Genomic DNA, 54,969 nt, shown 5'->3' with positions numbered 1-54,969 from the left:
CAAGCTCGTTATGAATACTTGCGTCAATTATCTTAATTGAACCGCCGTATACGGAACCGTACGTACGGTGGTGTGAGAGGTCGGGGGTTAATCGCCCCCTCCTACTCGATTTCAGCGACTGCTTTTCTTACGGTCATTTCGTTCCCAAACGGAAAGATGGTAATAAGGGTCGAAGCTCCATTCTATGTAACCGTTATCTTTGTACATTCCAAAGTGAAGATGCGGTGGGAATTTTCCGCTTGTGCCCGGTGGTCCATATCCGGAGCTTCCTACGGTGCCAATTATCATGCCGGGTTCAACGATTTGGCCAATTTTCAAGCCTTTAGCAAAGCTGCCAAGATGAGCGAAATAATGATACGTGTTATTAATGTCACGTATGCCTATACGCCATCCTCCATACCGATTCCAGCCTTTAATTTCAATGATGCCGTAGCAAGTGGAACGAACAGGCACCCCATAATCGGCGAATATGTCCGTCCCTTCGTGGCTCCGTCTGCCGCCCCAGCCTCGTGCAACGCCCCATGTGCTTCGATAGCTGTAATTGACCGTTAGCGGTACCGGAAAGGATTTGTCGTTCAGATTAATCGTTTTGTATTTCTTGAACAGTTTGGCATTGCCCATAATCATTCCGACAGTTTTATCTCGCTTGTAGTAGTTCCAAAGAGCCAAGCGTATATGGTCATCATCTGTGCCGAATTGAGAGAGGTAGCTCCCCATAGTAACTAAAATATCCTCATCATTATTCACATCCGCTTTACCGTCACTATTGCCGTCTTTCCCAAGACCATCAAAGTATGCAATCCGCTCCGGCACAGTGTCAATAAGATTTGGGTTAAGCATTCCGTTCCATTTGTTTGGCGGAATTATAATGCCAATCGGTCCTTTTGAATCCGGCAAATCTTTGCGGGCGTTGCGCAAACTATGTTCATATTGATCAATAGCTGCCATATAGTACCACGGAATGTGGTAATATTGTTCAATCGCTTTATACATGTCCATCCTTTGCTGATAGGGCTGAGTGGCGGATTGAGCTTCTATGCTATCGATTGAGAAAAGCAGAGCAATTAAAAATAAACATATTGATATAAAAGCTCGCATGCAATTGCTCCTTTCAAATTACATCATGTCTTTAGTGTGTAGCGTATTGTCGTAATTACAATTAACAAATATTAGAATTTTTTATGTGCAGCTAACGACTTGAATGAATTTTCACTTTATGATTCTCTCCTCGATAGGTTATAATGAAGCAAGGAACGGATTGTAGAGGTGAAAGCATGGTTACTATCAATAATTTTCAATATGAATTAGTAGAAGACCATCGTAGTGGTTTTAATGAAGAGGCGTTTAAAGCTCGCTACAGTGAAATTTTAAATAAATACGATTATATTGTCGGCGATTGGGGCTATGGACAATTGCGATTACGCGGTTTCTTTGACGATCAAAACCAAAAGGCCTCTTTTGATACAAAAATCAGCACGTTATCAGAGTATTTGTATGAGTTTTGTAATTTCGGCTGTGCTTATTTTGTTTTGAAAAAAGTAAAAGTCAGTAACAATAAAGATAAATAAAAAAAGTCTCTGTTTCAAGTGATAATAATGCCACTTAAAACGGAGACCTTTTTACTTAACCATGATGTTTTTTCTAGATATCTAACCATACACCTGCTATGCTCGGAGGCGTACAGGATGTAGGTCATATTGGCGAAGACATGCGGACGTAGCGCTTTTAGTCGCTGTTCCTTACTTGCGGGCTGCTTCCGCATTTCGTGTCCCGCATGGCTCCTTTTTCATTGAAGTAAAATCAAGGAGTCAAATCAAAAATGGAAAAGGACCGGTGACGGTTTTTCTAGATAATTTCAGATAAAAAGCTGATTAATTCCTCTGCTTGTTCCGGTGTCAGGCGAAATGCATATTCAATATACCCTTCTTCCGCCAAATCATCCGGACCGATAATCGCGAAGTTGTTTCCTTGTAAATCAAGCACAAGCTGTTTACCGTAAAAGCGCTGTGACGACGTAATCGCCAAATCAAAACGCTGACTTTCCCCCAGGAAGCTTACAAAGCGTGTTTTTGTATCTTCCTTATCATCGTATAAATAGAAGCGTTCTTCCACCAGTCATCCTCCTAGACAAAAATAAGGTGAGGCTTATGATCAAGACGGTGATGAGCTTTAATGTACCGAACTGTTTTCGTTTTGCTTCGCATGACGATTGAGTCTGTTTCAACTAAATCGCCGCCCAAGAAACGAACGCCAGCCAATAATTCACCATTTGAAACGCCGGTAGCGGCAAAGATCGCGTCGTCCCCCATAACTAAATCATTTAAAGTTAACAGCTGTCTTGGATTCTCTAAACCCATTTTGCGGCAGCGGTCTTCTTCTTCTTGATTTTGTGGAACCAGTCTTGCTTGCATATCGCCACCCAAGCATTTAATCGCAGCTGCTGAAATAACTCCCTCCGGAGCGCCGCCGATACCGATAAATAAATCGATACCTGTTTGCGGGAAGCAAGTCGCGATTGATGCACTCACATCACCATCGCCAAATAGGCTTACGCGCGCACCTTTAGCGCGAATACGATCAATTAAATCTTGATGACGATCTCTTTCTTGTATAATAACATTTAAATCTTGAATTCGTTTATTATTTGCCTTGGCAACAATCTCTATTGTTTTCTCGATAGGGTCGTCCAAATCCACTAATCCGGCTGCTTGAGGTCCTACCGCGATTTTTTCCATGTACATATCGGGAGCATGAAGAAGTGTACCTTTATCTGCAACAGCAATAACTGTCATTGCATTGTTGTGCCCTTTAGCAACAATGGTTGTGCCTTCTAGAGGGTCAACAGCAATATCTACTGCTGGTCCATTGCCAGTTCCAAGTTTTTCGCCTATATAAAGCATAGGAGCTTCATCCAGTTCTCCTTCGCCGATTACGACAGTGCCTTCCATGTTGACTGAATCAAACATTTTGCGCATCGCTACAGTTGCTGCGTTATCAGCTTCGTTCTTTTTGCCTCTCCCCATCCATTGAGCGGAAGCAATCGCTGCTGCCTCTGTAACTCGAACAATTTCCATTGCTAATTCACGTTCCAAATATATAGCCTCCAATACATCTAATTACACAGCTTATTTTAGCAAAAAAACAACCAATTGTATGGCATATTGTATTAATTTCCATCATTATTACAAGAATTATGCCATTAAAATACTGTAAATAGCGAAATTTAATTGAGTTATTATTGTTCAATAAATGACTCTCAGGTGAAGAAATTGAAACTGAGAAAGCAGCTATGTTATCATCAGATTATAGATACATATTTTACAATTTGGATTTTATTTATTATTCAAAAATATTACTTACAGCATTATAAGTATGAAGGGACGATCAAAATGTACTTCGTTGACAGACAAAAAATCGAACAATATTTAACATGCTTAGAAAACAACCTTAATTTGTACAAAGCGAAAGAGACTTGGGAAGATGAATTATCTTTGCTGGCACTAGAACGCCTGACTCAATCAATCACTGATAACGTACTTGATACAAGCAACGTGATTATTGATGGTTTTATTATGCGCGATCCCGGCAGCTATGAAGATATTATCGACATATTGTTGGATGAAAGAGTTATTACAAAAGAGATGGAAGAGCAATTCAAAAATGTGCTGCCTTTAAGAAAAATGGTCGTTCAAGATTATTTAAGCATGAACCACGGAAACCTTGTTGAAGTTTTGCAAGAGAATATTATGGCGTTTGAAAAATTCCCGGAAGCAGTTCGCGGCTACTTGGAAAATGAACTGGGGCCAATTTCAGCATTTAAAAACTAATAGACAAGCAAAAAAGCAGGATGGTATATCATCTTGTTTTTTTATTTCTTCTTAAGTATAAAATTTCGTAAGAAGGTAATCATCCGGAGTTTATTGCAAATCTGGAGTATGCGCCTCACCAAAAAGGACCGGTGTCATTTTCTCTGTCCTTCTGCTTGAAATAAATGCTGTTTTAGAGTAAAGTCATAAGGTATTGAATCGTTGCAAAATTGCCGAAAGTATAGGCAAAGAGTAATGAACAATAGATTCCTCAAAGGGCTATAGAGGTGAAATATGTCAGAGATTGCATTAAACATTGTTGAATTTTTCAAACAATTTTCTTATTTTGGAGTATTATTGGCACTTTGTTTTGAGTTTATTCCGGCAGAAATTGTATTGCCGCTTGCGGGATATTGGGTATCTCAAGGAGATTTCAATATTCATTTGCTTGCGCTTGCAGGCACAGTCGGCGGAACTATCGGACCTGCCACTTTATATGCATTGGGTAGATATGGAGGAAGACCGATTGTTGAGAAATACGGCAAGTATTTTTTAGTAACGGACAAGCAAATAAGGGCATCTGATCAGTTCTTTGAAAAATATGGCCATGGTGTCGCATTTTTTGCAAGGTTTCTTCCGGTTGTCAGAACAGCAATTTCAATTCCGTGCGGAATGACGAAAATGAAGTTCTCTAAATTTTGTCTGTATACTTTTCTTGCGATGTACCCGATTACATACTTCTACTTATACTTAGGATTCAAGCTGGGAGAGAATTGGGAGCAAGCCGGAGCTATTTTCGATAAATACGCTTTTCCGATTGCGGGTGTCGTAGTAGCAGCGGTTATAGCTTTTGTTATCTATAAACGCATGGCTGCCGATAAAAATAGAGCTGCTTCGAAAATTGAATAGATTTTTATAGAAAGCCAGCGGATGTAATGCTGGCTTTTTTATTTTTAAGACCTTTAGGAACAAAGAGAATGTTATTATAGAAAAGTAGAATGCGAGTTTGAAAATAGGAGTGAATAAGTTGAAGCACTATAAAGGTTACTTAATTGACTTAGATGGAACGATGTACAAAGGTACAGAGAAAATAGAAGCGGCAAGCCGATTTGTTCATGAATTGAAAAAAAGAAATATTCCTTATTTATTCGTGACGAACAACTCTTCAAGAACGCCGGACCAAGTAGCGGCAAAGTTAACTGAATTCGATATCCCTACAGAGCCGCAGCAAGTGTTCACAACAAGTCAGGCAACTGCGAATTATATTTACGAGCAAAAACAGGATGCTTCCGTATATGTTATTGGTGAAGACGGGATTAGGGAAGCTCTTGCAGTGAGAGGCTTCACATTTGAAGATGAAAAGCCGGACTATGTTGTAACAGGGATTGACCGTCAAATTACTTATGAAAAACTGGGGAAAGCTTGTCTAGCTGTTCGTGCCGGTGCAAAGTTTGTCTCTACTAATGCGGATATAGCTCTGCCCACAGAAAGAGGATTTATGCCAGGGAACGGATCATTGACAGCGGTAGTCTCTGTATCAACAGGTGTGCAGCCGACTTTTATCGGAAAACCGGAAAAAATCATTATGGAACAAGCGCTTGAAGCTTTAGGAGTGAAAAAAGAAGAAACGATTATGGTAGGGGATTTTTACGATACCGATATTAAGGCAGGGATGAATGCTGGTATTGATACATTGCTTGTTCTAACAGGCGTAACAACGCGTGAACAGTTAAAGAATGTAGAAAAGCAACCTACATATGTAATTGATTCATTGGATGACTGGGAGTATTAATCTAGTCTACTTGCCAATCAGATACCAAAATGTATGGGTAAACTGCCCATGCATTTTTTTTATGCGCTCATATAATGTGGAGAATCTGTTACGTGATATCCACCTAAAGTAAGGGAGCTGTGAAAATGAATCCATATGAGTATGTTTCTCCGTACGACTTCGGAAGACCTGAATTCTCTTCACCTGAATCTTATTCCGATCCAATGCAAACGCAGAGTATGAACCCGTTTCAACTAGGTCAACCAGCAAGTGTAGAAAGTTGGATCATGCCGGTTCAAGGCGGCCAGCAGTCAAGTCAGGGAAATTGGACGCCTATGCCAGGAGGAATGTCGCAAAATCCGGGCAGCTGGTCTACGCCAACACCAGGAGGAATGCCGCATCATTCAGGCGGCTGGTCTCCGTCAACACCAGGAGGAATGCTGCAGAATCCGGGCAGCTGGCCACCTCCGACATCAGGAGGAATGCCGCAAAACCCAGGAGGTTGGCCACCGCCGACACCAGGAGGAATGCCGCATCATTCAGGCGGCTGGTCACCACCGTTACCAGGAGGAATGCCGCAAAACCCGGGCAGCTGGCCACCGCCGACACCAGGAGGAATGCCGCAAAACCCAGGAGGTTGGCCACCGCCGACACCAGGAGGAATGCCGCAAAATCCGGGCAGCTGGCCGCCACCGTCACCGGGAAGTCAATCGCCGGGAAGCTGGATGCCGGCTCCTCCGCCAAAACCGCCTAGGCCTCCACAAGCTCCACCTATGCAACCATATCCATTTAACTGGGGCAGTTAATAAATAACCAGGGTCGCTGAAGAATTAATCATTTTCAGAGGCCCTGGTTATTTTCTTATACATATAGAATATTTGACAGCATTTTAATCACTCGGTATTTTCTTTTCGGTGAGCTAAACGGCTAGAAGCTGCCGCTGCAATCGCTCCAACAATATCATCAAGGAAAGTATGACATTGACCGCTTGATTTATCATTTAATTTTTGCAGTATTCCCGGCTTTTGTTTGTCGATATATCCGTAATTGGTAAAACCGATTGATCCATATACATTGACAATAGAAAAGGCCAGTACTTCATCAACACCATATAAGCCTTCATCCGTTTCAATGATGGATTGCAAAGGTTCCTCCAGTAAACGTTTTTCAGCCAAAATATCGAGCTGGATCCCAGTTAGAATGGCATTTTGTACTTCGCGCTTAGACAATACTCGTTCAACATTTTTTAAGCACTCATCTATATTTAAATTCTCATGATACGCTTTTTGTAAAAAAAGTACCAGTTCAGCGATATCTCTTGTTTCAACACCTCGTTCGAGTAACCATTCGCGAGCTGTTTTTTCTGATAAACTGATTTGTTTTTCGTTCATGCTTTGTTCCACCTTTATTAAAATTTTCGTGTTGGATAAATTTTTATGAAGAAGTAAGAAGGCAGTGTATAAAAATGGGCCTACTAAGGACTGATGACGCAAAATTTCTTGTTGTATTGTATGCTCCAGTATTTGCGTCTTGTACCTTGTACGTTGCAACATCGCAAATTTGCGAAACTGTTGTGAGTATGAAAAGACCTGTATAAATAGACATACACATGAATAGAATGCCCTAAATACAGCTGAAATACATAATTGAAGAGGGGGTAAATAAATGCTTGAAGATGTTATTTATAAAAACTATGGACTAATTATGGAGAGGCAGGAAACAAAGGGGAATTACAGATGTTTCTTTTCAAATAATTATTTGTATACAATAATTCCGATTTATGAAGTCAATGAAAATGAATTGATGGAACGCCTGAAGATGTCTGACTTCATGAAACGGCAAGGAGATCCTTATGTATCATCATTTGTGCCTACTATAAATGAAACATTTTTATCGGAAAATGATGATAGTGTATTTCTTCTATTGGGCAATGCGCTTCTTGAAGAACCGCGTCCTGTTCGAATGGGGAAAAAGTTGGCGAGATTTCATGAAAGGGGCCGCATTTTTGCGGAACCATTGCAGGAATGCAACCGCATTGGTAAGTGGAAAGAGCTGTGGGAGGAGAGAATCGACCGCTTGGAGAACGTTTGGAAAGAGAAAGTGCAGTCCAATCCTGTTAACGAATTTGAAAGAATGTTTGTAGAGTCGTTTCCTTATTTCTTATCGCTTGGAGAAAATGCGATCCAATACTTGGTCGACTGCGAAATTGATGATGATCCTGCAGGGAATGATGCCGGTACAATCTGTCATGAGAGATTTTACAGTGACTTATGGTTAGGCGAATATTTAGTCAAAAATCCATTTGATTGGGTATTCGATCATCATTCAAGAGATGTGGGCGAGTGGGTTCGCGAGCATTATTTTCGTTTTCCTCATACGTATCGCCCGGGAATGACCCGCTTTGTGGAGGAGTATAGTTATTATACGCCCTTAAGTAGTTTCTCTTGGCGTTTGCTATATGCCCGTTTATTATTCCCGGTTCATTATCTGGAAGCGATTGAACGATATTACAGTAGCAGCAAAGAGGATGATCAACGCCATGTAGAAGATTTTTTGCAAAACTATTTGCAGCGGACTCATCATTACGAGGAATTTTTGCGTGAATTTTACGATGTATTGCGTGTACCGATTGGCAAACTGCGAATTCCGAAAGTCGATTGGCTATAAAAATTATTGTAAAATAGGTAGAAATCAGGACGATACGTGGTAAAATAAGCACATGTAAAATATTCTGTAATTTTAGACTATTGAAATTAGTTTGAGATGAGAGTATAATGTCTTTCATATAAATACATTTGTTTTCTGTGGAAGAACAAAAGGAGATTAAGCGATGAAAGCTATTTCAATTGGTTTATTGGGGTTAGGCACAGTCGGAAGCGGTGTTGTCCAGATTATCAATAATCATCAAGATAAGCTGATGCATCAAGTCGGCTGTCCGGTTAAAATAAAGAAAATTTTAGTGAAGAATATCGATAAAGCTCGAGATTTTGAGATTGATAGAAATATGCTGACTTTATCTGCGGATGAAATTATTGATGATCCGGAGATTGACGTAGTGATTGAAGTAATGGGCGGAGTAGAATCGACGAAAGAATATTTGTTGCGAGCAATCCGCAATAAAAAACATATCATTACTGCTAATAAAGATTTAATGGCTTTATACGGTTCAGAATTGCTGGAAGAAGCTACTCACAATGGCTGTGATTTATTTTATGAAGCAAGTGTTGCGGGCGGTATTCCAATTTTGCGTGGATTAGTGGACGGTCTTGCATCAGACCGCATTACAAAGATGATGGGTATCGTAAATGGAACAACGAACTTCATCTTAACAAAAATGAGCAAGTACGGAAGTCCTTACGAAGAAGTATTAACCGAAGCGCAACAACTCGGATATGCTGAAAGCGATCCGACAGCTGATGTTGAAGGCTTGGATGCTGCGAGAAAAATGGCTATCCTAGCAACACTCGGTTTTTCTATGAAAATCGATTTGTCCGATGTCAGTGTAAAAGGAATTACAAGTATTACAAAAGAAGACTTAGATTACAGCAAGCGACTCGGCTATACGATGAAGCTGATCGGCATTGCTTCCAGAACAGACGAAAAGGTTGAAGTAAGCGTTCAGCCAACACTGTTGCCTGAAGCGCATCCGTTAGCTAATGTGAATGATGAGTATAATGCTGTTTACGTATATGGGGAAGCGGTTGGCGAGACGATGTTTTACGGACCGGGTGCCGGAAGTTTACCGACTGCGACATCTGTTGTATCAGATCTTGTCATGACAATGAAGAATATGCGCCTTGGTGTTAATGGGCGAAGTGCAGCGGCGCCTCAGTTTGAGAAATGCTTGAAAAAACCGGATGAAGTTTATTCGAAGTATTTTTTGCGCTTGCATGTGAAGGACGAAGTTGGCGTGTTTGCGAAGATTACAACGTTGTTTGCTAAGCATAGTGTCAGCTTTGAAAAGATTTTGCAATTGCCGATTAAAGAAAAGGATTCTGCTGAAATTGTCCTAGTGACACACCGCGCATCCTTGCAAGACTATGAAAATATTTTAAATCAATTAAAGGATAATGCACTAGTTCACAATATTAAAAGCACCTATCGCGTTGAAGGAGATGAAGCATAATGAGTTGGCAAGGATTAATTAAAGAATACAGCGAATATCTTCCGGTTACTGAAAACACACCGACATTAACATTATTAGAAGGTAATACGCCATTATTGAAATGCGAAAATTTATCTAAAGAATTGGGTATCGAGCTTTACGTGAAATATGAGGGAGCTAATCCGACTGGATCATTTAAGGATCGCGGTATGGTGATGGCTGTCGCTAAAGCAATTGAAGCAGGAAGCGATACAATCATTTGCGCATCAACAGGTAATACATCGGCAGCAGCTGCGGCTTATGCAGCAAGAGCGGGGTTGCGCTGCATCGTCATTATTCCAGACGGTAAAATTGCAATGGGCAAACTGGCTCAAGCAGTTATGTACGGTGCTGAGATTGTCGCAATTGACGGCAACTTCGACCATGCTTTAAAAATTGTACGAAGCATTAGTGAAAAATCACCGATCACACTCGTGAATTCAGTTAATCCCTACCGTATTGAAGGGCAAAAAACAGCGGCATTCGAAATTTGTGATGCACTTGGTGATGCTCCGGATGTTCTAGTTATTCCAGTCGGAAATGCTGGAAACATTACAGCATATTGGAAAGGCTTTAAAGAGTATCATGAGAAAAAAGGCACTAAACTTCCAGAAATGCATGGTTTCGAGGCGGAAGGATCTGCTGCAATCGTGCGCGGAGAAGTAATTGAAGCACCGGAAACAATCGCAACAGCAATCCGTATCGGCAATCCTGCGAGCTGGAAATTTGCAGTTGAAGCAGCTGAAGAATCGAACGGTAAAATTGATGAAGTAACAGATGAAGAAATTATTGCCGCATACAAAATGCTTGCTCGAAAAGAGGGTATTTTTGCGGAGCCGGGTTCATGCGCAAGTATTGCCGGGTTACTGAAGCAATTGAAAACAGGTGAAATTGAAAAAGGCAGCAAAGTTGTTGCTGTATTAACAGGAAACGGATTAAAAGATCCGACGACAGCTGTGGAATATAGCGAGATTAAGCCGGTTGTGCTTCCTACAGACGAAGAAGAGATTATTGCCCATATTCAAGGTGTGGCTGCAATATGAGCAACGATGACATGATGTTCAGCATCCGTGTTCCGGCAAGTACGGCCAATCTGGGACCGGGTTTTGACTCGATTGGATTAGCTCTTTCGCTTTATTTGACTGTGCATGTATACCGAAGCGACAAATGGGAAGTCATGCCGTTATCAGAAGAAATGAAAGCTTTCCCGACAGATGAGAGCCATTATGTAATTCAAATTGCGAAAAAAACAGCAGCCAAATACGGCAAAACGCTGCCGACATGTCGCCTTGCTGTAGAAAGCGAGATTCCTCTCGCTAGAGGACTTGGAAGCAGTGCATCAGCGATTGTAGCGGGTATTCAGTTAGCGGACAGTCTTTGTCATTTGCATTTGACAAAAGAGGAAAAGGTGTATCTTGCTTCTTATGAAGAGGGACACCCGGACAACGCCGGAGCTTCAGTTGCAGGAGGTTTGGTAGTCGGCATGCACGAAGAGGAACAAACATCCTTGTTATCATTTCCGCTAGCTTCTGTGGCTGTCGCCGTTGTAATACCAAAATACGAGCTGTTGACCAGCGATTCACGAAATGTGCTGCCTCCGTCTTTAAGCTTTAAAGAAAGCGTGAAAGCAAGTGCAATTGCTAATACATTTTTGGCTGCCCTTTTATCAGGGAACTTTGAACTTGCAGGAAGTATGATGAAACGCGATTTGTTTCATCAACCGTACAGAAGGGAGCTTGTGCCGCTTCTGTCGGAGGTAGAGGGATTTGCTTACGAAAGAGGGGCTTTTGGTGTTGCGCTGAGCGGAGCGGGTCCGAGCATTGTTTGTTTTGCAGAAACGGAGAAGATGTCTCATTTGTTAGAGGATTTATCTGAACGATTCCCGGATTGCGATGTCAAACAAGTTGAAATCGATCAAGAGGGCTGTGTCGTAATGACAAAGGCGGATACGATTCATAGTTAGCAAAAAGGACCTCCAATAAGTCATCTGACTTGGTGGAGGCCCTTTTGTTAGATAGCTGTCTAACCTTATACCTGCCATGCTCGGGCCTAAGCTGCCTCGCCCAAGAAACCAAAACCGGGTTTCTCGTGCAATTCATCTTAGTCCTGCCGCATGTCTCCTTTTTCATCGAGGCGAATTCAAGTAGTATAATCATGATGAAAAAGGAGCGGTAACGGTTTTTCTTAGTCTATTAAAAAACTTGTTCTACTTCTACAATACCAGGTACTTCTTCAAGAAGAGCACGCTCAATGCCCGCCTTTAAAGTAATTGTAGAACTTGGGCAGCTTCCGCAAGCTCCAAGTAAACGAAGCTTTACGATACCGTCTTCTACATCAACTAGTTCACAGTCACCGCCGTCACGAAGTAAAAATGGACGTAATTTATCTAAAACTTCTTGTACTTGTTCAGTAATTGCTTGTTCAGACATTCTATCGACTCCTTTCCTTATCTTATTCATATTATAATCACAACAAAGGAAAAAATCCATTGAGTATTCTCACTTTCGGAAAAGATTGGTTTACACTACAATAAAAGTAGAAATATTCCGAAAAGAGAGTGAGCAAGATGACAAGAGAAGAAAGTAAGGTTGAAATTATTGTATACGGAGCTGAACAAATTTGTGCCAGCTGTGTGAATCTGCCTTCGTCAAAAGATACATACGAATGGCTTGAAGCCGCTTTAGGCCGTAAGTTTCCAGGTCAGCATTTTACCGTTTCATACGTGGATATTTATAAGAACCAAGAAGACCCAGAAAAAGCGGCATTTTCTGAAAGAGTAATAGAGGAAGATTTATTTTATCCGGTAGTCGTCATTAAGGATGAAATCGTCGGTGAAGGAAATCCGAAGTTGAAGGAAATTGTCAAAGAGATGGAAAAGTACGGATATACAATCAGTGAATAGAAAAACCGTTACCGGTCCTTTTTCAGAATTAACCTCTCGAATTTACTTCCATGAAAAAGGAGCCATGCGGGAACCGAAATGCGGAAGAGGTCCGCAAGTAAGGAACAGCGACTAGGGACGCTACGTCCTGTAGCAACGTCGCTGTGACTCTCATCCTGAGAGCCTCCGACCCGCATAAGTCGAATCACGTAGGAAATTGTAAAATTTCCGGAGTGATTTGGCTTATGACCTCTAGGGGCTGGCCGCTGTAGCTAGACAACCGTGAGAGCCCCACCCAAGAAACCCGGTTTTGGTTTTACAGAGTGGATGGCTTATAAAGGAACATCGGCTAAGAACGCCACGTCCTGTGGCAACGCCGATGTGACCTACATCCTGTAGGCCTCCGAGCATGGCAGGTGTAAGGTTAGACAGCCATCTTTGTTCAAAAATAAAACTTTTTGGTCTTCTAAGAAAAACTGTCACCGGAGTTTTAAATAAAAAACGGATCGCCTGAGAAGGTGATCCGTTGAGTTCATCATATCGTACTTTTGTATCAGCCAGTATGGAATTTATGCATCCATAGTATGCCGGATTTCAGCAAGCGGGCTACCCGTCCTTTAATTGGTGTATCACCGACAAGACCGAAACCTTGCTTTTTGCCTAGTGATCCAAGCATACCTTTACCTTTCATTGGTGGGAAGCTCTCTGGAAGAGGTTCGCCTTTCCACTTCTTTTCAAGAACAACAGCGATTTGTTCTGCTTGAGCCTGTGCCAATTGAGCACTTGGCGCATGATTAAGGCTGGCGCAATCTCCAACTACGAATACATTTTCAAAGTTAGGAATGAAATGCTGCGGTGTGAGTTTGATTCGAAGTTGCGGATCTTTCTCCACTGGTAAATCACGTACAAGTTTAACAGGTTGAATACCAGCAGTCCAAACGATAACATCACTTTCAACAGGTTCATCGTGGTTATATAAAAGGTTCGGTTCTACTTTAGTAATATTTGATTCACTGATGATCTCAACATTATGTTTTTTGAACCAATCTGCTACATAGTTGCTTAGTCGCGGTGAAAATGAAGAAAGAATTAATTTGCTGCGGTCAAATAGTTTAATTTTCAAGTCCGGTCGGCTTTCAATCAGTTCGCTGGCTAGTTCAACACCGCTTAGTCCAGCACCGACAATTGAGACAGTTGCGCCAATGCCAAGGTTATTTAAAGCTTGATATGTTCTGCGCGATTTTTCAATCGTCTGAATGCTATAAGTGTTCTCTTGCGCTCCTGGTACATTATGATATTTATCAGTACAGCCAAGTCCAATCACAAGATCATCATACTGGATTTCTCGTCCGTCTTCTAATCTTACGGAGTTGTTTTCCAATGAGATGCCGCGAACATTGCCGCATACATATGTTAATTGAGGATGTTCCGGAAAACCAACACGAATATGCTGATCCGAAATCGTACCAGCAGCTAGTGCATAGTATTCAGTTTTTAAGCTATGATATGGATTGCGATCAATCAAAATGATCTCTACATCCTTCGGCAAGCGATTTGGAAGTAAAGTATCGATAATTCGCATACCTCCATAACCTCCACCAAGTATAACTAGTTTTTTCATCACATACGTCCCCTTTACGTTTATGCTAGTTTGCTAGTTTTTTTGCTGTAGGAGATGAAATTATCCCTTAATAATTTATTATACCCCTTTTAAAAACAATCTAATGATACGGTAAATACGTTTACGTACATTATTATCCATAGGTTAGTATAGCGGAATTAAAGAAAAACTACAATTGATTTGAGAAAATTTAAACTTAACGGATGATTGAGTCTATTTTTTCAATTATTTGACTGTATCATAAAAAGAGGGTAGCATGAGAGAAGTAGTGAGGTGAAGAAGATGATACAGCCAATTGTAGAATTTTGTGTAAGAAATTTAGCAAGCGGTTCATATAAAGCGTTAGCAGTTTTAGAAAAAGATCCGAATTTGGACATCATCGAATACGGCTGCCTTGGATATTGCGGGAAATGTGCTAATTATATGTATGCGCTGGTAAATGGAGAAGTTGTTACAGGCGACACGGCTGAAGAGCTTGTTCAAAATATATATGATTATTTAGAAGAAAATCCAATGTTTTAATAAAGCCGGCAAACAGACGCCGGCCTTTTGCTTCATGCTCTTTTTTTTCTGCCCTCTCTAATTTCCCTCCAGCGCTCTTGCGCCATTTCAATCAGTTTTGTTTCTACAGTTCTTTTCCGGCTTTCAATCACTTTTGAAAAATAGTGGACAGCTGTTTCCTCATTGCCGATTCTGCGCGCCAGTTCTCCTAATAAATATAAAATCCGCACATCCGATACTTGTGTACCTCTGTAATCGTCCCTTGAAAACGATTGATAATAATTATGGAAAGCAAGTTCCATAAAACGCTGTTCAAGTGCTTTTCCTTGTGAACGGTAAAGCCAGGCGATCCGGAGATAAAGTCCGGCAATAACAACATACTTCTCTTTTTTTAATGTTGCTGTATAAGCGGCGAGTTTATAGGCTCTGATTGCTTCTTTTGTGCTTCTTTCATTGCCGAAGTCAAAAGGAACCCATTTATTGGTGATATTTTCGGTTATCGCATCCTTAGTGCCAGGAGGGAAATAACCCGAAAAGTCAGATGAGAATGAGTAGCCGCAGTTCGGGCAAACGAAAATATTATACAAGAGTCCATTGACAGAGTCTTCATTATAAATAGGGCAAAAGTCAGTATCATAGCGATCGACTTTAATAAATTTGGACCGGCATTTCATCGTGACAAAGTTTTGCTTACATAATTGACATTCTTGATTTCGACCAAATAAAGGCTGCAGTTCTTCCATTGTATATTTACTCCGATTTGGTATAATTTTCTTTCATTATACTAGAAAAAGAATGATTAAAATGTGTTAAAAGTGGTAAAATTATCATAGTTTGCACATTAGCTATATTGAAAACTTGAGCAGAAGCCAGATTATTGTATATACTGATAGTAAATTCCTTTAATATAAGGAGGTAATTTAGGAATGGAAGCGATTATTACTATTACAGAAGCTGCAGCGATGCAGATAAAAGATATGATGAAGCATAATGATGAAGAAGGCGCGATTTTGCGTGTTGCTGTCCATGGCGGCGGCTGCAGCGGTCTTTCATACGGAATGGGCTTTACACATGAAGTAGAGGAAAAAGATATTGAATTGACTCTGCAAGATATCCCGGTCGTTATTGATGCTGAAAGTGCTCCGATTTTAAAAGGGACAGTTATTGATTACAAGCAATCGTTAATGGGCGGCGGATTCACAATTGAAAACCCGAATGCGATTGCTTCATGCGGCTGCGGATCGTCTTTCCGTACAGCGCAAAATGCTGGTAAGCCGGAAGAATGTTAATTTTGAAATGAAGAAAAGCCTTTCGAAAAAGCGCATATGCTTTCCGAAAGGCTTTTTTGTGGTCCTGAAAAAGGACCGGTAACGTTTTTTCTAGTTCTTTAGGAAATTATAAAAATCTACATTGTGTATAAGTTGAAAAAGGTGTATCGACGTCCAGCTCCAGCGCCCAGCACCTATTGCCCTTCGGCAACCTCCCTTCGATAAGTCAACATCGAATCACTGTCGTTCTTCGTGTTTCCTTTATCTCGGTCGGCGGCCTCCAGTTCATACGGTGCTAAACAGGGCGCTTGCGCTTTTGTTCTTATTTAAACATAGACGTGCTATGTAATGGTTGGACTTTTGCTTTCGGATCGATATAGGATTTAGCGTTATTGATTGCAATGGGCGCTTCCCCGAACCCGCAGGCGATAAGTTTTACTTTTCCTTCGTATGTGCATATATCACCTGCTGCATATATGCCAGCAATATTTGTTTCCATCTTGGAATTGACAACAACCGAATTTTTTTCGATTTCAAGACCCCAATTTTTGATAGGCCCAAGTGATGAAATGAATCCGAAGTTGACAATCAGCGCATCTAAATCAATAATTTCTTTTTCTCCAGTAGAGGCATGCTCTAATTCAATTTGTTGGATCTTTTCTTGATCTCCGATGACAGCAGAAGGAATGTAAGGTGTTTTGACCTCAACTTTGGAATTATGTAAGTTTTCAACACTGTGCTCGTGAGCGCGGAATTTATCGCGGCGGTGAACAATATACACTTTCTCAGCGATATTCTCCAACATTAATGCCCAGTCAACTGCAGAGTCTCCTCCACCACAAATAACAACCTTTTGACCAGCAAATTTATTGAGATCATCAACGAAGTAGTGAAGATTAGCCTTCTCATATTGCGTAGCATTCTCCACTTCCAGGCGACGAGGTTGGAAAGCTCCGTTTCCAGCCGTAATGATGATAGCTTTTGTATAGTGTACACCCTTAGAGGTAGTAAGCTTAAAGGTATTGTCTTCTAATCGTTCTAGCTGCTCGACAGCCTCTTCTAAAACAACAGTCGGTTCAAACTTGGCCATCTGTTCTTTCAAGTTATTAACCAATTCTTGTGCTCTTATCTTTGGGAAGCCGGCTACATCATAAATATACTTTTCAGGATATAGTGCAGAAAGCTGTCCGCCAAGTTGGGGCAAACTTTCGATAATCTTAACGGAGGCCTGTCTCATTCCGCCGTAAAAGGCCGTAAATAAGCCTGTTGGTCCTCCGCCGATAATAGTAATGTCATACACTTTTTGATCTTCATTCATAATAAAGCCCCCTTAAGCGAATAGTTACACAATCTAAGTTTCATTTTACCATATATAGCTCATCCTATTAAGATTAGAATAAGTTATATTTTGGGAAAAATTCAATTAATTATAATAATCCTAATTGACTGATTATTGCTTGTTCAGTACACTTGAAATGGGAACTTCAAGGAGGTGTACTTTGTAAAATGCCATTGTCAATACCATCGTTTATAATATCGATCGTTCTATTTTTAGTGCTTTTCTTCGGAATTGGTTTTTTGTTGAACATGTTATTTCGTTCATCGTGGATTATGGCAGTTCTTTTTCCGCTTGTAGCAATTTACATAATTAACAATGCTAAGCTGATTCAATACGTGAAAAACCCCTCTGCGACGTTCGGTCAAATCGGTGACAATTTCATCAATTTAGCTGTTGCGGACATCGTTATATTGAGCAGCGGTTTTATCGGAGCTATTGCTTCCGGAATTACAATCAAAATGTTAAGAAAAAAAGGCTATCAAATGTTTTAATGATTAATCCACGGCGAATCCAAGCTGTGGTTTTTATTTTTGGGATAATAAGGTTATCTAATCATTCGACGCTTATACTGAAGCAGGCTGAATATTTTATTTGCCTGATGGAAAAGACTATACATCGAGAGGAGTGGAATCAAGATGCCGACATTAAAACGAATGGTGAAAAAGACTTTAATATCTTTACTTATAATATTAGCTTTAGAATCAACTTTTTATCAGATAACAGGCGTGAAAGCCGACTCGGATGATGAGAGGCTTTCCTCATTGCAAAAGAGTGTGCAGGCGATTGAGGAAGGCTATAGTCTGACAAAATATGAGAAAGCAAGAGTGATCGCCACAGGTTATACTGCGGGTGAAGAATCAACAGGCAAAACATTGAATCATCCTGCCTATGGCATTACATACTCCGGTGTAAAAGTGAAACGGGACTTATATTCAACAATTGCAGCGGATCTTAATATCTTCCCTTTAGGTACAATCCTTTGGATCCCCGGTTACGGCTATGGAGTTGTAGCAGATAAGGGTGGCGCTATTAAAGGCCATCATCTTGATCTATACTACGAAACAGTCGAAGATGTTTATTCCGAGTGGGGCAAAAAGGAACTGGATGTCTATATTATTCAAAAGGGTAATGGCTCGCTTTCGGAGGAACAGTTGACTGCTTTAAACGAGGATGAAGAGATGCAAGTTTTTCGCCAACAGTTCACTAAGAAACAAGAAAAATAAATTTGCCGGCCGCTATATTATTCCCGCTTTCGCTGCTTAGGGGAAAGCGGGAAACGAGCATTAAACATTTTACAAGAAAGAATAAACGACAAAAGCAATGATGATGCCTGTCAATGCTCCGAAAAACACTTCAATCGGTTTATGGCCGAGCAATTCCTTCAACATCTTCTGTTTCTTTTTCTCTTCCTGTTCCTGCCAATTTTTAGCTTCTTCAATAAAAGTATGGAAGTCTTTCACTAATTGATTTAATACTGCTGCTTGTTCGCCAGCTTGTCGACGCACACCGGTCGCATCAAACATTGTGATGATCGCGAAAATGGTCGCTACAGCAAATACTGGGGAGTTAACACCTGCTTCGATGCCAATTGCTGTTGTCAGCGCTGTTACAGCTGCTGAGTGAGAACTTGGCATGCCGCCGGTGCTTGTTAATAAAGACCAATCAAATTTTTTGCTGGCGATGAAATTAATGGGAACCTTAATAAATTGAGCAAAAAATATCGCAATAAGAGAGGCGATTATCGGGAAATTCCATATTTCACTCATGTGCTCACCTTCTTTAAATTTAGATTGCGCCACAAATGTAAAATCTTCATTTACCTATATTCTACCACTCAAGCATTAAAATAATATGTATTTTAAGTTAAATATCGCATCTAATAAAAGAAATGCTACTATAATAATATTGAACGAATCATTAGAAAAGAAAAAATATTAACGCTTACATGATGATTGGAGAGGATATGTATGTTTTCAATGCAAACGCAATGGAATAGAGAAATGAGTAATGAGTGTTTGATTGTCGGGCTTCATAAGCCGGGAAATCCACTAAGCGGAGTGCTTGCTGCTTGTGATGAAGCAATGGATCAACATATTTCACAGCTTATTAAAAGCGGGGATATTTCTGATTCGAAGAAATCAATTACGCTGATACATACGCTTGGAAAAGTGATGACAAAGAGAATTATTGTGATTGGCTTTGGCAGAGAAAATCAAGTGACGGAGGAAGACTGGAAAGAAGCTTTAGGAATGGCTTTCAGAAAAGTGAAAGAGCTACGGTTGAACCAAGTTTCAATTGATTTGGATTCTTTGGCAGGAGCGAATATACCGCTTGAAAGAGCGGCACAGTTACTTGGAGAAGTATACATGCTTTCACTCTACACTTTCGACGGCTACAAGCAAAATAATATAAAAGCGCCGGTTGAAATTAAGGAAATCACTTTGCTGTCCGAAAGCGGCAAGACAGCGTTATTGCAAGAGAACGCTCACCTAGGAGCGATTTATGGTTCAGGGACAAATTATGCGCGCACTTTGGTTAATTTGCCTCCTAATATTTTGACGGCAACAAAGATGGCGGAGTATGCGAAAGAGTTGGCTAATCAATACCAATTCGAATTAGAAGTGCTGAATAAAGAAGAGATGGAGCGTCTTGGTATGGGTGCTCTTCTTGCTGTCAACCAAGGTTCAGTTGAGCCTCCTGCGATGATTGTGCTGAAATATCAAGGGAAATCGGAATGGAAGGATGTAATCGGACTTGTCGGCAAGGGGATTACGTATGATACAGGCGGATATTCCTTAAAGCCGCGCGAAAGCATGGTCGGCATGAAAACGGATATGGGCGGTGCGGCGGCAGTCTTGGGCGCAATGCGAGTCATCGGCGAACTGAAGCCAGAGCAAAATGTAGTGGCAGTCATTGCTTCGACTGATAATGTCGTTAGTGCCGAAGCGTTTAAGCCAGATGATGTCATCGTTTCATTAAGCGGAAAAACAATTGAAGTGCTGAATACGGATGCCGAAGGCCGTTTAGTGCTTGCAGATGCTGTAACGTATGCGAAGCAGCATGGAGCGGATTACCTGGTTGATGTTGCAACGCTAACAGGGGGCGTTATTGTTGCACTCGGTAATGAGATGACAGGTGTGTTTACAAATAACGATGAATTTCTTAAGAAAGTAAAAAGAGCGTCAGAGAAGAGCGGAGAGCCGATGTGGCAGCTGCCTATTACAGCGAAAGACCGCGAAAGAGTCAGAGGAAGTAAAATTGCCGATTTGAACAATTCACCCGGACGCGAAGGTCATGCGATTATGGGTGCTGCTTTTGTCGGCGAATTTGCGGAAAATACGCCATGGGTACATCTTGATATTGCTGGCACTTCTGTTTCTAAAAAAAGCTCAAGCCTGCATACGCATGGTGCTACAGGTGTGATGGCGAAAACGTTGGCACAGCTGGTTGTTGATTTTTCTTCATAAGAGAAAAGTTAGCTGAACTGTCCGGCACTTTATCATAGACAAGCGGAGAGACTGTCTCTAGACCATTAACTTTGAGACAGTCTCTTTCTTAGAAAGCTGCATTCCAAACCATTTGCAAAGTCACAGTTGTTTGAAGGGTACTTGTTGGATTAGGAGGGGTAACCGTGATAATAATGCTGTGAGGAGTGTAAGAAACATGGATATTGTTCTTCATACCGATGGCGTTCAATAGTCTGTAAATGGTTGCAGTGTCGTTTTTTTGGGCAGCTTCCTGAATTTGTCGGCCGACATTAGTTTTAATCAACTGATCGGATATAGACACGGCATCGGTTAATAAGTCCCTAACCTTTCGGGAGGATTCAATGAAGACCTCCGGATTAACTTCCGGCAGAACGTCATTGGAACCGGGCTGCTGTTGTGCTGGTTGTGAGGGATTCGGCGCCTGCTGTCTGTAATAAGTATATGGATAATGCCCATAATGATAGTTAAAGTGTTGGTTCATCGTAATCTCCTTTCTCTGAAGAGGATGTTATTTACTTCATCTTATGAGGAACAGGTAATGATGATAGTTGTCCCTTCTATTTGGGGCTACTGTCCAGTTTTGACAGGTGCTGGGTTTCTCAGTTAGACGTATAGATTTACACTTAATATGTCTCGATCAAAACAACAAAAGTGAAGTGTCTGTGCCCTTTCTGTTGACACAGAGTCTCAGACATGTAAAAAAGAGGTTATCCATCTAAAGGATAACCTCTTTTTTACATTATTTTTTCTTATTTTTTAAATCATCACGAACACTTTTATCCCATAATTTCACACCAGAGTTATAAGCTGCCCGACTGATTAAATGACCTGAAACAGGTGCTGTGAAAAAGACGAACAGAATCCCAAGAATCACACGGGAATTAAAATGGCCATGCTCAGCGTAGAAGTATATAAATGCAGCAAGCATGACGCTTATAACGCCAAGAGTGGCGCTTTTTGAAGCAGCATGATTGCGAGTGTATACGTCCGGGAGTCTAATGATACCGAAGGCAGAAACAGCGCTTAAAAATGCACCCAACAGCACGAGCAGACCAACGATGATTTTACTGATTTCTATTTCGGTCATCTTCGATAATCTCTCCCTTCTCTAAAAATTTCGCCATCGACACCGTTCCGATGAAAGCTAAAATACCAAGCAATAGGATTACCTCAAGAAAGGCGTATGTATCCAATACAATCGAAATGAGTGCGATGACAGCAATCAAGTTGACGCCGAGTGCATCAAGGGCAATCACGCGGTCAGGAATTGAAGGGCCTTTGATTACTCGGTAAATTAAAGCGAGCATCGAAAGTGAGATCAGCACAAGAGCAAATGTAATTACAAAGTTAAACATTAGCGGCTCACCTCCATGATTGCCTTCTCGAATGAATTTTTAATAGCATCAATGTCTGATTGCACATCATTAATATCCATGGCATGGATATATAGCACTTTGTTATCATCTGATACATCAATGACAAGCGTACCCGGTGTCAAAGTAATCAGATTGGCAAGTAGTGTGATTTCCCACGGGTTTTTCAGCTCTGTTTCTAAAGCGAAAATGCCTGGCTTCATATCAAGCTTTGGCTTAAGGATAACCTTCAATACAGAAATATTAGCCATGATCAATTCTTTAATGAACAGGAAGAATAGCTTGATGACAGCCCATACTCTTTGCATATAGAATCTTGAATTGAAAAATTTGCGGAAGCCCAGCAATAATAATATCCCTAGTAAATATCCAACTATAAAAGATGAAGGGTTATAAGAATGTGATAAGAACATCCATACTAAGGCTAAGACAACATTTAATAATATTTGAAAAGCCATTTCACATCACTCCTTTAACACCGCATCAATATATAAATCCGGATTCATTAATGTTTCGGTAGCTTGCGAGAAGTATGGCAATAGTTTTTCTAATCCAAGACCGAAAGCCAATGAAATTGCGACGAGCACCATAGCTGGCACAAGTAACATATTGACCGTTTTCGTTTGCTTGTTTTCAATCTTCATTGGAACTCCCCAGAAGCCGTTAATAAATACTTTCATAATTGAGTAAAGCACAATTAAGCTTGAGCCAAGGATGATGAAAGTGCCAAAATAATCGCCAGCTTCAATGGATCCTTGAACAATCAGTAATTTGCCGGCAAACCCGCTTAAAGGCGGAATGCCCGCTAATGAGATTGCCGCAACGAAAAATGTCCAGCCGACAACCGGGAATTCTTTAATCAAACCGCTCATTTTACGTAAATCACTCGTGCCGGCTATTTTCGCCATAATGCCGATTAATAAGAACAGCGCCGCCTTAATGATCATGTCGTGCACTAAATAAAGAACTGCTCCATTTGTGCCTGCCTCATTGAACAATGATACGCCGTACACAATGACGCCGACAGCGATGATGATGTTATAAATAACGATTTTTTTAATATCCCAGTATGCAATTGCGCCTATGACACCGATGATGATTGTCGCAATGGCAATCCAAGATAATAAAGTATGCGTATAATCTGTGTCATGATAGAACATCAAAGTATATGTGCGGGTAATTGAGTAAACGCCGACCTTCGTCAATAATGCTCCGAATAGCGCAAGAACCGGTGCCGGTGCTGCATAGTAAGAGCCCGGAAGCCAGAAGAATAGCGGGAATACCGCACCTTTCAACCCGAATACAATCAGGAATAGAACGGCAATTACCGTAATGATGCCCGGCTGTCCGATTTCAGCGATACGCTCAGAAAGATGAGCCATGTTCAATGTGCCGACAACGGAATACAGATAAGCGACCGCAATAACGAATAAAGCTGATGAAATGACATTCACCAAAATATATTTGATTGTTTCGCGAAGCTGAATCTTCGTGCCGCCAAGAACTAGCAGCACATAAGAAGACATCAGCATAACCTCGAAAAATACGAAAAGGTTAAAAATATCTCCTGTTAAAAATGCACCGTTCACGCCGATTAATAGCATTTGGAAAACTGGGTAGTAGTAAAACTTCTCTCTTTCTTTTCCAATTGAATTGAACGAGTAAATAACGACACATAAAGCGATGATATTCGTCGTCAATACAAGAATTGACGAAAGCATGTCTGCGACAATTGTAATACCGAAAGGAGCCGCCCAATTACTTACATCGAGTGTGCGAATACCGTTTGTGTAGACATCCGCAATCAAATACAGCGCAAGTAAAGTGCTGGCTGAAAGCGAAAGGACTGAAAATGTCTTTTGGACTTTCAGATTACGGAAAAACAATAATAATATGCCTGAGATAAACGGCAACAGTATAGGAAAGATAACCATATTATTCATTTGATTCATTTCCTCTCAATAAATCCATGTTGTCTGTCCCAAGCTCTTGATACGTTCTGTAAGCCAATACAAGAAAGTAGGATGTAACACCAAAGCTAATAACAATTGCTGTTAAAATTAAAGCCTGGGGCAAAGGGTCTACATATGAATCAGCATGTTCGCCCAAGAGAGGAACAGCTCCTCGTTTCAAACCGCCCATTGTTAATATCAACAAATGGGCTCCGTGGCTCAATAAGCCAGTCCCAATAATAATGCGCAATATACTTTTCGAAAGCATTAAGTAAGTGGCGCACATAAAAAGGATACCGATAACAACAGCCATTAAAATTTCCATTATTCACTCTCCCCTATGCTCTGTATAATCGTCATCGTTACGCCTACAACGACCAGATACACACCTAAGTCAAATAAGGCAGCTGTATGCAAGGAGGTTTTCCCTAAAATCGGCAAATCGAAGTAGCCGTAATAATGAGTCAGGAAAGGATCACCTTGGAAAACGGCAATTAATCCCGTTGAGACGGCTGTCAATAAGCCGACTCCAATCAAAATACGATAGTTGATCGGCAGCATTGCGCGTACCGTCTTCATATCATAAGCAACCATAATCAAAACGATTGCAGCAGAAGTCATTAATCCTCCAACAAAGCCTCCCCCAGCATAATAATGCCCGGAAAAGAATAGGCGAATAGAAAAGAGAACAATGACTAACGAAACCACTTTAGTGGCCGTCTGTAAAATCACATCATTTGTTTTCATTCGCTTTTTTCCCTCCTTGCTTTGTCAGTCTTAATTTAATCATGCCGTAAATACCTAGAGCTGCTAATCCCAGCACTGTAATTTCGAACATTGTATCGAGTCCGCGATAGTCAACAAGGATGACGTTCACCATGTTTTGACCGCCGGCTTCTGTATACGTTGTGTCTACATAGTATTGTGAAATCGAGTCAAATAGTTTTGTGCTACTTGCCGATAAAGCAATTAATGTAACAACGACACCGACTCCAAGAGAAATCATGAAGTTAGTCAACTTGAAGCGGATGCGCTCCTCCTTGCGGAAGTTTTCCGGAAGGTGATAGAAGCATAATAGGAATAACGCAGTCGAAACTGTTTCAATAACTAATTGAGTCAAAGCTAAATCAGGCGCTCTGAACAAGACGAAGAATAATGAAACCGTGTAGCCGACTGAACCTAACACAATAATTGAAGTTAGTCGGGATTTCACGAATAGAATCGAAATTGCTCCAATCGAGATGATGACAGCGAGCACTAATTCGTAAAAGCCAATTGGTGCCGTATTGTCGAGACTAATCGAAAAGGCATCTTTCCAAAATAACGTGAACCCTAATGAAACAATCAGGAAGAAAAAGATATATAAAAGATAGTTTCGGATTGAACCTGTCATTGTGTTGACAGCCAACTTATTAGAACCGTATTCCATGTATTTTAGACCATTGTTGTACAGAGAGTTGAATGACCATTTCTCTGTAAATGGTTTGTAAACAACTTTCCATTTCGGCCATGTTTTATAAAGAATAATACCTAGCAATACAACGCCAATTGTCATAAACAGTTCCGGTTGGAAGCCATGCCACATACTGATATGAATATGATAATCAGCCGGCATTGCATCACCTAAAATAGCAGATGCAGCGGGTAAGATGATTGAGTCAGTCAATAGATTCGGGAATAAACCGAAAACCACGACTAACACAGCCAAAATAATTGGAGAAATCAGCATACCGACAGGTGCTTCATGCGGTTTTTTCTCCAGTTTTTCCGGTTGCAATTTTCCGGTGAATGTCTTAAAGACAATAATCATGCTGTATGTGAACGTAAAGACACTGGCGATCCAAGCAAAAACAGGGAAAAGTACGCCCCAAGTCTCAAAGTTGAAAATATCAAGTGTCAGAACAGACAGCATGCCTGTAAAGAACATTTCTTTACTCAAGAAGCCGTTGAATGGCGGCAGTCCGGCCATCGAGAATGCACCTATTACAGCAATTGTAAAGGTGATCGGCATAAGCGACATCAGACCGCCCAGCTTTCGGATATCGCGTGTGCCAGTTTCATGATCGACAATGCCGACTACCATGAAAAGGCTACCTTTAAATGTCGCATGGTTAATCAGGTGAAAAACAGCTGCGACAGTTGTAGCGATATAAATATTGTCATCAATCGGGTAATGCAGAGCGGCTGCTCCTAAACCTAATAACGACATAATCAGTCCCAGTTGACTGACAGTAGAAAAGGCTAAAATACCCTTTAAATCCGTTTGTCTGATTGCTGAGAATGAACCCCAGACCAAGGTCAGCAAACCAATTCCTGCAACCAGCCATAACCAGATGCCTTCCGCTGCAAATAATGGACTTAAGCGTGCCACAAGATATAGACCGGCTTTGACCATTGTAGCAGAGTGCAAGTAGGCACTGACCGGCGTTGGTGCTTCCATTGCATCAGGAAGCCAAATGTGGAATGGGAATTGTGCGGATTTTGTGAAAGCTCCTAATAAAATCAGGATGGCAGCGGCAATAAATAAATCGTGGTTGATAAGCGTACCAGCCTGAGCAATCAATTCTCTAATGCTGAATGTTCCTCCCATTACATAAAGAAGAACAATACCTCCAAGCATACTCAAACCGCCAAACACAGTAATCAGCATGGATTTTTGCGCCCCATAGCGAGAACGTTCGCGGTGATACCAGTAACCAATCAATAAGAAAGAAGATAGACTTGTGAATTCCCAGAAGGTGTAAAGGACAATCAAGTTGTCAGATAAGACAACGCCCAGCATAGCGCCCATAAAGAGCAATAAATACACATAGAAATTATGTAGTTTTTCTTTTTTCTTCGATAAGTAGAAAATTGAATAGAGAACGACCAATGATCCAATTCCGGTAATCAATAATGCGAATAATAATGACAGACCGTCGATTACTACGTCAAAATTGATATTCAAAGATGGGATCCACTGTACCGTTTCTCTTATTGTTGTACCGTTACTGATCTTTGTCACTTTACTGATGAAGTAAATGAAAAGAACAAGCGGCAACCAAAGTACGAACCACCCTGTATGTACACGTTTTGCATATTTGTACATGAGCGGTATGATAATGGCCAGCAGGAAGGGCGACAAAATGGCCCAATGTAATAAAGACATACAATCCCCCTCATTTTTTATTGTTTTTGCTAGTATTCCCTGTGAATATTATTCAATGAATTTGACTTATTAAATAGGTCGAGATTTTCATGTTAAGGAATAAAATGTCAAGCAAAAAAAATCCTAATTTTATTATAGCGTACATAGAATACTGATGCATAAATGTTTTTAATAGAATAAACCGACTTGCAGAGTTCTAATAAATAAGAAGAAATATGTGTCCTTTTCGTGAAAAAGTTTTTGTTAGTAAAAAATTGGCAGTGTGAAATATCGTATTTTGAGCAGAGAAGATGCAATGGCAATGTTGTTATTTTTCAGAAAATTATGCATAATAACATGGTATGTACGCGAATCTAGGGGGAATTATGGGGGATTATTGAGTTAAGATGAGGAATACGTACTTTACAAGCTATTTTCCGTTAATATCAATTATATTGTTCAGCACATCCTTTGCTCTTTATGCAGAAAATCAGATTGTGATAATCTTTAAGCAAATCGGGCTTTACATAGGATTGCAGGAGTTTTTTTCTGTAGCCGAAATTAAAATGACGCTTCTGCTTATCATATTGATTTTGTTTTTTATGATACTTGCAGCTATGAAACTGTTATCAGACACTATTCTGCAATTAGCCTTGCTGTTGTTCTCTAAAGAAATGAATGGTGAAAGCTTAAAAAGCGCCAGAATGACATCAATCATTTTTTGCGGAGGGGGAGCGATCTCTGTTTTCTGCAGTTTCTCAATCTATGCTGTAATCCTTGTATTCTTTATTACAACGATGGTGGCCTTTACCTATCTTGTATATAAAGCCAGCTTTTATTTATCGACAGGAGGCCTGATTGGCTTTGTATTTTTCCAAGTAGTTTCATGGGGAGTACTCCTTTTGGCTGTAGGCTATACTGTCTTGAAATTTTACAACGGACTATTGGGGAGTCTGCCGATTTGAAAAATCCGTCCAATGCTGTTTTGCGGCATTGGACGGATTTTTCGAGGTTGTCGAGTGGCTCCGATATGTTAAAACAAGTGTATCGACGTCCAGCTCCAGCGCCCAGCACCTATTGCCCTTCGGCAACCTCCGTTCGATAAGTCAACATCGAATCACTGTCGTTCTTCGTGTTTCCTATATCTCGGTCGGTGGCCTCCAGTTCATACGGTGCTAAACGGGGCGCTTGCGCTTTTGCTATAGCCCACTCATAATGTTTCGCCAAATCATCAATTGAGGCTGTCCGGCATATTCGATATTTCCCGGTCTGTCTTTACCGACCCACACCCCGGTCGTATAGTCAGCATTTAATCCGACAAACCAAAGATCTTTTGTACCGTTTGACGTTCCGGTCTTGCCGCCGATGTAACCATCGGATGCAAAATTGGCGCTTCTTGCTGTTCCTTCTTTTATAACCGCACTCATAAGACTTCTCATTTTGCTGACTGTTTGAGCATTCCATACTTGAACGGGCTCATCATTCCACTCATAAAGCTTATTTCCTTCTAAATCTGTAATCATTCGGATTGATCGCGCCGGCTGATAGAATCCATCTTGAAAAGATGAGTAAGCGGATGTCAGTTCCAGTGGGCTCATCCCATATGCGAAGCCGCCAAGTGCAGTGGGTAAACGATAGTCTTCTTCGCTTATTTTTTTAAAGGAGAAATGATTTAAATAGGAAAAGCTTTCGTCAATGCCATTTTGAGAAAGCAGACGAACTGCTGTCGTATTATAGGAATGAATAAATGCTTTTTTTAAAGAAATGTTTCCGATGCTTGCGCCTCCATAGTTTTGCGGACAATAGTCGCCGCTGCAAAAGGCAGCACCGTTAACCGTACTGTTTAAGGAAGCGCCGGTACGTTCCAAGTATGGCGCATAAACAAGCAATGGTTTGATTGCAGACCCAGGCTGGCGATAGCTTTGAAATCCGCGATGGAAAGAATATTTTTTATATGTTTTTGCCCCAAGCAAAGAGACAAGCTCATGCGTATGATGCTGTATAACGGCTACAGCTCCCTCTATATCACGATAGGGCAAGCCCTGCTGTAAGGCATTTTGTGCTTTGTTTTGCAGGGCTGAATCAAGTGCTGTATGAATGATTACGCCTGATTCCAATACTTCTGTCACTTTCTGATTTAGGGAAGCTTCAGCATTCCCACGGGCTTTTTCATCATTGCTATCAAGAATTTCTGTCAGATTTTCATTCCGGGCAATCAACTGGCGAAGCTCCTGTTCGACGTAGGTAACATAGTCCGGATACAAGTCGATTTTTTTACCTGTGCTTATGGTGACGTTCTCGCTTTTAATCTCTGTGACCTGTTTCCCGTCCATATCCAGTTTCGATTGCAGTTGATCGATTATCCTCTCTTGACGCATTTTTGTATTTTCATAGTTCACGAGCGGGTCGTACAAGCTCGGGTTATTCGGAATGGCAGCCAAAAACAATAGCTCTCCTTCGGTTAAGGAAGAAGTTGTTTTATTAAAGTAAAATTGTGAAGCAGCTTCAATACCGTAAACACCATTGCCGAAGTAAATCGCATTAATATACATCTCCAAAATATCTTCTTTACTGTATTGCCGCTCCAGTTGCAGCGAGTATAGAAGCTCCGACAATTTTCGATTGTATGATTTTTCATGAGTTAAATATATGTTTCTTGCCAGTTGCTGTGTGATGGTACTCCCGCCCTGTACGATGTCGTCTGCTTCAACATTTTTGATAATGGCACGGCCGACAGCTATAAAATCAACACCTTTATGCTCGTAAAATTGCCGGTCTTCGGCAATAACAAATGCATCTTTCAAGAGCTGTGGAATCTCCTCACCTGTTAAATTAATCCGTTTCTCTTCATTGGCAATTTGAGAAATAAGCTGACCATCGGCAGAAGTTATATAGCTCATTTGCGGCAATGACGTATGACTTAAATCTATCTTTTCTGAAATATAGGCTTGTGGAGATTGCACTTGCTGCAGTTCCTCGGAAAAGCCAATAATAAAAACAACAAAAATTAAGAGTGCGCCAAAACATAATATAAAACCAAAAAAAGTTCGCATAAAATGACTTCCTGTTCCAGTATTAATTTAATTACAAATTTCATTCTATCTTTTATTTCGGCATGAGATTGCAAATCTGAAAGAGCATTAATCAATAAACTATAAGATACTAGCTAAATAAAGATTCACGTTATATGAAAGAAAATATGAAAATAACGTAAATTATCTGATATAATTTTGACAGCGAAGAAAAATATTCACATTCTTTTTGTCAGAAAGGAGGAGCAATATGGAAAAGGATCATCAATACATCTTTATTGATTTTGAATTTACGATGCCAGAAGGAAAAGTGAAGAATGGCAAGTTTTTTCCGGAAATTATTGAAGTGGGATCTATCGTTGTGGTGAATGATCAAATTATTGATGAATATTCGGCATTCATCCGTCCGGAAAAATTCCCGATCCTATCTGAGAGATGCAAGAACTTTCTAGGAATTGAACAATCAAGTGTAGACAGTGGTGTCTCATTTAAATATTTGGTGGACAAACTGTCATCTTATCGTACGCATTTGCCGACATCGGTCATTACATGGGGCAATATGGATATGAAGGTTTTGAAACAAAACTGCCAGGCTCACAATCTGGACTTTCCTTTCAATGCAGAGTTAGTTGATTTTGCGATGGAATATAAGCGCTTCTTTGGCGATCAAAATCAGACAGGCCTTTGGAAGGCTGTAAAGGAGTATGGTAAAGACGGTGTCGGGAAGCATCACCGCGCATTGGATGATGCGATGACAACGTACAACATTTACAAGCTTGTCGCAAAAGATAAGAAATACATGGAAAAGCATGAACCGACTACAATTGGAGATTTAATTGATTTGTCTAAAGTATTTAATAAGTTAGCATAAAAGCCAAATTATTATGTGATAATTTGGCTTTTATATTTGTTCAAAGTATATATCTTTGAATCTGGAAAGCTGTCTAACCTTACACCTGCCATGCCTGGTCCTAAGCTGTCTCCCCCAAGAAACCAAAGGCGGGTTTCTCGTGTGGGGCTCTCACGACGAGAGTACAGCGACGTTGCTACAGGACGTAGCGCTCTTAGTTGCTGTTCCTTCTTAGTCCTTGTCTAGCTGCAGCGGCCAGCCCCTCGAGGTCATAAGCCAAATCACTCCGGAAATTTGTCAATTTCCTGCGTGATTCGTCTTATGCTGGTCGGAGGCTCTCAGGACGAGAGTCACAGCGACGAAGATATGCGGACGTAGCGTCCTTAGTCGCTGTTCCTTACTTGCGGGCCCCTTCCGCATTTCGGTTCCCGCATGTCTCCTTTTTCATTGAAGCATATCCAAGAGGCGGATTCAAAAATGAAAAAGGACCGGTAACGTTTTTTCTTAACTAAAGTAATCGGCTTCTAATGCGGTGATGGCTGCAAGACTTTTTTTGTGCCACTCGCTGTCCTCTATGGTCAATTGCCCTTTTAGCTCGTTTACAGCATCTTGGAGCGATTTAGTGTAGCTTGGAACTTCACCTTCGAATGGTTTGACCATTTTTTTAGGAACATTCATCTGTTCGCGGAAAGCCAGTGCACGTCTCGTATGAAAAAGCATAACATCTGCTTCCTTCGGATGATGGAGGTCGCCTTGTGTCGGGTGTTTCAATACTGCCAGTACCTTCACTAAATATGTCAAATCTCCTTCATTTGTTATTTCGCCGATGTACTTGCCGGTTTTATAATGAGCAGTCACAATATCCTTCATTTTTAAGTCCATGAAACGGATCTCCTTCCTTTAACCTTCATGTATGAATGATATTTCAGATTAATCAGTTTGCCAAATCGTCTGCCTTAAAATCTATTATATAATAGTAAAAAATGGTATAATTGTTGAAATGTTACAAATGAGAGGGGCTAAACTTGATGAAATTGCTGAGTAATGCGCTAGGCATGTTTTTATATTTTCCGGAAGATAAATCAGAATATATTCCTGCTGTCATATCCTTAAGCATATTCCTGCTGGCAGCAATATTTACAATGCGATACATCGTTAGGCACTCCAAGAAACAGGAAGAGAAAGCAAAACAGTTTGAAAAAGAGCTTTTAAGCAAAAAAAAGAAGATGCAATAATTTAGTATGCAATCGTCCTATGCCGGTTACAATGATAGTCATCTAAGCAAAATGGAGGAACAGTATGAAAAAGTGGCTATCAGTATGTTTACTTCTGCTTTTGGCGGGATGTTCAGAAGAAAACCCGACAAAAGTTAAAGTGGGCATGTATAATGCAGACGGTGATTCAATCGGCACGGTTGAACTCGCGGAGGAGGCAGATGGGGTTGAATTGACATTTGATTTAAATGGCTTAACACCCGGAAATCATGCGATTCACTTTCACAGTGTCGGCTTATGCGAGGCGCCGGATTTTGTCTCAGCCGGAGACCATTTTAACCCTGAACAAACGGAGCATGGGCTTTTGAACGATAAAGGTGCTCATTTGGGGGATTTGCCGAATATGGCAGTCGATGAATCAGGTACATACAAGGGAACAATGAAATCAAATGTGACATTGAAGGAAGGAAAAGATTCACTTGTCACAAAGGATGGAACTTCTCTCGTTATTCATGCGGGTGCGGATGACGGGATGAGTCAGCCTGCCGGTAATTCAGGAGAAAGAATTGCATGCGGTGTAATCAGTAAGGATAAACAGGTCGTTCGATAAAAAGCCGCTCAAAAACTTGAGCGGCTGCTTTTAGATAAATATGAAAAAGAACCGGTAACAGTTTTTCTTACACTATAGGAAGGTGCATCGAAGTGGATTATCCACGCAGTTGCTAATTTTATGTCTATAGTATAAGTGCAACTGGACCCTTGCCTTCGCCTTATCAGGCTTGCCAAAGGCAAGTTTTCTTTATGTTAGAGCTAACTTTAAGCGTTTCAAGCCCTCAATAACGGTTGCATGTGTGCATCCGACATTGAGGCGGATAAAGCCTTCTCCGCCTTTGCCGTAGCTTACACCCGGTGAAACGGCGATTTTTCCTTTTTGAATTAACTGTTGCTTTAATTCCTGGTCGGATAGACCGAGCGCTCTGCAATCAAGCCATATCAAATAAGATGCTTCAGGGGCGATCATCTTTATGTGAGGCAGTTCTTCTTCAACAAATTTTTGGACAGTTTCAACGTTTTTTTGAATGTATTGTACAGCTTCCTCAAGCCAATAATTGCAATGGTCGTATGAAGCGGTAATCACTTCAAGAGCAAATAAGTTCAAGCCGTGAAATGCCAGCTGATGCTGTTTTTGATTTAGTTTTTGCTGCAACTTTTTATTTTCGCAAATGATTAAAGAAGCTTGAATGCCAGCTACATTAAAGGTTTTGCTTGGCGCCATCAATGTAACAGTCACATTGGAAATGTCTTCGCTCAATGAAGCGATCGGATAATGAGTGAAACCCGGCAAACATAAATCAGCATGAATTTCATCCGAGATGATGACGACATTGTATTTTACGCAAAGTTCCCCGATTTTTTGTAAATCTTCCCTAGTCCAGACCATGCCGCCTGGATTATGAGGACTACATAACAGGAATAGCTTTACATCGTCCTGCAATTGGCTTTCTAACAAATCGAAGTCAATTTTCAGTGTATTATCTTCATACTTTAATTGATTTTCCACGAGCACGCGATCATTACTTTTGACGCTATCGAAAAAGGGTGTATAAACGGGTGTTTGGATAAGCACCTTATCTCCGGGCTCGGAATAAGCAAGTATCGCTGTCGTAAAGCCGGAAACGACCCCAGCACTGAATGTAATCCATTCTTTTTGGATTTCCCAGTTGTGCTTATTTTTCATCCAATTGATTGCGCTATTATAGACAGCTTCTGTCGGGGCTGTATAGCCATATACAGGATGCGCAGCTCGCTTTGTTAAAGCTTCAACGATTTCAACAGGAGATGCGAAATCCATATCGGCGACCCACATCGGCAGTAAATCTTTTTCCCCGTAACGTTCTTCTGTCAAATCCCACTTTAGAGAAGCTGTGCCCTTTCTATTGATTTCTAGATCAAAATTGATGATGCTCATTTCTCCACCTTCTTTATTATGTATTTAATCTATCATACAATATTTTCATATTTTAAGTTTAATTAATTGAATTATTTAAAAACTTTTGAAAAAATTATAATTAGTTAATTACTGATTATGCTGAGAAAAATAATTGATAAGAAAGCAAAAAATAAAACCAATTAACGCGTTAATTTAATTAAAAAAAGTTATCGTAAAAAAAGCATTTTTCATTATTTTTGAATCTTGGTATAATGGGTGAATAGTGTTTGTTTATCTAAGAATAGGGGGATGTTTATGCATCTTAATACAATAGAAATGGAAATTTTAAAACTAATCGAAAACAATGGTCGTATCGATGTGAATGATCTTTCCAAGATGATAGATATGCCGCAAGAAGATTTGGAAGCGACATTAAAAAAACTAGAAGAAATGAAAGTCATTGTTCGATATATGACCATCATCAATTGGGCTAAGGTAGACGATTATCAAGGCGTTACGGCAATGATTGATGTGAAGGTTACACCAAAAAGAGGTGTAGGCTTTGATGAGGTTGCCAAAAGAATTTACCGTTACAAAGAAGTGCAATCTGTATATTTAATGTCTGGTGTTTATGATTTATCTGTAACTGTAGAAGCTAAATCAATGAATGAAGTGGCTAGCTTCGTTTCAGAAAAACTATCGACATTGGATTCCGTTCTGTCAACGACAACGCATTTTATACTGAAAAAGTATAAACATGACGGTATCATTTTTGAGCAGGGCGAGGAAGATAAAAGAATTGTGGTGTCACCATGATTAAAACAAGTTACTTGTCCAAAGCTGTTCAAGACATTCAACCTTCAGGTATCAGAAAGTTTTTTGATTTAGCCGCAACGATGGAAGGCGTTATTTCCTTAGGGGTCGGCGAACCTGATTTCGTTACATCCTGGTCTGCAAGGGAAGCTGCAATTACTTCTCTTGAACAAGGATATACATCATACACAGCAAATGCTGGACTTTTGGAACTTCGCCAAGAAATTTCGAAATATATGAACAAATCATTCGGTGTTAATTACGACCCGAACAATGAGATTATTGTCACAGTAGGAGCAAGTCAGGCACTTGATATAGCTTTACGTGCATTAGTTGATCCAGGTGATGAAGTCATTGTTGTTGAACCGAACTTCGTTGCGTATTCTCCGCTTGTTACTCTTGCAGGAGGGGTGCCAGTTCCGATTTCAACAAAGAAAGAAAATGATTTCAAGCTGACACCGGAGGAGCTGGAAGAGGCAATCACACCGAAAACAAAAGCGGTTTTGATATGCTCTCCAAATAATCCGACAGGGACGCAATTGACTCGTTCAGATTTGGAGGCGTTGGCGAAAGTCGTCAAGAAGCATGATCTTGTTGTGCTTTCTGATGAAATCTATGCCGAATTGGCTTATGATGATGAATTCGCAAGCTTTGCCTCTATTCCTGATATGCATGAGCGTACGGTCGTAATGAATGGCTTCTCGAAGGCTTTTGCTATGACTGGATGGCGTCTAGGTTTTGTCTGCGCACCTAAAGAATTGGCAGAAGCGATGCTGAAAATTCATCAATATGCGATTATGTGCGCTAATTCAATGGCGCAATTTGCTGCTATTGATGCACTGAAAAATGGTATGGATGATGTCGAGGATATGCGCCGCAGCTATCGTGCAAGACGTAATTATATCGTTAAATCGTTCAATGACATAGGATTGGAGTGTCATATTCCAGGTGGTGCATTCTACGCTTTCCCATCCATTAAAAGTACAGGGCTTTCATCAGAAGAGTTTGCAGAACGATTGCTGCTTGAAGAGAAGGTCGCTGTAGTTCCAGGCAATGTTTTTGGAGAAAGCGGGGAGGGTCACGTAAGGGCTTCTTACGCCTCTTCATTAGAGCAGTTGCAAGAAGCGGTAAAACGAATCCGACGTTTTCTTGATCGATTAGAGGGTAATAAATAAGGATTTGTAATTTTCCCCGAAAAAAAGACGAGGCTATCTCTTTTAAGAGGATTGCTGCATCGCGTTAAGCGATGAACGGCATCTTCCAGAGATAGCCTCGTTTGAAAAAGGGGGGAATACTTCGAAAACATTGCTTCAATTGAAATGTTTGGGGGAGCATAACAATTCGGCAACATGTTTTCTATACTAATCGAATGGATTAGTAAAAGCCTTCTTTATTCATTATTACCTTTATTTGAATTTTTATACTGCCGAATTATTTTTTCAAAAGAAGGGACATATACGATGCGAAATCAGGATATCTCGAAAAGAAAACTATTAGGTATTTCAGGTTTAGGCTGGATGTTTGATGCGATGGATGTCGGTATATTATCTTTCGTGCTTGCAGCTCTGGCATTAGAATGGAATCTCACTTCCGGCCAAGTAGGGTTGATTGGGAGCATTAACTCAATCGGTATGATGGTCGGCGCCTTTGTTTTTGGTATAATGGCTGATCGTGTTGGTCGCAAAAATGTATTCATTATAACGCTTTTGCTATTTTCCGTTGGCAGTGGTCTTTCTGCCTTAGCGACAACACTAGGCGCATTTTTGGCACTTCGTTTTTTAATCGGAATGGGATTAGGCGGTGAACTTCCGGTAGCATCAACGTTGGTTTCAGAAAGTGTAGATGCAAAGGAACGGGGGAAAATGGTTGTACTGCTTGAAAGCTTCTGGGCGGCGGGTTGGATTATTGCCGCGTTGATTTCTTATTTTGTCATTCCGGACCATGGATGGCGAACAGCTATGGTTTTATGTGCTATACCAGCTTTTTATGCTTTATATTTACGATTTAAATTGCCGGATTCACCACAGTTTACGAAAACGAGAAAGGGTAAAAGACATTCTATTGTGCAACAAATTACAATGGTGTGGGCTCCGAAGTACCGCAAGCAAACTGTGATGCTATGGATTCTTTGGTTTTGTGTCGTATTTTCCTATTACGGCATGTTTTTATGGCTTCCGAGTGTTATGGTTATGAAGGGGTTTAGTTTAATACATAGCTTCAAATACGTGATGATTATGACTTTAGCGCAGTTGCCGGGATACTTTTCTGTAGCTTGGCTCATTGAGCGTGCAGGAAGAAAGATTGTGCTCATTGTTTATCTGGTCGGTACAGCAGGCAGCGCATACTTCTTTGGAGCGGCTGAGTCTGTATCAACATTAGTGTTATTTGGTGCACTGCTTTCATTTTTTAATTTGGGAGCATGGGGAGCGCTATATGCTTATACACCTGAGCAATATCCGGGCATTATAAGAGGCACAGGTGCTGGAATGGCAGCGAGTATCGGCCGTCTGGGCGGAATTTTCGGCCCGATGCTGGTAGGTACGCTTGTTGCAGACAACTATGGAACTGAAAGTATCTTTTTAATATTTTGCATTACTATTTTAATTGGTGCTTTGGCCGTTGGATTATTGGGGAAAGAAACGAAACAAACAGAATTAGAGTAACAGAAAAATCGTCACTGCTCCTTTTCCATTTTTGATTTCTCTCCTTGATTTTTCTTCAATGAAAAAGGAGACATGCGGAACCGGCCCGCAAGTAAGGAACAGCGACTAAGAATGCTACGTCCGCATATCTTCGTCGCTGTGACTCTCATCGTGAGAGCCCCACACGAGAAACCCGTTTTTGGTTTCTTGGGGGAGGCAGGTAAAAGGAACACCGGCTAAAGGCACCACGTCCGCATGTCTTCGCCGATATGACCCACATCTTGTAGGTCTCCGAGCATGGCAGGTGTAAGAGTAGCCCAAGCATACATTCAACAAAATCTATACTTAACAACAAAAAGGAGAGGCTATTTTGAAATGGCCTCTCCTTTTATATAATGTGAAACTTTGACACATAGTATTGGTTAAATAGGTTTATGTGTTTTCTCGTCCAAAAATTCATTAGCCGGTACATCCAAAGCTGTGGAAATCTTTAAAATGGTATCTAAGTTAGGCGTAGCTGTCCCGTTTTCATAATTCTCAATTGTCTTCGTCCCGCAGCGAACTTTTAAAGCAAGTTCTTCTACGGACATACCTTTACTTTCGCGAAAATTACGAATATTTACGCTGATTTTAGACAAAGTGATTCGCCTCCTAAAAATGCCGTTATTACTTATATTATAACAGCATAAAAGACGTATGTAACGAGGAAAGATGAACATTCCGTGTAAATGAGTAGAAAGAAAAGAATTAGGAAACATCTAATACTAATCAAAGAACGGTCGGTAAACTATTCTTTGATGTAAACCAATTAATATGATATAGTATTATATTGTGTAAATAGACGAATAAAATAAGTATATATATAGGAGTGTTTATATGTCAGCAAAATTTGAAGTAGGTTCAGTAGTAACAGGTACAGTTAAAGGAATCCAGCCTTATGGTGCATTCGTGGCACTTGACGAAAATACACAAGGTTTAGTTCATATCTCTGAAGTAACTCACGGTTATGTTAAAGATGTTAATGAGCATCTTAAAGTAGGTCAAGAAGTTACTGTTAAAGTATTATCAGTTGACGAAGCTGCAGGCAAAATCAGTTTATCAATCCGTGCTACTCAGGAAGCTCCGGCTCAAGAGCAACGCGCTAAAAAAGCACCTGCTCAAAAGCGTCAAGCTACAGCAGTTGCAGCATCAACAGCTCCGGAAGAAGGTTTCAACACTTTAAAAGACAAGCTTCAAGAGTGGATCGCACAATCTGATCGCCAAGATTTAATCAAAAAATAATTCTTTAAGAAAACCGTCATATAATGGCGGTTTTTTTATTCAGTAAGCTTCATATATAATGAATATAGTGAGTTTTCGTTTTATTAAGTCTTTTTAGAAAAGAGGGGTAAAATGAATTCGAAAGATATTATTCAACAAACAGATCAATTTGGGGCCCATAATTATCATCCGCTTCCGATTGTGTTGGAAAAAGGAGAAGGCGTTTGGGTAGAGGATTTGGAGGGAAATAGGTATCTGGATATGTTAAGTGCATATTCGGCCTTAAATCAAGGACATCGGCACCCAAAAATCATTGAGGCTCTCAAAAATCAGGCAGATCGCATCACGCTCACTTCCAGAGCTTTTCATCATGACCTGCTTGGTCCTTGGTATAAACAAATATGCGACCTGACAAAAAAAGAGATGGTTTTGCCGATGAACACAGGAGCTGAGGCGGTAGAGACAGCTATTAAAGCAGCTAGGCGCTGGGCTTATGATGTGAAAGGTATTTCTGAAAATAAAGCTGAAATTATCGCGTGCACAGGCAATTTTCATGGGCGTACTATGGCGGCTGTCTCTCTTTCATCCGAGGAAGAATATAAACGCGGATTTGGACCAATGCTTCCGGGTATCCGATTAATTCCGTACGGAGACTTAGGAGCGCTTGAAAATGCCATAAATGAAAATACTGCCGCCTTTTTAGTTGAGCCAATCCAAGGTGAAGCGGGCATCATTGTGCCGCCGCAAGGCTATTTAAGAGGGGCAGCTGCTATTTGCAGTGAAAATCAAGTTCTCTTTATGGCTGATGAAATTCAAACAGGACTAGGCAGAACAGGTAAAATGTTTGCTTGTGATTGGGAAGATGTTGAACCCGATGTTTACATATTAGGCAAGGCATTGGGAGGAGGAGTTTTCCCGATTTCTTGTGTTGCGGCTAATAAAGACATATTAGGTGTATTCAATCCGGGATCACATGGTTCTACTTTTGGCGGGAATCCGCTGGCATGCGCTGTGTCATTGGCAGCATTAAAAGTTATCGTCGAAGAGAATCTCGCCGAGCGTTCCAATGTTTTAGGGAATCAATTGCTCGCCTCTTTAAACGCAATAAGAAATGAGGCGATCATCGAGGTAAGAGGACGAGGTTTATTTATTGGCATAGAATTAAAAGAGAAAGCCCGTCCATATTGTGAAAAGCTAATGGAGAAGGGGATTTTGTGTAAAGAAACCCATGATCATGTTATTCGCCTTGCTCCGCCTTTAATAATAAAAAAAGAGGAATTGGAATCGGCATTAGAGAAAATAAAAGAAGTATTGGAATAAGATAAATGGAAAAATGGGGTTGTCCTGTTTTGCTCGGACTACCCCATTGTAAAAATGATTTAGGAATTAGCGGCTTGGTTTTGCTTCCGGACTTGTGACAGATGCTTCATTCGGCTTGAATAATAATCCTAAGTTCACCAATCCTGCAATTCCGACTAAACCAAATATAACTCTTGAAAATAAGCTGCCTTGGCCGCCGAAAATTGCAGCTACCAAATCATATTGAAAGAATCCGATAAGTCCCCAGTTTATAGCGCCGATAATCGTTAAAACAAGGGCTGTACGCTGTATCCAGCTCATGATTGTTCCTCCTTTTAAGGTGATTCCTTTATAGCTTTAGTAAAAAAAGAAATACTATACAAAGTGGCTTAATTTTTTTAGCATGTTTTGAAATCGAAAGGAGTTTATTCATGAATAAATTTAGTTATTGCAATCCTACAAAATTAATTTTCGGAAAAAATACAGTAGAAGCTATCACTCAGGAAGTGCCTCAGTATGGCAAAAAAGTTTTAGTTGTTTATGGTGGAGGAAGCATAAAGAGAAATGGTTTATATGATGAAGTGTTGAATCAGCTGCAGAAAGTTGGAGCAGAGGTATTTGAGTTAGCGGGCGTCGAACCTAATCCACGAATTTCTACGGCACGAAAAGGCGTTAATTTATGCAAGGAGCATGGCATTGAATTTTTGCTGGCGGTAGGAGGCGGCAGTGTTATTGATTGTACGAAGCTAATTGCAGCGGGTGCAAAATATGATGGCGACCCTTGGGATCTTGTGACGAAAAAGGCGCAAGTCGAGGCGGCACTTCCTTTTGGAACGGTATTAACGATCGCGGCAACAGGTTCAGAGATGAATTCAGGTTCTGTAATAACAAATTGGGAAACGAAAGAGAAATTTGGCTGGGGCAGTCCGCTTACATTTCCGAAGTTTTCAATTTTAGATCCGCAAAATACGTTTACAGTACCGTTAAATCATACAGTGTATGGAATTGTCGATATGATGTCTCATGTGTTTGAGCAATATTTTCACAAAACGAGTAATACTCCGCTTCAGGACCGGATGTGTGAGTCTGTGCTGCAGACAGTAATCGAGGCTGCGCCGAAATTGATTCATGATTTACATAATTATGAGCTGCGTGAAACAATACTATACTCAGGTACAATTGCATTAAATGGGTACTTATCTGTTGGGGCAGCGGGTGATTGGGCATCACATGGCATAGAGCATGCAGTTTCAGCCGTTCATGACATTCCACATGCCGGTGGTCTGGCTATTCTATTCCCGAATTGGATGAAGTATACGATGCATGAGAAACTTGACCGATTTGTTCAGTTGGCTGTCAGGGTATGGAATGTGGACCCAAGCGGCATGAGCGATGAAGAAATTGCACTTGAAGGAATTGAGTGTGTAAGAGAGTTTTGGAGCAGTATAGGAGCGCCGAGCACATTAGCTGACTATAACATTGATGAAACAACAATCCCTGTCATTGCTGATAAAGCGATGTTAAGAGGACCATTCGGTAATTTTAAGAAGTTAAACAGAGAAGATGTTGTTGCTATTCTACAGGCTTCTTTATAAAAGTTTTGCAAGTCTTTTTTAAGAAGGGGAAAAATTGGAATTGATAAAGTAAAACGTTTTCTTGAATATGTATCCCCTATTCGATAAAGTGGGAAATGAATAATTATAAATGGAGGAAAATAGATGACTCATATTCGTTTTGATTACTCTACAGCTTTACCTTTTTTTGGAGAGCATGAACTAACTTATTTACAAGATGCTGTAAAGGTTGCGCACCATTCCTTACATGAAGGCACTGGGGCAGGCAATGATTTTCTGGGGTGGATTAACTTACCGACTGCCTATGACCGTGAAGAATTTGCCCGCATCCAAAAAGCGGCAGAAAAAATTAAAAATGATTCTGATATCTTGCTTGTAGTTGGAATTGGCGGCTCATATTTAGGAGCGCGTGCTGCCATCGAAATGCTTCAGCATAGTTTCTACAATGCGATAACGAAGGAACAAAGAAAACTTCCACAAATCGTATTTGTCGGAAATAATATCAGCAGTACATATATGCATGATTTAATCGACCTGCTTCAGGAGAAGGATTTTTCAATTAATGTTATTTCTAAATCCGGTACAACAACAGAGCCTGCGATTGCTTTCCGTTTATTCCGCAAACTGCTTGAAAATAAATATGGGAAAGAGGAAGCACGCAAACGCATTTATGCTACAACAGATAAAGAGCGTGGCGCATTAAAGTCTGTTGCAGATGAACAAGGCTATGAAACATTTGTTATTCCTGATGATGTCGGTGGTCGTTTCTCTGTTCTGACAGCTGTTGGATTACTGCCGATTGCAGTTGCCGGAATCGATATCGAAGCAATTATGCAAGGTGCACAAGCAGCGCAGGAAGACTTCAGCAAATCTGAGCTTTCTGAAAATCCTGCTTATCAATATGCTGCGGTTCGAAACGTTTTATACAATAAAGGTAAAACAATCGAAATGCTAATCAACTATGAGCCAGGTCTGCAATACTTCAACGAATGGTGGAAGCAATTATTCGGTGAAAGCGAAGGAAAAGACCAGAAGGGAATCTATCCTTCATCAGCTAACTTCTCGACTGACCTTCATTCATTAGGTCAATATGTTCAGGAAGGGCGCCGCGATCTATTTGAAACGATTGTAAAAGTGAAGAAAGCGCGTCATGAAATCGTTATTGAAGCAGAAGAGAACGATAGCGACGGTTTGAATTATTTAGCGGGCGAAACAGTTGATTTTGTTAATAACAAAGCTTTCCAAGGAACGCTTTTAGCTCATACTGACGGGGGAGTTCCGAACTTAGTTGTTGAGATCCCGGCAATGGATGCGTACACATTCGGCTATATGGTATACTTCTTCGAAAAAGCTTGCGCAATGAGCGGCTACTTGCTTGGAGTTAACCCGTTTGATCAGCCGGGAGTAGAAGCGTACAAAGTCAATATGTTTGCTTTACTTGGTAAACCGGGCTTTGAAGAGAAAAAAGCAGAATTAGAAGCACGTTTAAAATAATAAACAAAGAGGGCCTGCTCAAAAAAATGATTGAGCAGCCCTTTTTTTTATTCTGTAAGGAAGGATTTCGCTGAAAGAGAAGGAAGGAGCAAAATTAAAAATGAAAATGGGCGGTGTCGGTTTTTCTTATAGTTTAGGAAATTATAAAATTACACATTGTGTATAAGTTAAAACAAGTGTATCAACGTCCAGCTCCAGCGCCCAGCACCTATTGCCCTTCGGCAACCTCCCTTCGATAAGTCAACATCGAATCACTGTCGTTCTTCGTGTTTCCTATATCTTGGTCGGCGGCCTCCAGTTCATACGGTGCTTTTTAGAGGGCGCTTGCGCTTTTGTTCTTACGGTTCGCTTAGGAGTACAGTGACCATCTTTTCACCGGCGAATAAATTCGTTTGGATGATGTGGTCGGCTCCGGCACGTTGAGCATTGATCACTTGGGTTTCTGTCAGTATCTCGACGCATGCGTTGATGGCAGGATTAAGGCCTTTGCTTGCTATTAACGTTAAAATCGAGAACATATCTGCCTGAAATTCATTTTTATTCACATCGGCTGTTATGACAATTTTTTTTGCCGCTTGGATATTTGCCCTCTTTAAGGTGTGATCTTCATGAGCTTTTCCTTTAATGAAATGAAAAGTAAGAGGTGTATCGGGATGTTTATCAAGCGTATGGTCAATTAAGACAATAGGCTTACGTTCATTGGCTGCGTGTAGCGAAGAAATAATGTTGCGTGACTTTTCATTCCATCCGACAATGATTATATGATTTTCTTCTTTCACACCTTTTAAGCCCTTCAACAGCATTTCCTCCGTTCTGACTGCTTCCGCAGCAAGTGTTGCAAAATAAGCTGTAACAAACCCGGCTCCGATTAGAATAAGGGTTATGCCAATCAGCTTGCCAGCAATCGTTTCCGGAACATAATCTCCATATCCGACGGTGGAGGTTGTAACAATTGCCCACCAAATTCCGATGAGAAAGGAAGGGAAAGTGTCAGGTTCAATAATGGCGATTAACAGCCCGAAAAAACTAATTAAGAGTAGAACAATCAGAATCGATTTGATTATTCGCGGCAGCCGAATCAGTAGTTTTATTAGTTTTTGCATAGGCAACCCCCGTAGTTCTGTTCAAAGTTAGTATGTTCATACATGAAAAAATCACTCATTTTAAACAAAATGAAGAAAGTGATGATATAGTTAAGCAAATAAACTAAAACAGAATATGGTGAAAATAGATGAAGAAAGAAGAACAAATAGAGTTAACGAAGGATTTTGTGAAGAAGCATCTGGAAAACGATGCGAGCGGTCACGATTGGTGGCATATTGTACGTGTAGCAGAGCTGGCAAAAACAATTGCAATGAAGGAACAGGCGGATTTATTTATATGCGAGATGAGTGCCTTGCTGCATGATATTGCCGATGAGAAGCTAAATGCTACAGAAGCTGAGGGATTAAAAAAAGTTAGAGACTGGCTGTATGCCATCGCTATGGATGAGTCTTCTATTTCAAAAATTATCAGCATCATTTCTGGTATGTCATATAAAGGCGGCGGACAGCCTGCGATGCAAACGTTAGAAGGGAAAGTCGTTCAAGATGCGGATCGGTTAGATGCCATTGGAGCTATCGGTATTGCAAGAACGTTTGCTTATGCAGGTTCGAAAGGGGATTTAATTTACAATCCGGCAATGGCCCCGAGAGAGAAGATAACAAAGGAGGAATATAGAAGCGGGAAATCGACAGCTATTAATCACTTTTATGAGAAGCTGTTAAAGTTAAAAGAGTTGATGAACACAGATTATGCAAAATTGCTGGCTAAAGAGCGCCATCAGTTTATGGAAATATATTTGCAGCAGTTCTTTAAAGAATGGCAAGGAAAGAAATAGTATCCATTGACGTGAAAGAAGCCGCTTGATTTCAAGCGACTTCTTTCATGCTGATATTATTATTTCTGCACTTCGGCTGCAATCATAGCTGCATATGCTCTAGCACCTGTCTGAGTCAAATGAATGCCGTCGTTGGCGAAATATTCATTACGCCCGCTGCTGGTTGAATACCAATCTATTAAATGTACAGATGGATTATGATCGGCAGCTTCTTCTAATCTTTTATTAACGATATTTTCCCAATTTCTAGGCACTCTTGTGTTGATGAGAAATATTTGACGATTTGAGCCGACCGCCTCCAAAGCGTCGGAGAGCTGATCGGATGTAAAGGATCCATTTGAACCAAGAGCGATAATAACGATGTCTCCGAGCTTATTGTTTTGATTCATACTTTTGATTAAATCGGTACCTTCATGCAATTGCCTTCCAATTGAAGCATTTACAGTTGTATTTGGGAAATGCGTTTTTATAAATGGTTCGACATTCACCATAACAGAATCACCGATAATGGTAATATTGTAATCTGTCGGCGCTTTTTGGGGTTGTTTTACCTTATCATCTGCTACTTTTTCATCGGCTGGTTGTTCGTCCTTTTCAGCAGGCGTTGTTTCTTTATTTGAGTTTTCCTTTATATCCGCGTCTGGCATGTCTGAAGACTGTTCAGATATAGTCGCAGACCCAGCGCTAGAGATTTCTGGTTGAAGAGCGCCAATTGATTTAAAACTCAAACCTATACAGGAAACAGTGACTAATAAGGCTATACAGCCAACAGTGAACCATTGCCGGTATGTTGTTTGTTTTATTGACCAACCACGACTTTGTATCTTTGCATAGAAAGAGCCGACAGCGCCTTTACGGATTGGGTTTTCGATATATTTATACGATATTGCAGATAAAATTAGCGTAAGTGCAATTTGGACAGCGATAGTCACAAGGCTCGTTTCACTCGTACTGATTTGTGGGCTCGTAAGTAAAATGACCGGAAAGTGCCATAAGTAGATGCCATATGAGCGTTCTCCAACCCATGTAAGCGGCTTAAAAGTCATGAACACTCCCAGCTTGCTTGCGGGGTGAATGAGCACGGCAAGAAGCACTGCTGTCAAAAGGGATGCTAAAAGCATACCGCCGCGATAAAGAAAGCCATCATATTGATTTACTACTACCATCATGACTAGGATTGCTGTTAAGCAAACAGCTCCAATAATATCCATTGAGCGCCTTAAGGATGCTGGTATTGTCTTTGATAATTTCTGACTTGGCCAAATAAAGGCAAGTGCCGCGCCAATCAATAAAGAAAATGCACGTGTATCTGTTCCGTAATAAACTCTGCTCGGGTCAGTGGTTGAGCTGTAGAATAGCGCCATTAATAAAGAAGATAAGAGCGCCATCAGCAATGTTAATTTGACCATCTGCTTTTTACTCATATGGCAGAGGAAAGCCCCTGCAATCAGTAATGGCCAAATAATGTAAAATTGTTCTTCAATAGCTAAAGACCAGAAGTGGGTCAGCAATGAAGGAGTAGACATCGCTTCAAAATAAGATAAATCTTGAAATATGTACCACCAGTTACTGTAATAAAGCAATGCGGGTATGAAATCGTCGCGCAAGCGCTCTAAAAAGGGTCGAGCGAATAGGGTAGACCAGGCTGTAACTGTAACAAGAACAGTAAACATAGCAGGCAGCAACCGTCTTGCACGCCTTATCCAGAAATTTTTTAAGTTGATTCTATTATTATTTTCATATTCAATTACTAGGAGATTGGTAATCAAATAGCCTGACAAAACAAAGAAAATGGTTACACCGAGAAGTCCTCCTGATGCCCAAGGGAAATTGAGGTGGTATGCAATAACAGCGAGAACCGCTAATCCGCGCAAACCATCCAAGCTCCTTATATATCGAGTAGGTTTCATTTTATTCATTAGTTCAATAGTCCTTTATACATTATATTTTGTATGAAGAAGAAAACAAAAAAGCTGAACGTTTCTTCCTCTCTAAGATGATATGTTGTACTTTTGAAAATTGCTCCATACTCAGTTTTATACTTTTGGACATATTAATCAAGCAAAAGGCTGTTTATTTCGCTGAAGTTGTTTCTTCCGCGTGGATTCGTTTCCCAAAAATCATTAAATCCCGTTCTATTCCATCCAAAACAGCGACTTTCGGTAAATGGCCCCATTGATCAAAGCCGTGACGTTCGAACAGTTTTATGCTGGAATGATTATGGGCAAATATAAAGCCGAGAAGATTGGTAATGCCAATTTTGGGGCAGAACTCAATTGCCTGTTCTAGCATGTACTTACCGAGTCCTTTATTTCGAAACTGTTCATGTATATAAATACTTACTTCAGCAGTCCCGTTATAGGCAGGTCTTCCGTAGAACGATTGAAAGCTAAGCCAAGCGCAAATATTACCGTCATTCAATATTACCCATAAAGGACGACAATTAGGAGAATGCTCCTGAAACCAATTCATCCGGCTTTCGACTGTCACCTCTTGTAAGTCAGCTGTAACCATTCTTGATGGAATGGTAGAATTATAAATTTGAACAATCTCCGGCAAATCTTCTATTATTGCATCTCTAATTTTAAAAATTTCTTTCATTACGTACACGTCCTTTATTTTTTGGTAGTCTAGCGCGTTTTTTCTAAGGGTAACGAATTTTTTTTTGATTATCAACATTGAAGCCTATAAAAAATGCCCGCCTTTTTCATGAAAAGGCAGGCATTTATTCGATTTAGAAATAATTGTGTTAACCTGTCGGGTCAGGCGGCGATGCTTCTTTTCGAATTCTTAAAAAGCGAGCGATGCTAAGAGCGATTGTTTTAGTAACGGCATAGGTTGGAACGGCAAGAACCATTCCGACAATGCCTGCGATATTTCCTGCAGCAAGCAATAGTATGATAACAGTTGCAGGATGGATATCGAGTGTTTTGCCAAGGATGAGAGGCGATAAGAAATTGCCTTCAGCTTGTTGGGCGATGGTTGCGACAACGACTACAAGCAATGCTTGCAATGGTGAATCGAACAAGGCGATAATAAACGCCGGAGCTGCTCCAAGAATGGGACCCACATAAGGAATGATATTTGTTACAGCAACTACCAATGCCAATAATAATGCGTACGGAAGGTCAATGATCCAATACCCGATTAGCGAAAGAAGACCGACAATGCTGGCAACAGTAACCTGACCGCTAATGTAATTAGATAGCGTCTCTCCTACATCCTCTATAATTTCTAAAGCTTCATTGCGGTATTGTTTCGGAATGAATTTTGAAATAGCAATCGGAAATTTATGGCCATCCTTAAACATGTAAAACAACAAAATCGGAACCGTGACAATCGTAATGACTGCATTGGTCAGGAAACCGAATATGCCAACGATACCGTTTGTCAGTTTATTAGGTAAGCCGTTCAGAAATTCGACGAGCTTATCCTGTATATCATCAAGCGATACATAATCATTTGCTAGAATAAGTTTTAGTTCTTCTGAACGGGAGATGTCTGTAATGAGTTTTTCCACTTGTTTCGCATAAAAAGGGATATCATTAATTAACAATGAGATTTGCTTTGAAATCATCGGTATGATACTTCCGATTGCTATACTGATTAATGAAATCATCGCCACAAAAAAGACGACAATCGAAAGAATACGAGATAGCTTCAGTTTTCTTTGCATGAATTTAACAACCGGATTAAAAATGAAAAATAAAAATCCGGAGATCAGTAGCGGAGCAAATATAGTGGAGAAAAAGACTCCGACCGGCTCAAACAGAAAGGAAACTTTGGTAGCTATGTATATAATTGCTAATATAATCAGCAATTGTATTGTCCAATATTTTAATTTACCGTTCACTAAATAATTCTCCTCTCTTAAACGCACTTTTTCTTTATTATAGACAAGTTTTGTAAAAAACGAGTTAGTTTTCTGAAATTACGAAAAAAAAATTCTTTGTTTGATTTGAAAGTGCTGATGATTACAAGATAACGTAAATTGACCTTTGACTTCAATAGAAAGTGGAGAATAGATTAAAAAGCGTTTCACATAATTGCCACTTTATTGAGGATGTATTATAATTGTTTTCAGATTGTTATTTTACTTCTGTAATTTGTGAAATGTTTTGCAAAGTAGTTTTTTATGAGTAGATTTATATGTTAAAAACAGCACAATGATTTTGGACTGGATGTTTTCAGAGCAATGCCAGTGGGGTATAAAATAATGTAGAGTGTAATCTGGAGCTTGCTTAATGGGGTCCGATTGGTGTTCAGTTAGGTATTAATGTTTTTCAATGAAGAAAAATATTATTATTTATATTTCTCTCTAACTACAATTGCTTTATAGAGAGACCCTTAAGAAAGAACATTTGCTATGCACACAGCGTTAACTGCTGCCATAAAATCAGATGTTAGATGTGTATCATTATTGTGGTTACCGGTCTTTATTATGCTTTCAAACACATGCTAAGATGACTGTCATTTTTATGGAGCTATGGCACATAAACGGTGCTGTAATGAAATAGTAGTTAAGTAATTTGTTCTTTGTTTTCAGTTTTAGGGAGATAGGGATGCAAAATATATGTTTATTTATTTGAATCTTCCTAAAAATATTTATAAGAATTTATGAGGGAAATGGGAATGGTTTATGTGTTATTCCCGAAAAGTAAGCAAAATGGCTTATAGTAAAGGAGAATGCGATATGTCAGAAATTATCACACAAACAAAGTCTGAACAAACAGCAGCTGAAGAGTCTGCTATTAAACAACGCGACGATCTTCTTGATCAACTTTTAAAACCGGAAGTACAAGAGTCCCTTTCGGCTTTAGTGGATCAACTGCCGAAGCTGGCTGAAATGGTGGGTGCCATGACGCAAGCGTATAATGTCGCTCAGACAGTAGCGAATGACAAAGTTCTTATAAACGATACAAAAGGCGCCATCAAGGAAATTGTTGAGCCGATCGTAGATGAAGTGAAGGTTATCGCAGCGAATGCAATTGAAGCGAAAGACCGTGCAGAAGAGAGTACTGAAGTGATTGGTCTGTTTGGTCTATTGAGAATGCTGAAGGATCCGCAAGCTCAAAAGCTTTTCCGATTCGTAAATGCATATCTTGAAGTTGCTGGAGAAAACGACTCTAGAAAATAAATCATTCTTGATCAATGAGTAAAGACGGGGGACTTAAATTATGTCAAAACATATTGTCATTTTAGGTGCAGGCTATGGCGGATTGCTGGCTGCTACAACTATTAGAAAATATTTAAATAAAGATCAAGCGAAGGTAACGGTTGTAAACCAATATCCTACTCATCAAACAATTACTGAATTGCACAGACTTGCAGCGGGTAATGTTGCTGAAGAAAACGTGGCAATGCCATTAAGTAAATTATTAAAAGGTAAAGATATTGACCTTCAGATCACTAAGGTTAAATCTTTTAACGTAGATAAAAAAGATGTGAAACTTGAGAACGGAACAGTCTTAACATACGATGCGTTAGTTGTTGCTTTAGGAAGCCAAACAGCGTTCTTCGGAATTCCAGGTCTTGAAGAACACAGTATGGTTCTGAAATCAGCTAACGATGCAAACAAAATTTGTAAGCATATCGAACAGCGCATCAGTGAATACGCAAAAACAAAAAATGAAGCAGACGCTACAATCTTAATTGGCGGCGGCGGCTTAACGGGCGTTGAATTAGTTGGCGAAATCGTCGATACATTCCCGAAAGTTTGCAAACAATACGGTGTTGATCCGAAAGAATTGAAAGTCATGCTTGTTGAAGCAGGCCCGAAAATCTTGCCGGTTCTTCCTGAACCATTAATTGAACGTGCAACTGAAAGCTTAGAAGCTCGCGGAGTGAAATTCTTAACAGGTCTTCCTGTAACAAACGTAGAAGGCAATAAAATTGACCTAAAAGACGGTCAACAAATTGTTGCCAATACATTCGTATGGACTGGCGGTGTTCAAGGTAATCCGCTTGTAGGCGAATCAGGTTTAGAAGTGAACCGTGGACGTGCTACTGTTAACGGTCATTTGCAATCAACATCTCATGAAGATGTATTCGTTGTTGGCGACAGTGCAGTTTATTTCGCAGAAGATGGTCGTCCTTACCCTCCAACAGCTCAAATTGCATGGCAGATGGGTGAAACAGCAGGGTATAACTTATACGCATACCTTGAAGGGAAAACATTCGAAGAATTTAGCCCGATCAACTCAGGTACATTAGCGAGCCTTGGACGTAAAGATGGAGTTGCGATTGTCGGCGAAAGTAACTTGCCTCTAAAAGGTCTTCCGGCCATCCTAATGAAAGAAGCAAGCAACGTTCGCTACTTGTCTCATATTAAAGGTTTGTTCAGCTTAGTGGCTGGTTCAAGCAAGCATTAATCGAAAAAGCTTTCTCATAATTATATGGGAAAGCCTTTTTTTTGAATTGAGCGCTTTTTATAGTGAGAGTGGAAGTCATACGATATAATAGTTCATAAGATTTAGGTATAAATGTCGAACAAACTTGGGGAGGAACAGTAGAGATGCAGGTTAAAATTAAACGAATGGAAGCTGAGCAAGCGAAGATTATTTTTCAAGAGACGGCCGGTCTTGCGATTATTACGATTCATCGGCCGCAATTACGAAATGCATTAACGGCAAGCATGTGGAATCAATTGTCAGAAATTGGTGCGCGTGTTCTTGATAATCCGAAAAATAGAGTATTATTGCTTCGAGGAGCCGGCGAACAATTCACAGCAGGGTCAGACATAAAGGAATTTCATAAAATGTCTCTTGAAGAAGCTGAAAATGCGTTTATCTCAATGGAAAAAGCGATTTCTACTTTTGAAAAATTGCCTATTCCTACAATTGGCGTCATTAATGGTCCTGCTATGGGTGCCGGTCTGGAATTGGCTTTAGCCTGCGATATTCGTATCGGTTCAGAAAAAGCACGTTTAGGGATTCCGGTCGGCAAGCTGGGAATTACACTGAACAATCAATTTGCTCAGAGGTTGGTAAACTTAATCGGTCCGAGCTTAACGAAAGATCTAGTTTATACAGGCCGTATCTTAAAAGCTGAGGAAGCTCACCGCCTGGGTATGCTGAACTACTTAGTAAAGGAAAAAGACTTGGATCGCTATGCGATTAGAATGGGGAATCTGGTAGCATCGCAATCCCCGGCATCATTGTTGGCAATTAAACAGTCTGTACAAGAATGTGTCGATAGCGCTCCTGTATTGTGGAATGGATCAACACCGTTTGTTGACCATCAAGATTTCCCGGAAGGTGTGGCGGCATTTGTTGAGAAGAGAATACCGCGATTTGTGAGACGACCAATTAAATAAAAAATGAGGGAGGCTATATATATAAAGCTTCCCTCATTTTTTGTTGATTATTTTATGCATATATGGATACGGGTAAATTCAATGTTTAGATACTGCAAAAAGCTTTCATAAATATCTTCTTGAAGCTGTGTTATCTCTTCGGGAATATTAAAAGAGACAGGGTTAATTATTTCAATTGTAATATTAATAGATTGTATGCCTGCCAGTTGGACATAAAGGTTATTGCAACGGACGACGTATTTATTATTTCGACAAATATGTTCAATAATGTCATGAAATACTTTTCTCTCGATGTGGATTGTTCCTTTTTGAAAATCGGGGAGCACAATCGTCGTTTCGCCAATTCTTTCTTTCTTAGGAGAGAAGATGTCCATACCTTTTTGAATCAATCTTCTGAAAAAATTTTGTTCGACTTGTTTGAATGGGACAGGAATAATATGTTTTCCTTCTGTTTTCCGGATATACTGGGCTATTTTTATTTCGCTTGAAGTCCGAATATCTTCTATATGAATGTAGCGGGTTATTGGTCCTAGTTGCAGGCGCTCTGCAATTAATGTCGTCATTCGATCGGATGTTCCGATAATTAAAATCTTATCAACTACATATAAGCTTAGCGCTTTTTGTATATCTTTTATGTGGATTGGATCGAAAAAAGTTGCGCGCTTTACGGCAGTTAAGGCATTTTTCTCGAATTTTGCGGATGTTCCTGCGGTTTTTTGGCCATTAATGATTAATAAGCCATCATCGATTATTGCGGGTATTTTATATTGATGGGCAAATGCAAGTGCGCTTGAGCTTTTTCCGGAACCGCTAGGCCCGCTTAATGAATAGATTTGCATAAACAACCACCCTTTTATACTGAAAATTCAGTCCTTTTGTATTTGAATGAGGATTAGGTATTCACAATATACACAGAAATTGTTACACAGGAAGAGCAACTGGAATAGTCGGCATAGTGAAAAAACCTTGCATCGCAAGGTTTTGAAGATGGAGCATAGGGGGATCGAACCCCTGACCTCTTGCATGCCATGCAAGCGCGCTCCCAGCTGCGCCAATGCCCCTCAAAATGTAGATAATTCTAACTATTAATACTTTACACTGACAGCCGGGAGCGTGTCAATTTGATTTTAGCGGATTTTGCTGCTCGGTATGGTTTATTAGAGATTTTCAATTTCTACAGCCTCGATACCTTGGATTTTAGAAACAGCTGTATATACATCAACAGTAAGGCGTTGATAGTGCACAGCTATGATTAGTTGGACAATTAGTGAATTTCCGGAGCTTTTAATACGGATATTTTGGATATCTATATCTTGTTCTTTTATTTTTTTGGTTATGATACTAATGTTATTTTTATCCGATACAATTAGTTGAAGCATAATTTCCTTTTGTCTTAGCTGTTTTGGTCCGATGAAATTCATAAGTGGCGGAATGAGTTCAACACTGATAAGTATGAGTACCACACCGGCAATCGCTTCGAAGTAGAACCCTGCTCCGACAGCCACGCCAATGCCTGCAGCTCCCCATATCATCGCTGCGGTTGTTAATCCGGTGATCGTATCATTTTCACGGCGTAATATAACACCTGCCCCTAAAAAACCGATTCCTGATATAATTTGTGCAGCCAGACGTAGAGGATCCATTGTAATATTAACTGTTTCACTGTCAGGTGTTATGTATGGAGCTTCTATAGAGATAACTGTCAGCATGCAACTGACAATCGCTATGACGGTGCTTGTCTTAAGACCTACAGGTTTTCGTTTTATCTCTCGTTCAATCCCGATAACTAATCCTAAAAAACCGGTGAGGCATAGTTTTAAAAAGATATCAAAATGGGCTTGCCAATTAAAGTGAAGCAGTTCCTCGAGTATATTCATTTAATCGTCCTCCTTGGAGTACAATTTATTGCTGAAACATAGAAGTTTGCGATGTACTTACTTATTACCCGTTTTAAAAATAAGAATAACCTTGGGAGCGACCATCGTTACATTGTATTAGTAAGCAGAAGGTTTTATGGCTTCGTAAAGTTTTTTTAAAAAAACTATTGCGCAAAAGTTGTATTCGTGCTAAATTATTACTTGTCGCTGAAACAATAAGATAAATTAATGGTTAGCTAAATAACAGCTTTGAAAATTATTTCAAAAAAGTTATTGACTATTAAAGAAGCGGATGTTATATTAATAAAGTCGTCTCGCTGATGAAGTGGCGATGAAAAAATAAATAAAAAGTTGTTGACAAACAAACGAGCTGGTGTTATTATGAAAAAGCTTCTGTTTGAAACAACGGATTGATCTTTGAAAACTAAACAAAACAAAAACGTCAACGTTAATTCTAATAAAACGTTTCGGCATTGACCGAAACAAAACTTTTTATTTTATGAGCTTTATCAAACACTT

58 protein-coding genes and 1 tRNA gene are annotated in these 54,969 nt (G+C 40.2%); 30 read left to right on the top strand and 29 right to left on the bottom strand.

Features of this window, described 5'->3' with window-relative positions:
* Positions 1-111 precede the first annotated feature (111 nt).
* On the bottom strand, positions 112-1,098 hold the full coding sequence (locus IEO70_RS11865; RefSeq protein ID WP_190998594.1) for a M23 family metallopeptidase: 987 nt from the start codon (positions 1,096-1,098) through the stop codon (positions 112-114).
* A gap of 176 nt (positions 1,099-1,274) precedes the next feature.
* Between IEO70_RS11865 and IEO70_RS11860 the strand changes: the two genes are divergently transcribed.
* Positions 1,275-1,568, top strand: a complete 294-nt coding sequence (locus tag IEO70_RS11860; RefSeq protein ID WP_190998593.1) for a YutD family protein — start codon at positions 1,275-1,277, stop codon at positions 1,566-1,568.
* Positions 1,569-1,845: 277 nt separating this feature from the next.
* On the opposite strand, the gene IEO70_RS11855 is transcribed toward IEO70_RS11860, so the two are convergent.
* Both IEO70_RS11855 and glpX read right to left on the bottom strand, forming a co-directional pair.
* The gene (locus tag IEO70_RS11855; RefSeq protein WP_190998592.1) at positions 1,846-2,112 is read right to left on the bottom strand and encodes a DUF3055 domain-containing protein; all 267 of its coding nucleotides are present in this window, start codon (positions 2,110-2,112) and stop codon (positions 1,846-1,848) included.
* 11 nt (positions 2,113-2,123) lie between these two features.
* The gene (gene glpX / locus IEO70_RS11850) at positions 2,124-3,092 is read right to left on the bottom strand and encodes a class II fructose-bisphosphatase (protein WP_190998591.1); all 969 of its coding nucleotides are present in this window, start codon (positions 3,090-3,092) and stop codon (positions 2,124-2,126) included.
* A 297-nt stretch (positions 3,093-3,389) separates the two neighbouring features.
* On the opposite strand from glpX, the gene IEO70_RS11845 reads away from it, so the two are divergent.
* From IEO70_RS11845 to IEO70_RS11830, 4 genes are all read left to right on the top strand, one after another.
* A complete protein-coding gene (locus tag IEO70_RS11845) occupies positions 3,390-3,827 on the top strand; it encodes a DUF86 domain-containing protein (protein ID WP_190998597.1) in 438 nt (145 codons plus the stop codon).
* A 273-nt stretch (positions 3,828-4,100) separates the two neighbouring features.
* Entirely contained in the window at positions 4,101-4,715 is a 615-nt protein-coding gene (locus tag IEO70_RS11840; RefSeq protein ID WP_190998590.1) for a DedA family protein, read from the top strand.
* A 118-nt stretch (positions 4,716-4,833) separates the two neighbouring features.
* Positions 4,834-5,598: a TIGR01457 family HAD-type hydrolase gene (locus IEO70_RS11835; protein WP_190998589.1), complete on the top strand. Its 765-nt coding sequence runs from the start codon at positions 4,834-4,836 to the stop codon at positions 5,596-5,598.
* A gap of 125 nt (positions 5,599-5,723) precedes the next feature.
* Positions 5,724-6,383 carry a hypothetical protein gene (locus IEO70_RS11830; protein WP_190998588.1) on the top strand — a complete coding sequence of 220 codons (660 nt, stop codon included), beginning with the start codon at positions 5,724-5,726 and terminating at the stop codon, positions 6,381-6,383.
* A gap of 87 nt (positions 6,384-6,470) precedes the next feature.
* Here IEO70_RS11830 and IEO70_RS11825 read toward each other — a convergent pair whose 3' ends face one another.
* A complete protein-coding gene (locus IEO70_RS11825; protein WP_190998587.1) occupies positions 6,471-6,968 on the bottom strand; it encodes a phosphatidylglycerophosphatase A family protein in 498 nt (165 codons plus the stop codon).
* A gap of 274 nt (positions 6,969-7,242) precedes the next feature.
* On the opposite strand from IEO70_RS11825, the gene yutH reads away from it, so the two are divergent.
* The 4 genes from yutH to thrB all read left to right on the top strand — a co-directional run bounded on the left by yutH (position 7,243) and on the right by thrB (position 11,684).
* Entirely contained in the window at positions 7,243-8,244 is a 1,002-nt protein-coding gene (gene yutH, locus IEO70_RS11820; protein WP_190998586.1) for a spore coat putative kinase YutH, read from the top strand.
* 163 nt (positions 8,245-8,407) lie between these two features.
* Positions 8,408-9,703 (top strand): homoserine dehydrogenase, encoded by a 1,296-nt coding sequence (locus IEO70_RS11815; RefSeq protein ID WP_190998585.1) that lies wholly within the window; start codon positions 8,408-8,410, stop codon positions 9,701-9,703.
* The gene (thrC, locus tag IEO70_RS11810) at positions 9,703-10,764 is read left to right on the top strand and encodes a threonine synthase (RefSeq protein ID WP_190998584.1); all 1,062 of its coding nucleotides are present in this window, start codon (positions 9,703-9,705) and stop codon (positions 10,762-10,764) included. The genes IEO70_RS11815 and thrC overlap by 1 nt, the downstream gene beginning before the upstream one ends.
* The gene (gene thrB, locus IEO70_RS11805; protein ID WP_190998583.1) at positions 10,761-11,684 is read left to right on the top strand and encodes a homoserine kinase; all 924 of its coding nucleotides are present in this window, start codon (positions 10,761-10,763) and stop codon (positions 11,682-11,684) included. The genes thrC and thrB overlap by 4 nt, the downstream gene beginning before the upstream one ends.
* A 229-nt stretch (positions 11,685-11,913) precedes the next feature.
* Here the strand turns inward: thrB and IEO70_RS11800 are convergent, their stop codons facing one another.
* The gene (locus IEO70_RS11800) at positions 11,914-12,210 is read right to left on the bottom strand and encodes a NifU family protein (protein WP_407949186.1); all 297 of its coding nucleotides are present in this window, start codon (positions 12,208-12,210) and stop codon (positions 11,914-11,916) included.
* A 77-nt stretch (positions 12,211-12,287) separates the two neighbouring features.
* Between IEO70_RS11800 and IEO70_RS11795 the strand changes: the two genes are divergently transcribed.
* On the top strand, positions 12,288-12,623 hold the full coding sequence (locus IEO70_RS11795; protein ID WP_190998581.1) for a YuzD family protein: 336 nt from the start codon (positions 12,288-12,290) through the stop codon (positions 12,621-12,623).
* Between the two features lie 532 nt (positions 12,624-13,155).
* Here the strand turns inward: IEO70_RS11795 and IEO70_RS11790 are convergent.
* Positions 13,156-14,223 (bottom strand): NAD(P)/FAD-dependent oxidoreductase, encoded by a 1,068-nt coding sequence (locus IEO70_RS11790; protein WP_190998580.1) that lies wholly within the window; start codon positions 14,221-14,223, stop codon positions 13,156-13,158.
* Positions 14,224-14,505: 282 nt separating this feature from the next.
* On the opposite strand from IEO70_RS11790, the gene IEO70_RS11785 reads away from it, so the two are divergent.
* Positions 14,506-14,745, top strand: a complete 240-nt coding sequence (locus IEO70_RS11785) for a YuzB family protein (protein WP_190998596.1) — start codon at positions 14,506-14,508, stop codon at positions 14,743-14,745.
* Positions 14,746-14,777: 32 nt separating this feature from the next.
* On the opposite strand, the gene IEO70_RS11780 is transcribed toward IEO70_RS11785, so the two are convergent.
* Entirely contained in the window at positions 14,778-15,467 is a 690-nt protein-coding gene (locus IEO70_RS11780; protein ID WP_190998579.1) for a DUF2225 domain-containing protein, read from the bottom strand.
* Positions 15,468-15,650: 183 nt separating this feature from the next.
* Between IEO70_RS11780 and IEO70_RS11775 the strand changes: the two genes are divergently transcribed.
* The gene (locus IEO70_RS11775) at positions 15,651-16,013 is read left to right on the top strand and encodes a HesB/IscA family protein (RefSeq protein ID WP_190998578.1); all 363 of its coding nucleotides are present in this window, start codon (positions 15,651-15,653) and stop codon (positions 16,011-16,013) included.
* Positions 16,014-16,314: 301 nt separating this feature from the next.
* On the opposite strand, the gene IEO70_RS11770 is transcribed toward IEO70_RS11775, so the two are convergent.
* A complete protein-coding gene (locus IEO70_RS11770; protein WP_190998577.1) occupies positions 16,315-17,310 on the bottom strand; it encodes an NAD(P)/FAD-dependent oxidoreductase in 996 nt (331 codons plus the stop codon).
* A 188-nt stretch (positions 17,311-17,498) separates the two neighbouring features.
* On the opposite strand from IEO70_RS11770, the gene IEO70_RS11765 reads away from it, so the two are divergent.
* Together IEO70_RS11765 and IEO70_RS11760 are read left to right on the top strand one after the other, a co-directional pair.
* A complete protein-coding gene (locus IEO70_RS11765; RefSeq protein ID WP_190998576.1) occupies positions 17,499-17,822 on the top strand; it encodes a YuiB family protein in 324 nt (107 codons plus the stop codon).
* 144 nt (positions 17,823-17,966) lie between these two features.
* Entirely contained in the window at positions 17,967-18,554 is a 588-nt protein-coding gene (locus IEO70_RS11760; RefSeq protein ID WP_190998575.1) for a 3D domain-containing protein, read from the top strand.
* Positions 18,555-18,623: 69 nt separating this feature from the next.
* Here IEO70_RS11760 and IEO70_RS11755 read toward each other — a convergent pair whose 3' ends face one another.
* Entirely contained in the window at positions 18,624-19,097 is a 474-nt protein-coding gene (locus IEO70_RS11755) for a divergent PAP2 family protein (RefSeq protein ID WP_190998574.1), read from the bottom strand.
* A gap of 201 nt (positions 19,098-19,298) precedes the next feature.
* Here IEO70_RS11755 and IEO70_RS11750 point away from each other — a divergent pair, with 201 nt between their 5' ends.
* Positions 19,299-20,798 (top strand): leucyl aminopeptidase, encoded by a 1,500-nt coding sequence (locus IEO70_RS11750; RefSeq protein ID WP_190998573.1) that lies wholly within the window; start codon positions 19,299-19,301, stop codon positions 20,796-20,798.
* 88 nt (positions 20,799-20,886) lie between these two features.
* Here the strand turns inward: IEO70_RS11750 and IEO70_RS11745 are convergent, their stop codons facing one another.
* The 8 genes from IEO70_RS11745 to IEO70_RS11710 all read right to left on the bottom strand — a co-directional run bounded on the left by IEO70_RS11745 (position 20,887) and on the right by IEO70_RS11710 (position 27,292).
* Positions 20,887-21,300 carry a hypothetical protein gene (locus IEO70_RS11745; RefSeq protein ID WP_190998572.1) on the bottom strand — a complete coding sequence of 138 codons (414 nt, stop codon included), beginning with the start codon at positions 21,298-21,300 and terminating at the stop codon, positions 20,887-20,889.
* Positions 21,301-21,558: 258 nt separating this feature from the next.
* Positions 21,559-21,906, bottom strand: a complete 348-nt coding sequence (gene mnhG / locus IEO70_RS11740) for a monovalent cation/H(+) antiporter subunit G (protein ID WP_190998571.1) — start codon at positions 21,904-21,906, stop codon at positions 21,559-21,561.
* A complete protein-coding gene (locus IEO70_RS11735; RefSeq protein WP_407949193.1) occupies positions 21,884-22,126 on the bottom strand; it encodes a Na(+)/H(+) antiporter subunit F1 in 243 nt (80 codons plus the stop codon). The genes mnhG and IEO70_RS11735 overlap by 23 nt, the downstream gene beginning before the upstream one ends.
* 47 nt (positions 22,127-22,173) lie before the next feature.
* A complete protein-coding gene (locus IEO70_RS11730; protein ID WP_190998569.1) occupies positions 22,174-22,650 on the bottom strand; it encodes a Na+/H+ antiporter subunit E in 477 nt (158 codons plus the stop codon).
* Positions 22,651-22,656: 6 nt separating this feature from the next.
* On the bottom strand, positions 22,657-24,135 hold the full coding sequence (locus IEO70_RS11725) for a Na+/H+ antiporter subunit D (RefSeq protein WP_190998568.1): 1,479 nt from the start codon (positions 24,133-24,135) through the stop codon (positions 22,657-22,659).
* On the bottom strand, positions 24,128-24,469 hold the full coding sequence (locus IEO70_RS11720) for a Na(+)/H(+) antiporter subunit C (protein WP_190998567.1): 342 nt from the start codon (positions 24,467-24,469) through the stop codon (positions 24,128-24,130). Before IEO70_RS11720 ends, IEO70_RS11725 begins: the two co-directional genes overlap by 8 nt.
* Positions 24,469-24,891, bottom strand: coding sequence for a Na(+)/H(+) antiporter subunit B (locus IEO70_RS11715; RefSeq protein ID WP_190998566.1), 423 nt, complete (start codon positions 24,889-24,891; stop codon positions 24,469-24,471). The genes IEO70_RS11720 and IEO70_RS11715 overlap by 1 nt, the downstream gene beginning before the upstream one ends.
* A complete protein-coding gene (locus tag IEO70_RS11710) occupies positions 24,878-27,292 on the bottom strand; it encodes a Na+/H+ antiporter subunit A (RefSeq protein ID WP_190998565.1) in 2,415 nt (804 codons plus the stop codon). Before IEO70_RS11710 ends, IEO70_RS11715 begins: the two co-directional genes overlap by 14 nt.
* A gap of 386 nt (positions 27,293-27,678) precedes the next feature.
* Between IEO70_RS11710 and IEO70_RS11705 the strand changes: the two genes are divergently transcribed.
* Positions 27,679-28,236: a DUF5366 family protein gene (locus IEO70_RS11705; protein ID WP_190998564.1), complete on the top strand. Its 558-nt coding sequence runs from the start codon at positions 27,679-27,681 to the stop codon at positions 28,234-28,236.
* Positions 28,237-28,470: 234 nt separating this feature from the next.
* On the opposite strand, the gene IEO70_RS11700 is transcribed toward IEO70_RS11705, so the two are convergent.
* Positions 28,471-30,324 (bottom strand): transglycosylase domain-containing protein, encoded by a 1,854-nt coding sequence (locus IEO70_RS11700; RefSeq protein ID WP_190998563.1) that lies wholly within the window; start codon positions 30,322-30,324, stop codon positions 28,471-28,473.
* Positions 30,325-30,553: 229 nt separating this feature from the next.
* Between IEO70_RS11700 and kapD the strand changes: the two genes are divergently transcribed.
* Positions 30,554-31,174 carry a 3'-5' exonuclease KapD gene (kapD, locus tag IEO70_RS11695; protein ID WP_190998562.1) on the top strand — a complete coding sequence of 207 codons (621 nt, stop codon included), beginning with the start codon at positions 30,554-30,556 and terminating at the stop codon, positions 31,172-31,174.
* 483 nt (positions 31,175-31,657) lie between these two features.
* Here kapD and IEO70_RS11690 read toward each other — a convergent pair whose 3' ends face one another.
* On the bottom strand, positions 31,658-32,035 hold the full coding sequence (locus tag IEO70_RS11690) for a kinase-associated lipoprotein B (protein WP_190998561.1): 378 nt from the start codon (positions 32,033-32,035) through the stop codon (positions 31,658-31,660).
* Positions 32,036-32,181: 146 nt separating this feature from the next.
* On the opposite strand from IEO70_RS11690, the gene IEO70_RS11685 reads away from it, so the two are divergent.
* On the top strand, positions 32,182-32,388 hold the full coding sequence (locus tag IEO70_RS11685; protein ID WP_190998560.1) for a hypothetical protein: 207 nt from the start codon (positions 32,182-32,184) through the stop codon (positions 32,386-32,388).
* A gap of 64 nt (positions 32,389-32,452) precedes the next feature.
* Entirely contained in the window at positions 32,453-32,977 is a 525-nt protein-coding gene (locus tag IEO70_RS11680) for a superoxide dismutase family protein (RefSeq protein ID WP_190998559.1), read from the top strand.
* 189 nt (positions 32,978-33,166) lie between these two features.
* On the opposite strand, the gene IEO70_RS11675 is transcribed toward IEO70_RS11680, so the two are convergent.
* Positions 33,167-34,336, bottom strand: a complete 1,170-nt coding sequence (locus IEO70_RS11675) for a MalY/PatB family protein (RefSeq protein ID WP_190998558.1) — start codon at positions 34,334-34,336, stop codon at positions 33,167-33,169.
* Positions 34,337-34,612: 276 nt separating this feature from the next.
* Between IEO70_RS11675 and IEO70_RS11670 the strand changes: the two genes are divergently transcribed.
* The 3 genes from IEO70_RS11670 (at position 34,613) to IEO70_RS11660 (ending at position 37,773) form a co-directional block, all read left to right on the top strand.
* Entirely contained in the window at positions 34,613-35,113 is a 501-nt protein-coding gene (locus tag IEO70_RS11670) for an Lrp/AsnC family transcriptional regulator (protein WP_190998557.1), read from the top strand.
* Positions 35,110-36,285 (top strand): aminotransferase, encoded by a 1,176-nt coding sequence (locus tag IEO70_RS11665; RefSeq protein ID WP_190998556.1) that lies wholly within the window; start codon positions 35,110-35,112, stop codon positions 36,283-36,285. The genes IEO70_RS11670 and IEO70_RS11665 overlap by 4 nt, the downstream gene beginning before the upstream one ends.
* Positions 36,286-36,570: 285 nt before the next feature.
* Positions 36,571-37,773 carry an MFS transporter gene (locus IEO70_RS11660; RefSeq protein WP_190998555.1) on the top strand — a complete coding sequence of 401 codons (1,203 nt, stop codon included), beginning with the start codon at positions 36,571-36,573 and terminating at the stop codon, positions 37,771-37,773.
* Positions 37,774-38,174: 401 nt separating this feature from the next.
* Here IEO70_RS11660 and IEO70_RS11655 read toward each other — a convergent pair whose 3' ends face one another.
* Positions 38,175-38,390: a helix-turn-helix domain-containing protein gene (locus tag IEO70_RS11655; protein ID WP_235973595.1), complete on the bottom strand. Its 216-nt coding sequence runs from the start codon at positions 38,388-38,390 to the stop codon at positions 38,175-38,177.
* A 238-nt stretch (positions 38,391-38,628) separates the two neighbouring features.
* Between IEO70_RS11655 and yugI the strand changes: the two genes are divergently transcribed.
* Together yugI and IEO70_RS11645 are read left to right on the top strand one after the other, a co-directional pair.
* Positions 38,629-39,033 (top strand): S1 domain-containing post-transcriptional regulator GSP13, encoded by a 405-nt coding sequence (gene yugI, locus IEO70_RS11650; protein ID WP_190998554.1) that lies wholly within the window; start codon positions 38,629-38,631, stop codon positions 39,031-39,033.
* Positions 39,034-39,144: 111 nt separating this feature from the next.
* A complete protein-coding gene (locus IEO70_RS11645; RefSeq protein WP_190998553.1) occupies positions 39,145-40,332 on the top strand; it encodes an ornithine--oxo-acid transaminase in 1,188 nt (395 codons plus the stop codon).
* A gap of 66 nt (positions 40,333-40,398) precedes the next feature.
* Here IEO70_RS11645 and IEO70_RS11640 read toward each other — a convergent pair whose 3' ends face one another.
* On the bottom strand, positions 40,399-40,632 hold the full coding sequence (locus IEO70_RS11640; protein ID WP_190998552.1) for a DUF378 domain-containing protein: 234 nt from the start codon (positions 40,630-40,632) through the stop codon (positions 40,399-40,401).
* Between the two features lie 110 nt (positions 40,633-40,742).
* Here IEO70_RS11640 and IEO70_RS11635 point away from each other — a divergent pair, with 110 nt between their 5' ends.
* Together IEO70_RS11635 and IEO70_RS11630 are read left to right on the top strand one after the other, a co-directional pair.
* Complete coding sequence (locus IEO70_RS11635; protein ID WP_190998551.1) at positions 40,743-41,906, top strand: iron-containing alcohol dehydrogenase; 1,164 nt, start codon at positions 40,743-40,745, stop codon at positions 41,904-41,906.
* A 123-nt stretch (positions 41,907-42,029) separates the two neighbouring features.
* The gene (locus IEO70_RS11630; protein ID WP_190998550.1) at positions 42,030-43,379 is read left to right on the top strand and encodes a glucose-6-phosphate isomerase; all 1,350 of its coding nucleotides are present in this window, start codon (positions 42,030-42,032) and stop codon (positions 43,377-43,379) included.
* Positions 43,380-43,717: 338 nt separating this feature from the next.
* Here IEO70_RS11630 and IEO70_RS11625 read toward each other — a convergent pair whose 3' ends face one another.
* Complete coding sequence (locus IEO70_RS11625; RefSeq protein WP_190998549.1) at positions 43,718-44,482, bottom strand: potassium channel family protein; 765 nt, start codon at positions 44,480-44,482, stop codon at positions 43,718-43,720.
* 128 nt (positions 44,483-44,610) lie between these two features.
* On the opposite strand from IEO70_RS11625, the gene IEO70_RS11620 reads away from it, so the two are divergent.
* A complete protein-coding gene (locus tag IEO70_RS11620; protein ID WP_190998548.1) occupies positions 44,611-45,258 on the top strand; it encodes an HD domain-containing protein in 648 nt (215 codons plus the stop codon).
* Positions 45,259-45,317: 59 nt separating this feature from the next.
* Here the strand turns inward: IEO70_RS11620 and IEO70_RS11615 are convergent, their stop codons facing one another.
* The 3 genes from IEO70_RS11615 to IEO70_RS11605 form a co-directional block, all read right to left on the bottom strand.
* Positions 45,318-47,177 (bottom strand): acyltransferase family protein, encoded by a 1,860-nt coding sequence (locus IEO70_RS11615; RefSeq protein ID WP_190998547.1) that lies wholly within the window; start codon positions 47,175-47,177, stop codon positions 45,318-45,320.
* Positions 47,178-47,331: 154 nt separating this feature from the next.
* Positions 47,332-47,859: a GNAT family N-acetyltransferase gene (locus IEO70_RS11610; RefSeq protein ID WP_190998546.1), complete on the bottom strand. Its 528-nt coding sequence runs from the start codon at positions 47,857-47,859 to the stop codon at positions 47,332-47,334.
* A 148-nt stretch (positions 47,860-48,007) separates the two neighbouring features.
* Positions 48,008-49,111 carry an AI-2E family transporter gene (locus IEO70_RS11605; RefSeq protein WP_328820921.1) on the bottom strand — a complete coding sequence of 368 codons (1,104 nt, stop codon included), beginning with the start codon at positions 49,109-49,111 and terminating at the stop codon, positions 48,008-48,010.
* Between the two features lie 840 nt (positions 49,112-49,951).
* On the opposite strand from IEO70_RS11605, the gene IEO70_RS11600 reads away from it, so the two are divergent.
* The 3 genes from IEO70_RS11600 to IEO70_RS11590 all read left to right on the top strand — a co-directional run bounded on the left by IEO70_RS11600 (position 49,952) and on the right by IEO70_RS11590 (position 52,573).
* Complete coding sequence (locus IEO70_RS11600) at positions 49,952-50,395, top strand: DUF1641 domain-containing protein (RefSeq protein WP_190998544.1); 444 nt, start codon at positions 49,952-49,954, stop codon at positions 50,393-50,395.
* A gap of 40 nt (positions 50,396-50,435) precedes the next feature.
* A complete protein-coding gene (locus IEO70_RS11595; protein ID WP_190998543.1) occupies positions 50,436-51,629 on the top strand; it encodes an NAD(P)/FAD-dependent oxidoreductase in 1,194 nt (397 codons plus the stop codon).
* Positions 51,630-51,772: 143 nt separating this feature from the next.
* On the top strand, positions 51,773-52,573 hold the full coding sequence (locus tag IEO70_RS11590) for an enoyl-CoA hydratase/isomerase family protein (protein WP_190998542.1): 801 nt from the start codon (positions 51,773-51,775) through the stop codon (positions 52,571-52,573).
* A 47-nt stretch (positions 52,574-52,620) separates the two neighbouring features.
* On the opposite strand, the gene IEO70_RS11585 is transcribed toward IEO70_RS11590, so the two are convergent.
* From IEO70_RS11585 to IEO70_RS11575, 3 genes are all read right to left on the bottom strand, one after another.
* Positions 52,621-53,412 carry a hypothetical protein gene (locus IEO70_RS11585; protein ID WP_190998541.1) on the bottom strand — a complete coding sequence of 264 codons (792 nt, stop codon included), beginning with the start codon at positions 53,410-53,412 and terminating at the stop codon, positions 52,621-52,623.
* Positions 53,413-53,561: 149 nt separating this feature from the next.
* Positions 53,562-53,634 (bottom strand) — tRNA-Ala (locus tag IEO70_RS11580).
* A 96-nt stretch (positions 53,635-53,730) separates the two neighbouring features.
* Entirely contained in the window at positions 53,731-54,450 is a 720-nt protein-coding gene (locus IEO70_RS11575) for an MgtC/SapB family protein (protein WP_190998540.1), read from the bottom strand.
* Between the last annotated feature and the right edge of the window lie 519 nt (positions 54,451-54,969).

Source organism: Peribacillus faecalis, assembly GCF_014712675.1.
Classification (GTDB): Bacteria; Bacillota; Bacilli; order Bacillales; family DSM-1321; genus Bacillus_AD; species Bacillus_AD faecalis.
This window is presented reverse-complemented; position numbering and strand designations above follow the sequence as displayed.

Bases quoted from the DNA above. Each gene is read 5' to 3' on its own strand.
- IEO70_RS11865 (WP_190998594.1), bottom strand. From the start codon at position 1,098: ATGCGAGCTTTTATATCAATATGTTTATTTTTAATTGCTCTGCTTTTC.
- IEO70_RS11860 (WP_190998593.1), top strand. From the start codon at position 1,275: ATGGTTACTATCAATAATTTTCAATATGAATTAGTAGAAGACCATCGT.
- IEO70_RS11845 (WP_190998597.1), top strand. From the start codon at position 3,390: ATGTACTTCGTTGACAGACAAAAAATCGAACAATATTTAACATGCTTA.
- IEO70_RS11840 (WP_190998590.1), top strand. From the start codon at position 4,101: ATGTCAGAGATTGCATTAAACATTGTTGAATTTTTCAAACAATTTTCT.
- IEO70_RS11830 (WP_190998588.1), top strand. From the start codon at position 5,724: ATGAATCCATATGAGTATGTTTCTCCGTACGACTTCGGAAGACCTGAA.
- IEO70_RS11825 (WP_190998587.1), bottom strand. From the start codon at position 6,968: ATGAACGAAAAACAAATCAGTTTATCAGAAAAAACAGCTCGCGAATGG.
- yutH (WP_190998586.1), top strand. From the start codon at position 7,243: ATGCTTGAAGATGTTATTTATAAAAACTATGGACTAATTATGGAGAGG.
- IEO70_RS11815 (WP_190998585.1), top strand. From the start codon at position 8,408: ATGAAAGCTATTTCAATTGGTTTATTGGGGTTAGGCACAGTCGGAAGC.
- thrC (WP_190998584.1), top strand. From the start codon at position 9,703: ATGAGTTGGCAAGGATTAATTAAAGAATACAGCGAATATCTTCCGGTT.
- thrB (WP_190998583.1), top strand. From the start codon at position 10,761: ATGAGCAACGATGACATGATGTTCAGCATCCGTGTTCCGGCAAGTACG.
- IEO70_RS11800 (WP_407949186.1), bottom strand. From the start codon at position 12,210: ATGGATTTTTTCCTTTGTTGTGATTATAATATGAATAAGATAAGGAAA.
- IEO70_RS11795 (WP_190998581.1), top strand. From the start codon at position 12,288: ATGACAAGAGAAGAAAGTAAGGTTGAAATTATTGTATACGGAGCTGAA.
- IEO70_RS11790 (WP_190998580.1), bottom strand. From the start codon at position 14,223: ATGAAAAAACTAGTTATACTTGGTGGAGGTTATGGAGGTATGCGAATT.
- IEO70_RS11785 (WP_190998596.1), top strand. From the start codon at position 14,506: ATGATACAGCCAATTGTAGAATTTTGTGTAAGAAATTTAGCAAGCGGT.
- IEO70_RS11780 (WP_190998579.1), bottom strand. From the start codon at position 15,467: ATGGAAGAACTGCAGCCTTTATTTGGTCGAAATCAAGAATGTCAATTA.
- IEO70_RS11775 (WP_190998578.1), top strand. From the start codon at position 15,651: ATGGAAGCGATTATTACTATTACAGAAGCTGCAGCGATGCAGATAAAA.
- IEO70_RS11770 (WP_190998577.1), bottom strand. From the start codon at position 17,310: ATGAATGAAGATCAAAAAGTGTATGACATTACTATTATCGGCGGAGGA.
- IEO70_RS11765 (WP_190998576.1), top strand. From the start codon at position 17,499: ATGCCATTGTCAATACCATCGTTTATAATATCGATCGTTCTATTTTTA.
- IEO70_RS11760 (WP_190998575.1), top strand. From the start codon at position 17,967: ATGCCGACATTAAAACGAATGGTGAAAAAGACTTTAATATCTTTACTT.
- IEO70_RS11755 (WP_190998574.1), bottom strand. From the start codon at position 19,097: ATGAGTGAAATATGGAATTTCCCGATAATCGCCTCTCTTATTGCGATA.
- IEO70_RS11750 (WP_190998573.1), top strand. From the start codon at position 19,299: ATGTTTTCAATGCAAACGCAATGGAATAGAGAAATGAGTAATGAGTGT.
- IEO70_RS11745 (WP_190998572.1), bottom strand. From the start codon at position 21,300: ATGAACCAACACTTTAACTATCATTATGGGCATTATCCATATACTTAT.
- mnhG (WP_190998571.1), bottom strand. From the start codon at position 21,906: ATGACCGAAATAGAAATCAGTAAAATCATCGTTGGTCTGCTCGTGCTG.
- IEO70_RS11735 (WP_407949193.1), bottom strand. From the start codon at position 22,126: ATGCTCGCTTTAATTTACCGAGTAATCAAAGGCCCTTCAATTCCTGAC.
- IEO70_RS11730 (WP_190998569.1), bottom strand. From the start codon at position 22,650: ATGGCTTTTCAAATATTATTAAATGTTGTCTTAGCCTTAGTATGGATG.
- IEO70_RS11725 (WP_190998568.1), bottom strand. From the start codon at position 24,135: ATGAATAATATGGTTATCTTTCCTATACTGTTGCCGTTTATCTCAGGC.
- IEO70_RS11720 (WP_190998567.1), bottom strand. From the start codon at position 24,469: ATGGAAATTTTAATGGCTGTTGTTATCGGTATCCTTTTTATGTGCGCC.
- IEO70_RS11715 (WP_190998566.1), bottom strand. From the start codon at position 24,891: ATGAAAACAAATGATGTGATTTTACAGACGGCCACTAAAGTGGTTTCG.
- IEO70_RS11710 (WP_190998565.1), bottom strand. From the start codon at position 27,292: ATGTCTTTATTACATTGGGCCATTTTGTCGCCCTTCCTGCTGGCCATT.
- IEO70_RS11705 (WP_190998564.1), top strand. From the start codon at position 27,679: ATGAGGAATACGTACTTTACAAGCTATTTTCCGTTAATATCAATTATA.
- IEO70_RS11700 (WP_190998563.1), bottom strand. From the start codon at position 30,324: ATGCGAACTTTTTTTGGTTTTATATTATGTTTTGGCGCACTCTTAATT.
- kapD (WP_190998562.1), top strand. From the start codon at position 30,554: ATGGAAAAGGATCATCAATACATCTTTATTGATTTTGAATTTACGATG.
- IEO70_RS11690 (WP_190998561.1), bottom strand. From the start codon at position 32,035: ATGGACTTAAAAATGAAGGATATTGTGACTGCTCATTATAAAACCGGC.
- IEO70_RS11685 (WP_190998560.1), top strand. From the start codon at position 32,182: ATGAAATTGCTGAGTAATGCGCTAGGCATGTTTTTATATTTTCCGGAA.
- IEO70_RS11680 (WP_190998559.1), top strand. From the start codon at position 32,453: ATGAAAAAGTGGCTATCAGTATGTTTACTTCTGCTTTTGGCGGGATGT.
- IEO70_RS11675 (WP_190998558.1), bottom strand. From the start codon at position 34,336: ATGAGCATCATCAATTTTGATCTAGAAATCAATAGAAAGGGCACAGCT.
- IEO70_RS11670 (WP_190998557.1), top strand. From the start codon at position 34,613: ATGCATCTTAATACAATAGAAATGGAAATTTTAAAACTAATCGAAAAC.
- IEO70_RS11665 (WP_190998556.1), top strand. From the start codon at position 35,110: ATGATTAAAACAAGTTACTTGTCCAAAGCTGTTCAAGACATTCAACCT.
- IEO70_RS11660 (WP_190998555.1), top strand. From the start codon at position 36,571: ATGCGAAATCAGGATATCTCGAAAAGAAAACTATTAGGTATTTCAGGT.
- yugI (WP_190998554.1), top strand. From the start codon at position 38,629: ATGTCAGCAAAATTTGAAGTAGGTTCAGTAGTAACAGGTACAGTTAAA.
- IEO70_RS11645 (WP_190998553.1), top strand. From the start codon at position 39,145: ATGAATTCGAAAGATATTATTCAACAAACAGATCAATTTGGGGCCCAT.
- IEO70_RS11640 (WP_190998552.1), bottom strand. From the start codon at position 40,632: ATGAGCTGGATACAGCGTACAGCCCTTGTTTTAACGATTATCGGCGCT.
- IEO70_RS11635 (WP_190998551.1), top strand. From the start codon at position 40,743: ATGAATAAATTTAGTTATTGCAATCCTACAAAATTAATTTTCGGAAAA.
- IEO70_RS11630 (WP_190998550.1), top strand. From the start codon at position 42,030: ATGACTCATATTCGTTTTGATTACTCTACAGCTTTACCTTTTTTTGGA.
- IEO70_RS11625 (WP_190998549.1), bottom strand. From the start codon at position 44,482: ATGCAAAAACTAATAAAACTACTGATTCGGCTGCCGCGAATAATCAAA.
- IEO70_RS11620 (WP_190998548.1), top strand. From the start codon at position 44,611: ATGAAGAAAGAAGAACAAATAGAGTTAACGAAGGATTTTGTGAAGAAG.
- IEO70_RS11615 (WP_190998547.1), bottom strand. From the start codon at position 47,177: ATGAATAAAATGAAACCTACTCGATATATAAGGAGCTTGGATGGTTTG.
- IEO70_RS11610 (WP_190998546.1), bottom strand. From the start codon at position 47,859: ATGAAAGAAATTTTTAAAATTAGAGATGCAATAATAGAAGATTTGCCG.
- IEO70_RS11600 (WP_190998544.1), top strand. From the start codon at position 49,952: ATGTCAGAAATTATCACACAAACAAAGTCTGAACAAACAGCAGCTGAA.
- IEO70_RS11595 (WP_190998543.1), top strand. From the start codon at position 50,436: ATGTCAAAACATATTGTCATTTTAGGTGCAGGCTATGGCGGATTGCTG.
- IEO70_RS11590 (WP_190998542.1), top strand. From the start codon at position 51,773: ATGCAGGTTAAAATTAAACGAATGGAAGCTGAGCAAGCGAAGATTATT.
- IEO70_RS11585 (WP_190998541.1), bottom strand. From the start codon at position 53,412: ATGCAAATCTATTCATTAAGCGGGCCTAGCGGTTCCGGAAAAAGCTCA.
- IEO70_RS11575 (WP_190998540.1), bottom strand. From the start codon at position 54,450: ATGAATATACTCGAGGAACTGCTTCACTTTAATTGGCAAGCCCATTTT.